This window comes from Actinotignum schaalii (assembly GCF_028864145.1).
GTDB lineage: Bacteria > Actinomycetota > Actinomycetes > Actinomycetales > Actinomycetaceae > Actinotignum > Actinotignum schaalii_B.
This window is the reverse complement of the sequence record NZ_JARBHJ010000020.1, coordinates 1-44,754: the sequence shown is the minus strand read 5'-3', so window position 1 is coordinate 44,754 and position 44,754 is coordinate 1. Positions and strand designations below refer to the sequence as shown.

Annotated in this window: 35 protein-coding genes; 7 read left to right on the top strand and 28 right to left on the bottom strand. The window is 62.7% G+C overall.

Annotation, left to right across the window (positions count from 1 at the left end):
- Positions 1 to 151: 151 nt before the first annotated feature.
- The 18 genes from PWJ82_RS05550 to PWJ82_RS05465 form a co-directional block, all read right to left on the bottom strand.
- A complete protein-coding gene (locus PWJ82_RS05550) occupies positions 152 to 1,504 on the bottom strand; it encodes an MFS transporter (RefSeq protein ID WP_274735722.1) in 1,353 nt (450 codons plus the stop codon).
- A 108-nt stretch (positions 1,505 to 1,612) separates the two neighbouring features.
- On the bottom strand, positions 1,613 to 2,551 hold the full coding sequence (locus PWJ82_RS05545; protein WP_274735716.1) for an NAD(P)-dependent oxidoreductase: 939 nt from the start codon (positions 2,549 to 2,551) through the stop codon (positions 1,613 to 1,615).
- A 29-nt stretch (positions 2,552 to 2,580) separates the two neighbouring features.
- Positions 2,581 to 4,077, bottom strand: a complete 1,497-nt coding sequence (locus PWJ82_RS05540; protein ID WP_274735715.1) for an ABC transporter permease — start codon at positions 4,075 to 4,077, stop codon at positions 2,581 to 2,583.
- Complete coding sequence (locus tag PWJ82_RS05535; RefSeq protein WP_016441799.1) at positions 4,074 to 4,754, bottom strand: ABC transporter ATP-binding protein; 681 nt, start codon at positions 4,752 to 4,754, stop codon at positions 4,074 to 4,076. The genes PWJ82_RS05540 and PWJ82_RS05535 overlap by 4 nt, the downstream gene beginning before the upstream one ends.
- Positions 4,754 to 5,776 (bottom strand): efflux RND transporter periplasmic adaptor subunit, encoded by a 1,023-nt coding sequence (locus PWJ82_RS05530; protein WP_274735714.1) that lies wholly within the window; start codon positions 5,774 to 5,776, stop codon positions 4,754 to 4,756. Before PWJ82_RS05530 ends, PWJ82_RS05535 begins: the two co-directional genes overlap by 1 nt.
- Before the next feature lie 220 nt (positions 5,777 to 5,996).
- Positions 5,997 to 7,478, bottom strand: coding sequence for a lysine--tRNA ligase (gene lysS, locus PWJ82_RS05525; RefSeq protein ID WP_274735720.1), 1,482 nt, complete (start codon positions 7,476 to 7,478; stop codon positions 5,997 to 5,999).
- A 40-nt stretch (positions 7,479 to 7,518) separates the two neighbouring features.
- The gene (locus PWJ82_RS05520; RefSeq protein ID WP_274735713.1) at positions 7,519 to 8,352 is read right to left on the bottom strand and encodes a Rossmann-like and DUF2520 domain-containing protein; all 834 of its coding nucleotides are present in this window, start codon (positions 8,350 to 8,352) and stop codon (positions 7,519 to 7,521) included.
- 11 nt (positions 8,353 to 8,363) lie between these two features.
- A complete protein-coding gene (locus PWJ82_RS05515; protein WP_016441804.1) occupies positions 8,364 to 9,233 on the bottom strand; it encodes a ketopantoate reductase family protein in 870 nt (289 codons plus the stop codon).
- Positions 9,234 to 9,285: 52 nt separating this feature from the next.
- Positions 9,286 to 11,067: a PH domain-containing protein gene (locus PWJ82_RS05510; protein ID WP_274735711.1), complete on the bottom strand. Its 1,782-nt coding sequence runs from the start codon at positions 11,065 to 11,067 to the stop codon at positions 9,286 to 9,288.
- Positions 11,068 to 11,562 carry a PH domain-containing protein gene (locus PWJ82_RS05505; protein WP_274735709.1) on the bottom strand — a complete coding sequence of 165 codons (495 nt, stop codon included), beginning with the start codon at positions 11,560 to 11,562 and terminating at the stop codon, positions 11,068 to 11,070.
- Positions 11,563 to 11,636: 74 nt separating this feature from the next.
- Positions 11,637 to 12,056: a DUF3180 family protein gene (locus PWJ82_RS05500; protein ID WP_274735707.1), complete on the bottom strand. Its 420-nt coding sequence runs from the start codon at positions 12,054 to 12,056 to the stop codon at positions 11,637 to 11,639.
- Positions 12,049 to 12,972 carry a 2-amino-4-hydroxy-6-hydroxymethyldihydropteridine diphosphokinase gene (gene folK, locus PWJ82_RS05495; RefSeq protein WP_274735705.1) on the bottom strand — a complete coding sequence of 308 codons (924 nt, stop codon included), beginning with the start codon at positions 12,970 to 12,972 and terminating at the stop codon, positions 12,049 to 12,051. Before folK ends, PWJ82_RS05500 begins: the two co-directional genes overlap by 8 nt.
- A complete protein-coding gene (gene folP, locus PWJ82_RS05490; protein WP_274735703.1) occupies positions 12,969 to 13,880 on the bottom strand; it encodes a dihydropteroate synthase in 912 nt (303 codons plus the stop codon). Before folP ends, folK begins: the two co-directional genes overlap by 4 nt.
- Position 13,881: 1 nt before the next feature.
- A complete protein-coding gene (folE, locus tag PWJ82_RS05485) occupies positions 13,882 to 14,541 on the bottom strand; it encodes a GTP cyclohydrolase I FolE (protein WP_274735702.1) in 660 nt (219 codons plus the stop codon).
- 57 nt (positions 14,542 to 14,598) lie between these two features.
- Positions 14,599 to 16,905, bottom strand: a complete 2,307-nt coding sequence (gene ftsH, locus PWJ82_RS05480; RefSeq protein WP_425536589.1) for an ATP-dependent zinc metalloprotease FtsH — start codon at positions 16,903 to 16,905, stop codon at positions 14,599 to 14,601.
- Positions 16,906 to 17,457 (bottom strand): hypoxanthine phosphoribosyltransferase, encoded by a 552-nt coding sequence (gene hpt / locus PWJ82_RS05475; RefSeq protein WP_016441812.1) that lies wholly within the window; start codon positions 17,455 to 17,457, stop codon positions 16,906 to 16,908.
- 37 nt (positions 17,458 to 17,494) lie between these two features.
- Complete coding sequence (gene tilS, locus PWJ82_RS05470; RefSeq protein WP_274735700.1) at positions 17,495 to 18,544, bottom strand: tRNA lysidine(34) synthetase TilS; 1,050 nt, start codon at positions 18,542 to 18,544, stop codon at positions 17,495 to 17,497.
- Positions 18,544 to 19,917 (bottom strand): D-alanyl-D-alanine carboxypeptidase/D-alanyl-D-alanine-endopeptidase, encoded by a 1,374-nt coding sequence (locus PWJ82_RS05465; RefSeq protein ID WP_274735698.1) that lies wholly within the window; start codon positions 19,915 to 19,917, stop codon positions 18,544 to 18,546. The genes tilS and PWJ82_RS05465 overlap by 1 nt, the downstream gene beginning before the upstream one ends.
- Positions 19,918 to 19,997: 80 nt before the next feature.
- On the opposite strand from PWJ82_RS05465, the gene PWJ82_RS05460 reads away from it, so the two are divergent.
- A complete protein-coding gene (locus PWJ82_RS05460; RefSeq protein WP_274735717.1) occupies positions 19,998 to 20,522 on the top strand; it encodes an inorganic diphosphatase in 525 nt (174 codons plus the stop codon).
- A 133-nt stretch (positions 20,523 to 20,655) separates the two neighbouring features.
- On the opposite strand, the gene PWJ82_RS05455 is transcribed toward PWJ82_RS05460, so the two are convergent.
- Positions 20,656 to 21,993 (bottom strand): NlpC/P60 family protein, encoded by a 1,338-nt coding sequence (locus PWJ82_RS05455; RefSeq protein ID WP_274735696.1) that lies wholly within the window; start codon positions 21,991 to 21,993, stop codon positions 20,656 to 20,658.
- A gap of 646 nt (positions 21,994 to 22,639) precedes the next feature.
- Here PWJ82_RS05455 and PWJ82_RS05450 point away from each other — a divergent pair.
- Both PWJ82_RS05450 and metX read left to right on the top strand, forming a co-directional pair.
- On the top strand, positions 22,640 to 23,938 hold the full coding sequence (locus PWJ82_RS05450) for an O-acetylhomoserine aminocarboxypropyltransferase/cysteine synthase family protein (RefSeq protein ID WP_274735695.1): 1,299 nt from the start codon (positions 22,640 to 22,642) through the stop codon (positions 23,936 to 23,938).
- 22 nt (positions 23,939 to 23,960) lie between these two features.
- A complete protein-coding gene (gene metX / locus PWJ82_RS05445; protein ID WP_274735693.1) occupies positions 23,961 to 25,223 on the top strand; it encodes a homoserine O-acetyltransferase MetX in 1,263 nt (420 codons plus the stop codon).
- Between the two features lie 30 nt (positions 25,224 to 25,253).
- On the opposite strand, the gene PWJ82_RS05440 is transcribed toward metX, so the two are convergent.
- Entirely contained in the window at positions 25,254 to 26,135 is an 882-nt protein-coding gene (locus PWJ82_RS05440) for a hypothetical protein (RefSeq protein ID WP_274735692.1), read from the bottom strand.
- Between the two features lie 626 nt (positions 26,136 to 26,761).
- On the opposite strand from PWJ82_RS05440, the gene PWJ82_RS05435 reads away from it, so the two are divergent.
- The 4 genes from PWJ82_RS05435 to PWJ82_RS05420 all read left to right on the top strand — a co-directional run bounded on the left by PWJ82_RS05435 (position 26,762) and on the right by PWJ82_RS05420 (position 31,156).
- Entirely contained in the window at positions 26,762 to 28,855 is a 2,094-nt protein-coding gene (locus PWJ82_RS05435; RefSeq protein WP_274735691.1) for a hypothetical protein, read from the top strand.
- Positions 28,836 to 29,525 carry an ABC transporter ATP-binding protein gene (locus tag PWJ82_RS05430; RefSeq protein WP_274735689.1) on the top strand — a complete coding sequence of 230 codons (690 nt, stop codon included), beginning with the start codon at positions 28,836 to 28,838 and terminating at the stop codon, positions 29,523 to 29,525. The genes PWJ82_RS05435 and PWJ82_RS05430 overlap by 20 nt, the downstream gene beginning before the upstream one ends.
- 68 nt (positions 29,526 to 29,593) lie before the next feature.
- Positions 29,594 to 30,049, top strand: coding sequence for a hypothetical protein (locus tag PWJ82_RS05425; protein WP_274735688.1), 456 nt, complete (start codon positions 29,594 to 29,596; stop codon positions 30,047 to 30,049).
- Between the two features lie 21 nt (positions 30,050 to 30,070).
- A complete protein-coding gene (locus PWJ82_RS05420) occupies positions 30,071 to 31,156 on the top strand; it encodes an alpha/beta fold hydrolase (RefSeq protein ID WP_274735687.1) in 1,086 nt (361 codons plus the stop codon).
- A gap of 107 nt (positions 31,157 to 31,263) precedes the next feature.
- Here PWJ82_RS05420 and PWJ82_RS05415 read toward each other — a convergent pair whose 3' ends face one another.
- The 8 genes from PWJ82_RS05415 to PWJ82_RS05380 form a co-directional block, all read right to left on the bottom strand.
- On the bottom strand, positions 31,264 to 37,179 hold the full coding sequence (locus tag PWJ82_RS05415) for a S8 family serine peptidase (RefSeq protein ID WP_274735685.1): 5,916 nt from the start codon (positions 37,177 to 37,179) through the stop codon (positions 31,264 to 31,266).
- A gap of 416 nt (positions 37,180 to 37,595) precedes the next feature.
- On the bottom strand, positions 37,596 to 39,077 hold the full coding sequence (locus PWJ82_RS05410) for an amidase (RefSeq protein ID WP_274735683.1): 1,482 nt from the start codon (positions 39,075 to 39,077) through the stop codon (positions 37,596 to 37,598).
- A gap of 64 nt (positions 39,078 to 39,141) precedes the next feature.
- Complete coding sequence (locus PWJ82_RS05405) at positions 39,142 to 39,861, bottom strand: FMN-binding negative transcriptional regulator (protein ID WP_016441824.1); 720 nt, start codon at positions 39,859 to 39,861, stop codon at positions 39,142 to 39,144.
- 23 nt (positions 39,862 to 39,884) lie between these two features.
- Positions 39,885 to 40,973, bottom strand: a complete 1,089-nt coding sequence (locus PWJ82_RS05400; protein ID WP_274735681.1) for an FtsX-like permease family protein — start codon at positions 40,971 to 40,973, stop codon at positions 39,885 to 39,887.
- The gene (locus tag PWJ82_RS05395) at positions 40,970 to 41,617 is read right to left on the bottom strand and encodes an ABC transporter ATP-binding protein (protein WP_274735679.1); all 648 of its coding nucleotides are present in this window, start codon (positions 41,615 to 41,617) and stop codon (positions 40,970 to 40,972) included. Before PWJ82_RS05395 ends, PWJ82_RS05400 begins: the two co-directional genes overlap by 4 nt.
- Positions 41,617 to 42,870, bottom strand: coding sequence for a peptidoglycan-binding domain-containing protein (locus PWJ82_RS05390; protein WP_274735677.1), 1,254 nt, complete (start codon positions 42,868 to 42,870; stop codon positions 41,617 to 41,619). Before PWJ82_RS05390 ends, PWJ82_RS05395 begins: the two co-directional genes overlap by 1 nt.
- Positions 42,871 to 42,928: 58 nt before the next feature.
- Positions 42,929 to 43,654 carry a hypothetical protein gene (locus PWJ82_RS05385; RefSeq protein ID WP_274735676.1) on the bottom strand — a complete coding sequence of 242 codons (726 nt, stop codon included), beginning with the start codon at positions 43,652 to 43,654 and terminating at the stop codon, positions 42,929 to 42,931.
- A gap of 23 nt (positions 43,655 to 43,677) precedes the next feature.
- Positions 43,678 to 44,385, bottom strand: coding sequence for a hypothetical protein (locus tag PWJ82_RS05380; RefSeq protein ID WP_274735674.1), 708 nt, complete (start codon positions 44,383 to 44,385; stop codon positions 43,678 to 43,680).
- Between the last annotated feature and the right edge of the window lie 369 nt (positions 44,386 to 44,754).

Sequence of the window (44,754 nt, the reverse complement as noted above, 5' to 3'; positions counted from 1 at the left end):
CGGACGACGCGCGGGGCCCCCCCCCCGACCCCCCCCCGCCCCCCACAACCCCCCCCCCCCCCCCCCCCCCCCCCCCCCCCCCCCCCCCCCCCCCCCCCCCCCCCCCCCCCCCCCCCCGCCGGCGTCGTCGTACATTATGCTGCGGTAACTATTAGGCCTGCACCACAGCCTGTTCGCGCCGCGAAAGCGAGAGATACATAACGCCGGCCGCTACCGCGATCCCGGCGAGCAGCGTGAAGGACGCCGCCCAGGAGAAGCGCTCGGCGAGGATCGGCATAATGAGGTTCGCGCCCATTTCGCCGACGATGTAACCGAAGAGTCCCACGAAACCGACCGCCACCCCGGCCGCCTTGAGCGGCACGAAGTTGAGGGTGAGGATATTGACGATGAGCTGCGGACCGTAAATGAGTGCCCCCATGAGCCCGGAAACAATGAGGAGCACCACGTAATTGTCATTGCCCATGTAGACCCAGATGAGGCCGGCCAGGCACAGCAGCCCGAGGAAGCCCACCACGGACTGGCGGTTGGGGAGCTTGACGGAAATCCAGGCGAAGAGGAAGGATCCGGGAATCGCGATCCATTCCAGTACGGAGAAAGCCGTGGAGTACTGTGCTTCCGTGAAGCCCATTTCGGTGCCGAGGAAGGCCGGCATCCAGTTGAGCACCCCGAAACGCAGGAAGTAGAGCGCGGCGTTGATGAAAGCCACGGTGAGGACCAGCGGGGAGGTGAAAACGAAACGCACCAGGATATGCCAGTAGCTTTCGTCGGGAGTTTCGTCCGTATTCGGTTCGCCGGCCCGCCCGTAGATCTGGCGCAGGGTGGGCATGCCTTCGGCTTCGGGGCGATCCCCGCCGTACTTCCAGAAGAAAATAGATAGGCCGAAGACCACCAGGCCCGGGCCCCAGAAGGCAATCGCGCCGCCGCTCGGCCCGCCCAAGGCCAGCAGCCAGGTGATCATGAGAGGGAGCAGCGCCCCGCCCAGGTTCTGCGAAGTATTCCAGATCGCGATACCGGAACCGCGGGTTTTATTCGGGTACCAATTCGCGATCATCGCCATGGACGAGGGCGCGAGCGCCCCCTGCGCGCAGCCGAGCAGGAACATGAGTACCGCGAGCAGGTAGAAGTTCGTGGTAAAACCGATGGCGATGCAGAGCAGTGCGGAAAGTCCCAGGCAGCCGGCAAAAATACGGCGCAGGGAGACGCGGTCGGAAAGCATCCCCATGAAGAATTTTCCGAAGCCGTAGGTGATGGTGAACATGGTGAGCACCAGGCCGATTTGCGGCAGGCTCCAGTCATTCTCCAGGCGCAGGGCTTCGGAGCGGAGTTTGAAATTATTGCGGACCAGGTACGCGCATACGTACCCGAGGTAGGCCACGAAGAACACCATGCCGCGGCGCTTGAGGTACTGCGCGAAAGTGTCCGGGTGCGCGGCAGCGAATTGCGCGCTGGTGTCCTCAGATTCGGCGGCGGGCCTGCCCTGCCGCGTTTCCTCATGTGATGACATCACTACTCCTCCTTGAGCTGAACTGTATGTCAGTTTAAGGAGTGTAGCGCACTATTGCCGCCGGGTGGTAGTCCCGGGCTCTTGTTTATTGGAGGAATCGTGGCGCACTTAGGCTTCCCGGTTAATAAACTCCCCTCCGTCGCGCAGCGCCCGCACATTGGCGAGGATGAGTTCCTCGGCGCCCACGGGCCGCCCGCCGGCCGTGTGTGGGGTAATAATCGTGGCCAGATCCCACAGCGGCGAATCCGCGGGGAGCGGCTCGGTGGCGGTCACGTCCAGGCCGGCGCCCGCGATTTTTCCTTCGCGCAGCGCGGCAGCCAGATCATCTTCATTCACCGTTTTTCCGCGCCCCACATTAACGACGACGGCGTGATTGGGCAGGACCGCAAAGACGCTCGCATCCACCACGTTGGCGGTGGCCTCAGTGGCGGGGAGGATGAGAATGAGGACATCGGTATCGGCCAGGATCTCATCGCGCTGGGCGAGGTTAGCGCCGTCGTACACCTCAACATCTCCCTCGGTGCGCCGGGAGGTGGCCAGGCCGCGCACCTGCGCCCCGAAAACTTTGAGCATCCCGGCCAGGTGACGCCCAATATGCCCGTACCCCCAGATGGTTACCTTCGCGCCGAGCAGGCTGGTCAGGCGCCCGCCGGGGCGCAGCTCGGTGAAGAAGATGCGGTCACGTGACCAGCGGTGGTTATCCTGTTCTTCGGTGGCGATACGCAGGTCCCGCACCAGGTAGAGCGCGAGCGCGATGGCGTGTTCGGATACGGTGGCGTCATGCAGGCCGTTCGCGGTGGCGAGGATGACTCCGGCGGGCGGGTTGGTGGCGTGCAGGCTTTCCGCGCCGGCCATCATGCCCTGAAGGAGTTTGAGATGCGGAAGCTGGGCCACGTGCTCAGCCGCACGGGGATCTAACCAGACCACGAGAGCCGCAGCGTCACGGTGTTCTTCCGGGATGGATGCGTTCACATCAAAAGTCACCCAGGTGACGCCTTCTTCGGGCGGGAGGGAAAGAGCAAAGCTATTGGGGAGAAGTACTTTCATAGCTGTAGCCTAGCCCGCCGTGCTCCTACCTAGAAGCGGATGGCGTCAATAGGTTTGATGCGCAGCGCCATGGTGGCCGGAATAATCCCGCAAAGCGCTCCCACTCCGGCGGATATCGCCAGGCCAATAAAGGCGGCCAGTACCGGGTACCCCACGCTATCCACCGCGAAAGGCAGATCGAGCCATCGGGCTAGGGGCGCGGTGCGGATGGTGATAATCGAGGCGATGACCCCGATGAAACCGGCCGCCGTCGTCGCCACCACGGATTCCAGGAATACCGAGGTGAAGATACGGCGTGCGGAGGCACCCATCGCGCGGCGGATCCCCATTTCCCGCACCCGCTGTTTCATCGTGACGATGGAGACGGTGAGCAGGCCCAGGGCACCCACCAGGATCACGATCCCGCCGATGGCCGCGATAATCGCGGTGACCTGGCGTTCGGTGGATTCCTGGCCGCGCATCTGACTTTCGATGAATTGGCCTTCAACCTGGTAGTTCTTACCCAGGCGGCCCTGGAGTACGGAAACGAGGACCTTCTGGGCTTCCGCTTCTTCCCCGCGGGGCACCAGCACCGAAACTGTGGCGGAATCCATGGGAGATAGCTGGGCCATCGCGGCGGCGGCCAAGCTCTCATAAGGCACGTGCAGGCGCGGGCTGTCCCAGCGTGAACGGTCCGCGACCACCCCGACTACCGTCATCCGTACCCCGGTGGGTCCGGATAGCGCGATCTGCGGGTAGCTGGCCAGCGAAGGCTCACCCATCTCTTTGTAGAGCATTTCGTTAACGACGGCAGGGTTCATGAGGCGTTTGCCATCCGCTTCGGTCAGCCACCGCCCGCGGATAAGCTGCACATCGAAGAGAGGGCCGTAGGCCGGATCCACCGCGAGCATTTCGTAACGTGATTCCATCATCCCGTACCCGGGGGTGCCGCCTTCGCCGAACTCGGTACTAGCGGAACCATCCCCCACGGCTTCGGCACCTGCTACCGCGCCGCCGGTGCTTTCCAACTCGCTACCGGCTTCCGCTCCGGCCATACTTTCCGATTCCCAGCCCTCGAGGTCCTGAATATCGCCGGTGCCTCCCGCTCCGGCCAGCACCGGCGGGAAGGCGAGGGACACATAGGAGATGCGCGAGCGCGTCCAATAATTCGCCCCGGCGCTCTCCATATATTCGGCCACGGTGGTGCTGAACATATCCTCGCTGGCCTGGGCGCCTGCCAGGGTACCCAACTGCGCTCCGGTGGGCGGAACCGCGGGATTCGCGTACGGATTGGCGTAAGGGTCGGCGTACGGATCGGAGAATTTATCCCCGCCGGTGCTATACACCCCGATATTGACGGTGCCGGGTTTGCCATCCCACTGGGCGAGCTGGTGTTCCCCTGCGGCCCTAATGAGCTGGCCCAGGGCGAGAACAGTTGCCATTGCCCACACCGCGGCCGCAACCCCGACGAGGGAGAGAATAACCCGACCGCGATCCACTCGTATTTCTTCCCAGGCTTCGAGCACGGCCCCGAAAATGCGTGTCATTTTTCCTCCGGCCAGACGAGCCCATCGTGAATGGTGAAGCGACGATCCGCGCGGGCGGCCACTTTCGGATCGTGGGTGATCATAATGAAGGTGGCGTTATTTTCCCGCGCCATACTTTCCATGAGATCCATGACCCTCCCCGCGGTATCCACATCGAGAGCGCCGGTCGGTTCGTCCGCGAGAAGAACCTGGGGCCGGCGCACGAGTGCCCGGGCGAGGGCCACCCGTTGCTGTTCCCCACCCGAGAGCTGGGAGGGCATCGCATCCAGGCGATCCCCTAATCCCACCCGATCGAGCATCTGGGCGGCGAGGCTGCGGCGTCGAAAAATAGTGGCGGTATCCGAATACAACAGGGGCACTTCCACGTTTTGCGCGGCGGTGCGACCGCGGAAAAGATTAAACTGCTGGAAAACGAAACCGAAAAGGGAGCCGCGCAGGTGAGCGCGCGCCGATTCACTCAGCTCTGCCACATCGCGGCCCTCAAAACGATAGGAACCGGTATCGGGTAGGTCGAGCATCCCGATGATATTGAGGAGGGTGGATTTCCCCGTTCCGGACTGGCCCATAATCGCCACGTATTCCCCGCGTTCGATGCGCAGATCCACCCCGCGCAAAATTGGCAGGGGGCGGCCGTTCGGAAGAGTGACGGTACGGGTCACCTGCTCAAGCTCTAACATCACATCCCCATCATCGGGTCGGGCGCGGATTGCGCGGCCGGCACGTACTGGAGGATTTCTTCGCCTTCTTCCAGCCCGCCGGTAATCTGGATCTGGCGCCCGTCCGTCACCCCGAGCTGCACGGTACGCTTCGTGGGCTTACCGCCGTCCGCCGCGGGCAGGTAGACCACGCCCTCGCGGAAACGCCCCTCCACCGCGCTCACCGGCACGGTCAGCACCCCGGTGGTATTACTCCCCGGAATGGTGAGTTTCGCGGCCGAACCGTCATACACCTGCTGGTCTGCGGGGATATCGCAGATGAGAGCCGGCTGCACGGTGCCGCTGGCGCTATCCAGGCCGCGTGCTTCGGCTTCTTTACCGCTCAGGCCCGCTCCCGCACCTGTTTTTTCCGTGACCGTGCGCAAATTGGCGCAGTCGAAAGGCGCCGGGCCGTTCGTGACGGCGAGCTGCCCTGCCGGCGGCAGCGAGGCCAGCGAGTAAAGCTGTTCGGGTTTCACACTCACCCGCGCGTGGTAGGTGGCCGGGGTAATCGAGCCAATGCTTTCCCCGATAGATACCGGCTGGCCCACGAGCACATCCACCGCCACGGTGCCACCCACCGGGGCGAGCACATTCACGTAACTCACTTCAATATAGGGCTCACCGGGCACTTCCACCTCGGTACCGTCCTCAAAAGTTTCCACGGTGGCGGCGGTGGTTTTTTCTTCTTCGTGGCGGATACGTAGCAGCCGGTCGCCTTCATTGACGACGGCGCCCGCTTTGACATCAACCACATCCACGGTGCCGTTGGCGGTGGCCCGCACGGGGGTGGCCGGATTACGCATGACGGTGGCATCCAGTGTGAGGGAATTATCGATATCCCCCGGCATGGCCATTACCGTGGGGATGGTGAAATCCCCCTGGGCCACGAGTTCCGTGGAGGTGCGTTGGTTGGGGAAAAATGCGAACTTCACGAGGGCTGCCGCGATGATAAGACCGAGCAGGAGTTTGATGACCTGGAAAATGGTGTCAGTTTTCTTCATGGACGGGCACCTTTGCACACGGGAAACAGGGTTCGGCAAGCCGGGCGTGGCACCGAACTACTTGGAAGATTACCGTGAGCAGGCCCGAAAATAAATAGGAAAGTTCATCACGTTTCTTTTAGTGGGCAACTTACATTCCGCCAGATACGCAACCGCGCCGCGGGGGCTGGGCCTCCGCGGCGCGGGCGTCTTCGTACCGAAAAATTGTTTTCGGGCCGGGTTACTTCCCGGGTTTAATGAAGGGGAAGGTGATCGTTTCGCGGATCCCCAGGCCGGTCATGGCGGTGAGGAGGCGGTCGATGCCCATACCCATGCCGCCGGTAGGCGGGAAGCCCTGTTCCATGGCGGCGAGGAAATCCTCGTCCAGCTGCATGGCTTCCGGGTCGCCGTTGGCGGCCTCGATGGATTGCTGGGTGAGGCGTTCGCGCTGGATCACCGGGTCGGCCAGCTCGGAATAGGCGGTGCCCAGTTCCATACCCCGCACGTACAGGTCCCATTTTTCGGTCAGGCCCTTCTTGGTGCGGTGCGGGCGGGTGAGCGGGGAGGTGTCTTCGGGGAAGTCGTACACGAAGGTGGGGGCGTAGAGCTGGTCCCCGCACAGTTCTTCGAAGAGTTCTTCCACGATTTTGCCATTGACCCAGAAGGGTGCGATTGCGATATCGTGGGCTTCCGCGAGAGCTTCGAGGCGTTCGCGCGGGGTATCCACGGTGATTTCTTCACCCACGGCGGCGGACACCGATTCGTACAGATCGAGTTTCTGCCATTCACCACCCAGGTCATATTCGGTGCCGTCATTCAGAGTGACGGTGGTGGTGCCCAGGGTGTCCAGGCAGGCCTGCTGGACGAGGTCCCGGGTGAGTTCGGCCATCGTATCGTAGGTGGCGTAAGCCTGGTAGGCTTCCAGGGCGGTGAATTCCGGGGAGTGGGTGGAGTCGGCGCCTTCGTTGCGGAAGTTCCGCCCAATTTCGAAGACGCGATCCACGCCGCCCACCACCGCGCGCTTGAGGTAGAGCTCGGTAGCGATGCGCAGGTAGAGGTCCTCATCGTAGGCATTAATATGCGTTTGGAAGGGCCGGGCGGCGGCGCCGCCGTGGATGGGCTGCAGGATCGGGGTTTCAATTTCTACGTAATTGCGACGGTCAAAATTGGCGCGCAGCGATTTCATGACCCCGGCACGCAGCCGCACCATATCACGGGCGGCCGGGCGGGTGATGAGGTCGAGGTGGCGCAGCCGCACCCGCGATTCTTCGTTGAGGGCAACGTCTTCGCCGGCTTCGTTCTGGTAGATCTTGGGCAGCGGGCGCAGGGCCTTGGAGGCCATCTGCCATTCGTGGGCGAAAACGGAAAGTTCCCCGCGCTTGGAGGCACCCACATGCCCGGACACGAAAATGAAATCGCCCAGGTCTACGTCTTGTTTGTAGGCGGCCAGGCGTTCTTCGCCCACGTGTGCGAGGGAAAGAATCACCTGGAGGCGGTTACCGCGCCCGTCCTGGAGGGTGGCGAAAGCAATTTTTCCGCCGGTGCGGGAGAGCATGACGCGCCCAGCGATGCCCACCGAGGTCTCGGTTAGTTCTTCACCAGCTTCGATATCACTGTATTGTTCCCGGATTTCCGGGATGGTGGCGGTGATGGGAAGTTCGGCCGGGTAGGCTTCGGTTCCTTCCGCGAGCAGGCGGGCGCGCTTGTCCAACCGGATACGCATCTGTTCCGGGGTTTCACTATCAAGAAATTCACTCACATGGTCATGGTAGACGACGCCGCGCCGCCCGGTCACGTGACGCGGCCCGTATCACCCGATAGACAGGCGGAATATCAGGATAATTCCCGGTTGCTGCCAGGGCTTCTACCGCGGCAATATCGTCCGGGGCGGGGGCATCCTCGTTTTTTTCGGCGACGACGCCGCCAGCTGGCGGGTCAATAAGTTCGATGCCGGCGTCGGCCATGGCGAGCGCTTGTTCTTGGAGTCCGCGGGCGAAGCTTGGTTCTAGTCCGGCGGCTGCGAGCATGCGCTGGACTTGGCCGGCGAGGAGTGCGGTGTGCCGGGAGGCGTGGGTGAGGGCTGCGGCGTAGAGCCCGCGGTTTTCTTCGGCGAGCGCGCTGGGTTCTCCCCCGAGTTCGCTCACGAGGGCCATGCCGATGGGCTGGAGTGGCGCGGAGCTGGTGACGGCCCAGGTGGCGCCGATGAGTTGGCGCATATCGAGGGAGGTCCCGGTGAAGGTGAGGGCCGGGTGAAGGGCGAGGGTGAGGGCGCCGGCTGCGGCCGCATCCCGGAGTACGCCCGTGCCAAAGCGCGCGCTGGTGTGGATGACGAGCTGGCCGGGGCGCCACCATCCCTGCCCGGCGGCGTGTTCCACGACGCCGGGCAGGGCGGCGTCGGGCACTGCGAGGAGGATGAGGTCTGCGCGGGCGAGGAGGTATTCGGTTTCGCGCGCGGGTACTCCGGGGAGGAGGGCGTCGAGCCGTTCACGACTGGCGCTGCTGCGGGCCACCGCACCGATGACGGTGTGGCCGGCGGCCCGCAGGGCTGCGCCGAGGACGCTTCCGACTTTTCCGGCCGAGATGATCCCTATGGTCATCCGGCCGGGTGTCACTTGCGGCCCCGCAACCGATCGTCGATGGCGGAGAGCGCGGCGGTGATGGCCGGGGCGGGCACTCCGAGGCGGGCGGCTTCTTCGAGGACCGCGGTACCCAGGGAGTGAATTTCGGTGCGGTTACCGTCACGCAGATCGCGTGAGAGCGAGGAGTGCGCATCGGGTGCGAGGCGGCGCAGCCACGCGTGAATTTCCGCGGGGCGGGTGGGTACTTTCTCCATGGTGGCGATGCGGGCCAGTTCGGTGCACATCGCTTCGGTGAGTTCCGGGGCGCGTTCCATGGCGCGGCCGATGGGCAGCCCGGTGGCGCCGGTCAGCAGGGCCATGGCGCATTGGTTGCGGAGTTTGCGCCACAGTACCTGGTTTTCGGTGCCGCGGAAGAAAACGTCAATTCCACCGTTGAGGAGCACGCGTGCGATTTCACCGTCCATGGCGGTGTCGGGCATTTCCACTTTGAGGAATTGGGAGGTGTGTTCGATAACTCCGGGCGCGGTGCGTTCGCTGATGGTGTAGACGGAGCCGGACCAGGATTCCCCTTCGGTGAGGGTGTGGATAGCACGGGCGTGATCGAAGCCGTTGAAGAGCGCTCCCACTTCTTTGGGGCGGGCTGAACGAATGGACTTTTCGATACTGGGGAGGGTGTATGCCTTGGTGCAGAGCAGGATTTCGCTACCGCGGGCCGGGCTGGTTAGCGCCGGCACCTGCGCGGTGAAATTACCGAACCGCTTGGATTTAATAACAATTCCGTTGCGGTTAATAGCATCGGCGGTGCGCTCGGTAGCAACAACCGCGACTTTTTGACCGTTGTGCGCGAGAACTCCCGCGATGAGCCCACCAATACCACCCGGGCCGTAGATATTAAGCATAGGAATAATCCTAGATGTAGAAAAATATAAAAGTGCGGCTACGCGACGTGTTTCACTCTTGTACCGGGAAGAAATCACTTTCGGGAACCGGGCTGCGGCCCGACCCGGGACTATTGTCATTCTCTTGGGGGTACGACGGCACTGTAGGCGCGCCCGGCTGAGTGGGTGCCGCTGGCGGCGCGGCGGGCCGCACGGCTGATGGCACGGTGGGGCCGGCCGGAGGTAATTCGGGGTGCCAGCCGCGCGGGCCGTTCCCGCGTTCGCGGACGGTGGCGGTGAGGACATGGCTGGCGGTAGCAGCATCCATGTGTTTGGCGTGGGCGGCTACCGAAAGCCCCACGGTTGCCCAGCGGAGGGTGCCGAGCTGGAAGCGGCGTTCGAGCGGGCCTTGGCTGATAATGGCGGATTGGTAGTGTTCGCGTAGCAAAATTGTTACTTTGCGGTACCAGAACCAGCCGTGCCGCATAATAATGACATCATCACCTACGAAAATACCCGAGCGTTTCCACCCGATGGGATCCAACCAGCGTGAGGAGCGCGGATTGGGGATGAATCCGGGGAGGGCACTATCATCAAGAAGATAGCTGTGCAGCTGGGCCAGGCTGGGTACTCCGGTGTGGGCTGGGCGCGCTGGGGAATCGGCCTCAGGGAGAGCGCCACCCTCGGCATCTTTCGCGAAGCCGAGTTCACGCGCAACGGCGAGGACGTCCTCGACCGTTCCTACCGGGATCAGGGCATCATTTGCGGTCTTGGCTGCTTCCATCGCTTCGGAAATCGAGCCGGAAATAACGCAGCTTTCTACTTTCCACCATCCGGGCCACAAATTAGGTTTTTTGAAGGCCAGCGCGTGGACGCGATAGGAAGGTAGCCCGAGGGTGCGCCGGGATAGGAGCCCTTCTTGTTTTTCCACGCCTTCGACCGTGGGTGAGATACGGGCTCCCCAATTAGCTTGCAGGGAGCTCACGGGCTGCCATATCAGCGCGATGATAAGGAAGAGGAGGGCGAAGGAGCCGCCTTCATCGGTAAGCAGATAGGTGGTGACCGATCCGGCCACCGTGATAATAGCGAGGAAGATTCGCGGGGACAGCACGAGGGAGGCGAGGAACCGCCGCGCGGACATGGCGTAGACGTGCGGGCGCGCTTCCGGAGTGCTGACGGTGGCAAGATCGGGAACTTCCGAGCTATCCCCGCTGCGCATTTTATCCGCGAGCGAGAGTACGAGGGGTCGCAGTTTTTCAGCGTGGGGTAGCGCCAGCCACCCGATCTCTACTTTTTCTCCACCGGAGGTAATAGTCAGGCTGGCTTGGCGCACCAGCCGGGCGAGGAGTTTTTGGGTGACATCCACGCTTTGGATACGATCCCAGCGCACGTGGCGGTGTTGTTTGAATAGCACGCCGCTGCGCATATGCACCCCGGACGCATCGAACATCCAGGCCATATGCCGCCATTGGATGGCCGCGATGATCCCGGTAATGAGGGTGACTACCACCGCGATAGCCACCGCGATCAGCCAGAAGGAACGCAGCAGATAAACGACATCACGCCAGACCATTCCGGGCGAATCGGTATCCTCCAGGCGCTGAATAATAATCCAGCCACCTGCGACCAGCACGAAGAACCACAACGAGAGCAGCGAGCTCCACGGCGTCCATTTCGAGACCGGCTGCCAGGTGCCCGAGATCGCGGTGCTACTCACTCCGGGCGCAATAGGTAACGCGCCAGGAGCTGCGGGCAGCGCGCCCGGCACAGCAGAAAGCCCCTCAGGCGCACCAGATAGCGTTCCAGCAGTTCCCGGAGCGGTTCCCGATTCCGGAGATATTTCGGTGCCGGCCATTTAGACCCCTTCCATTTCGGCTACGCCGAGGTGAAGGAGACGTTCGCGCACCTCATCCGCTTCCGCGGTAGGCAGGCCGGTGATAACTGCATCCGTTTCCATGGAGGCGGTGTGGAGGGTGACTTTCGCGAGTCCGAAGCGCCGCAGCAGCGGCCCGGATTGCACATCCACCGTTTGGATACGCCCGTAGGGCACCACATCAATGCGGCGGAACATGATCCCGCGGCACAGGCGCAGCGCAATATCATCCATGGCGTAACCGAGGTGATTCACCTGCCGGGACACGATGCGCAGGTGAATAAGGAAACCTAGGATGGGCAACCCCAACAGGGGCGCGTAATAAGCGAGCGGTTCGGGGCGCGCAATAAATCCGGCCACCGCGAGCGCGATGAGGAGCACGAGCCAGAAGCACGCGGCGATAATCCATCGCACCGTGAAGAGTTTGCGCGACACTGCACGATAGTCCCGCCCGGGATCAAGAGGGGTAGTCACCATGGGTTAACGCTACCAAAGGGGTACGACATAAAAATTGGCCCCGAAAAACATCGCGATTGCGGCGGCGCCCCCGCCTACCGCCGCTCAATACGGCACCAGGTGTCCGCGATCCATCCGACCACCGCGAGCACCAGCGCGGCGGCGGTGAGAATCCCCCAGGCCCGTGCACTCTCCCGGGTAAAAGAGGTGGAGCCCAGCGCGCTCATGATCGCGAGCACTCCCCCGGCGCCGGCCAGGAGCGCCCCGCTGCGCAGTCCCGCTGCCGCGCCGGCCGCCACCCGCAGCGCGGCCAGGCGCGAAAGTGATTCGGCACGCCCGCGCCGCAGGCGCCGCACCCGCCAGCCGTACCAGAGCAGCACCGCGGCGATAAGGAGCAGCGGCAGCCCGGCGAAGCCGGGTACGGCGACCGGATGCGCGGCAAGGAACCTCCGCAGCGCTTCACCCACCAAGGCGCCGGCCGCGCCCCACCCCAGGAAGGCCCGTAGATTATGCACGGTACCCGCCCGTATTTGGGCCGACGCCGCCGCCGGCACCCGCGTGCTCGCTTAGCCGGGCGCGTTCCAGTTTCGCGGTGGCCTCCGGATCGATTTCTTGCCAGGGTTCCATGACGAAGGCGCGGGTATGGGCACGCGGGTGGGGCAGGGTGAGAAGCGGGTGGGTGCTGCGCACTCCTTCCACCCATTCGATATCAAGGTCGAGGGTACGTGCCCCCCAGTGGATGCGGCGCTGGCGCCCAGCCCGCACCTCAATACCGCGCAGCGCGGCCAGCACGTCGAGGGGAGCCAGCTCGGTGGTCAGGCGCAGTACCGCGTTAAGGTAATCCGGTTGCGACTCCTGCCCGGGAGCGAGCACGGGCGCGGTGCTATGGAATGAGGAGACCGCGTCAATATGGACGGGCAGCGCGGCAATCTGGGTGATAGCAGCACGTAGAGTTTCTTCGCGCTCTCCCAGGTTCGCACCCATCCCGATTACCATCTCCCGCGCGGTTCCTCCGCGGGCAATATCGGCCAGGCGCCGCACGGTCACCCGGGCATCCGTGAAGCGGCCCGGCACGGGGGCTTCGGGTTTGTGCACGGTAACTTCCACCGCCAGGGCCCCGCGCGCGAGGACCCGGCTGGCTACCCGCTCCCCCAGTGTTTCGATCAAGCTCACGGGAGCACTTTCCCCGACCGTGCGGGCGTCCTCGGCCAGATCCGCGTAGGAGATAGTGGCCGCTAGGTCATCTGCGTGGCCGGCCGCGCTGGTGTCCACGAGAGCTGCGACGTCGAAAATAAAAGGGTGATCGGCTTCGCGTTCTTCCGCGTAGACGCCGTGCCGGGCGGATACTTCCACGCCGGTGATGCTCACGGTATCCAGGCAGCATCCGAGCATGGCGAGGGCATCGTGAATACGCGGGGGTACTCCCATCATGACCGCGCGGCCTCCGTAGCTCCCGCGTTTTCGGGGCGTGCTACTCCGGGTTGGGAGGTGGATACCAGTCCGCATTCGCGCAGTTTCGCCACGGTATCCACCGCGATGCGCGAGGATGCTACGTCGTGGACCCGCACCGCCCACACGCCTTTTTCAGCGAAATAGGTGCTCAGTGCCGCGGTGGCGCCGTCTCGCCCGCTGGCGGGTAGGCCTTCCGGGGTCACTTCCGCGAGGAAGCGTTTGCGGGAAACTCCGATGAGGACCGGCATGCCGGCCCACAGGAATTCGTCAATATGGGCCGCTAGGCGCCAATCGTCGTCGCCCATTTTTGCGAAGCCGAAGCCCGGGTCGATGATGATCCTGGTGGGAGCAATTCCGGCGGCAACGGCGCCGGCCACGCGCTCAAGAACTTCCGTGCTCACCTCGCGCCCGATAGCGCGATAACCGGCCAGGGAATTCATGGTTTGTGCATCGCCGCGTCCGTGTTGGAGCACATAGTAGGCTCCGGTTTCCGCCACGGTTTCCCACATGGCGCTGTCCCCGCGCCCCCCGGTCACGTCGTTGATAATGCGGGCGCCAGCCGCGCAGGCCCGCGCCGCAGTTTCAGCGTGGTAGGTATCAACCGAGATGGGGATGTGCGCGGCTAGTTCGCGTACCACCGGCCCGATGCGATCCCATTCTTCCGCGGCACTCAGCAGTGCGGCACCCGGACGGGTGGATTCCCCGCCAATATCGATAATATCCGCCCCGGCAGCGATGAGCTCATGGCCGTGGGCGATGGCGGCATCGGCCGTGGCCCAGCGCCCGCCGTCGGAAAAAGAATCGGGGGTGACGTTGAGGATTCCCATAACGCGGGTGCGGGATCCCCCCAGGAGTTCCGGATCGCGCAATGGCATAGGTGTTGACATTTTAGGCTCCCCGTTCAATCAGACTCATGGCCTCGGCGCGAGTGCTGGGTTTGCGCAGCATTCCGCGCACCGCCGAGGTGACGGTACGTGAACCGGAGTTGCGCACCCCGCGCATGGTCATGCACATATGTTCGGCTTCCACCACCACGAGTACCCCGGCCGCACCCAGGCGATCGCGCAGCGCATTGGCAATCTGGGTGGTCAGGCGCTCTTGGACCTGGGGGCGACGCGCGTAGCCTTCTACCAGCCGGGCAAGCTTGGACAGGCCGGTGACCTTCCCTTCCACCCCGGGGATATAGACAATATGGGCCGCCCCGAAGAAAGGCAGCAGGTGATGTTCGCACATGGAATAGAAGGTGATATCCCGTACCACCACCATTTCGTGGAAGTCCTCCGCGAATTGGGCGTCGAGCACCGCATCGGGATCCTTGCCTACCCCGGCGAAAATCTCCGTGCAGGCGCGGGCTACCCGCGCGGGGGTGTCCACCAGGCCGGGGCGGTCCGGGTCCTCACCGATAGCGCTGAGGAGTTCCCGCACGGCCCGCTCTACCCGTTCGGTATCAACCACCCGCGCGGTATCAGCCTGCCGCGCGGCGTGGCGCTGCGTTTCCGCGCTCTGGCTATCTACCGGGCCGTTTCCCGCTGATTCCGCTGCGCTCATACGTTCTTCCTTTCCACGCTCACGCCCCGTATTTCCACGCTAACTTCCCGCTGGGGTTTAGGCATCCCCATGTTCCGCGCCGTGCCGACCGCGCGGGCCGAGCGGCCCGGTGGCAGCATCGGGGAGTTCCGGGGCGGGTAGGCGTGAATCCGCTGCCGCTTCCGCCTCGGTTTTCCCTTCCGGGAGCGGGATAGGCGGGCGTTGCGAGACCGGGCGGTCCGGAGCGGAAAGCCACACCTCTCGCTCGGGCGCTTTGACAACGTCCTTGAAGATCTCCGCGAGTTCGTTTTCCAGCACGGTTTCCTTATCGAGGAGCACCTCGGCAAGGTGGTCGAGAATATCCCGGTTTTCTGTGATAATCGTCCACGCTTCGGTAAGGGCCTGGTCAAGGAGGGCCCGCACGTTCTCATCCACGGTGGCGGATAGCGCGTCAGAGGTGCGCGAAGCCGCCCCGAAGCTCGCTTCTTCCTGGGCCGTGGGAGCTACCCGCACGGCACCCACCGCGGTGGTCATCCCGTATTCAGTCACGATCTTCCGCGCGGTTTCGGTGGCCTTCTGAATGTCATTGGAGGCACCGGTGGAGGGATCCCGGAAAATAATTTCTTCCGCGGCGCGCCCGCCCAGCGCATAGGTGAGCTGGTCGAGGAGCTGGTTGCGGGTAACCGAATAGCGATCCTCGGTGGGCATGACCATCGTGTAGCCCAAGGCCCGCCCGCGCGGCAAAATAGTTACCTTCGTGACCGGGTCGGTATAGCGCAAAGCCGCCGCCGCGAGCGCGTGCCCGCCTTCGTGGTAGGCCGTCATCCGGCGATCCTCCGGGCTCATAACCCGGCTGGAACGCTGCGGGCCGGCCATCACGCGATCCGAGGCCTCATCCACATCCGCGTTGGTAATAACGTGGGCGTGGCGCCGCGCCGCCAGGAGCGCGGCCTCGTTGAGGATATTGGCAAGGTCCGCGCCCGTGAACCCGGGGGTGCGCTTGGCGACCCCGGCCAGGTCGACGTCGTCCGCGAGCGGCTTGCCGCGCGCATGCACCCGCAAAATGGCTTCACGCCCGCGAATATCGGGGGCATCCACCGCGACCTGGCGGTCAAAACGGCCGGGGCGCAGCAGCGCCGGGTCCAGCACGTCCGGGCGGTTGGTGGCGGCAATAAGGACAACGGCCTCATCAGTGGAGAAGCCGTCCATTTCCACGAGGAGCTGGTTGAGGGTTTGTTCCTGTTCGCCGTGGCTGAGGGCTCCGCTGCCGCGCCCGCGGCCCACCGCGTCAATTTCGTCCACGAAAATAATGGCCGGAGCTTTTTTCTTCGCGGTTTTGAAAAGTTCGCGCACCCGCGAGGCACCCATACCCACGTAAAGCTCCACGAATTCCGAGGCGGCGATGGAGAAGAAAGGCACCTGCGCTTCCCCGGCAATGGCCTTAGCCAGCAGGGTTTTACCCGTTCCGGGCGGGCCGTAGAGGAGTACCCCGCGCGGGATACGCGCCCCGAGAGCCTGGTAGCGGTCCGGGTTCTTGAGGAAGTCCACCACTTCCCTCACTTCTTCCACGGCTTCATCTTCCCCGGCTACGTCGGAGAAGCGCACTTCGGAGACTTCCCCATCAGCATTGGCATCCTTTGCCCCGAAGCCGCGCCCCATCTGGCTGCGCATGAACCAGATGAACACCGCGAAGATGAGGATCATGGGCAAGAACGTGAAGAGCATCGAAACAAACACGTTCTGGGAGGGAACAATCGAGTTATGCCCGCGCTCCGGATTGGCCCGTTCCACCAGGGTAGTGATGTGCTGGCCCTGCGGGTCAGCGTATTGGAAAGTGACCTTCTTCCCGGCGTCGTGCTTATCGCCGTCGCCGTCCATGGTTTTTGTTGGCTCGGTCAGCCACAGGCGTACCCGGTTGGTGCCGTCTGTGATCTGCACGCGCTGCACGGTGGTGCCTTCCAGCAGCGCGATACCTTCCGAAGTGGAGATATTCGACCACTGCATGGCCATGTACTGATTAGTTCCGATAAAAGCAAGAAGCGCCGCGATGACTATGCCGGAGATAACGCGCCAGCGCCGCCGGCTGGTGCGTTCTTCTTCACTGAGCTTATGGCCGGAGCCGGAGCCGCGGGATTTCTTATTCTTCCCAGCGCCGCCGCTATTGCCCGTGCTGTTACCGCCCGCGCCGGTAGAACCGCCCTGGCCTTCTGGCTGCGGCGGGTGGGCGCGGCGGGCCCGGCGCTTGCGCTCATACGCGCTGGGTTCGGTGCGGCTCACTTCGCTACCGTGAGCATCCCTACCGCGGGCATCACCACCACGAGCTTCGCTACCAACCGACGCAGTGCCGCCCGGTTCCGTACCGCGAGGTTCTTGCTGTTCGTCCACTTATCCTCCGTAAACGTGCGGGGCCAGGGTGCCCACAAAAGGCAGATGCCGGAATTGTTCGGCATAGTCGAGTCCGTACCCCACCACGAACTCATCGGGAATATCAAAGCCTAGGTAGTCAACCTGAACGTCAACTTTAGCCGCCTCGGGTTTTCGCAGGATGGCCGCGATCCGCACCGATTGCGCCCCGCGATCCAGCAGATTCTTCTTCAGCCACGCGAGGGTAAGGCCGGAATCGATAATATCTTCCACGATGAGCACGTGCCGACCGGTCACATCAGCATCCAGATCCTTCAAAATCCGCACCACGCCGGAGGATTTTGTGCCCATTCCGTAGGAGGACACCGCCATCCAATCCATATTCAGCGGAGAGTGGATTTTCCGCACCAGATCCGCCATCACCATAACGGCACCCTTGAGCACGCCCACCACGAGCAGGTCACCATCGTAATCAGCGTCAATCTGACGCGCCATATCCTCAAGCTTCGCTTGGATTTCCTCATTTGTGACGAGGATTTTTTCCAACTTATCACCCATATCGGTGTGGTCCATCACCATCTCCTTGAGCAGTTCCGCTGTGCTTCTAAGCCTAACGCGCGAAGACGACAATATTATCGCGCCGAAGCGCTCGCGCCCCGGGCAGGTCGCAGTGGCGCACGCCGCCCGGCCCGGTCACCAGCGCGTCGAGGGCTTCAATATGCCCCGCGTTCATCTCCCCGGCACGCGCTCCGGCGCGCAGGGCAAGGGCGCGCAGAATCCGGGTGCGCACGGCCGCGGGAAGGTCACGCAGCGGTGCAATAGGTACGACGACGCCGCACCCCGGCTCACCCGCTTCTTTCACCGTGCCGCGCTCTTCCCAGGTGGCCAGTTCCCGGGCCGCCCAGGTGTCCAAAGCCTCATTATCGCGGCGCAGCAGGCGGGCGGTGCGCGCCAGGGCTTCCACCGTTCCCGGCCCGAGCGTGTCGCTCAGGGCCGGCAGGGCGCGTGAGCGCAGCGCGGCGCGGGTGAGCGGGCCACCGCCCGCCGCCCGCCACGGGCCATCGGGCTCATTGGAAGGATCTTCCACCCAGGCCAGCCCCTCATCTTGCAGCGCGGCGCGAAGCGCCGCGCGCCGCAGCCCCAGCAGCGGACGCAGCGCAGTGAGCTCCGGGTGACCCGGTAGCGGGCCCGCTTCCGGCATGCCTGCCAGGGAGCGTGCTCCCGAACCCCGGCCCAGGCCCAGGAGCACGGTTTCGGCTTGGTCGTCCGCGGTGTGGCCCAGCAGCACCGGGCTGTCCGCGCCGGCCGCGGCGGCCAATGCCGCGTACCGGGCCGCCCGTGCCTGCCCTTCCGGGCTCGATCCACCGCCAAGGTCCACGCTGACCGCCGCGGCGTCGTCGTACCCCCAAGAATGCAGGCGGGCCGCAACCTGCGCGGCTTCTCGCCCCGCCTCCGGGCGAATCCCGTGGTTGACGGTGACCGCGCGCAGCAGGTAGCCGTCCCGGCGCGCCACGAAGAGCGCGATGCGGGCTAGCGCGAGGGAATCCGAGCCGCCGGACACCGCTACCGTCAACCGGGTTCCCGGCCGGTATCCACAGCTCTTCAGCAGTGCGCGCAGGCGGCGCCGCCCGGCCGCGTAAGCGGGGTGGGGTCCGGCCATTACAGCTCCGCCACCGCGGTGAGGAAGGCATCCTCGGCGCCCCGCACATCCAACAACGAAACGTCGTGGTGGGAATCGGTGAGGATGGAGAAGGTCAGTAGCGCCCCCGAACGCGTACGCAGCACCCCGCTCAGGGACACCACATCCGCGAGCGTGCCGGTTTTCCCGCGGATCATTCCGGGCGCGGCGCCCTCGGTGAGGCGGTCGGCGAGGGTGCCGTTGAGCGCAGCCACCGGCAAACCGGCCCCCAGCGCACCCACCGTGCCATCGCTCAGATTCACGGCGTCCTCCAGGATCGCGAGCTGGAGGGCGCAGATGAGGCGATTCGTTTCGCTCAGGCCGGAATTATCGGAGATCACCACGCCGTCCAGCGGGTAGCCCAGCTCCTCCAAAACCGCGCGGGTAGCGCGCGCCGCACCCGCAAAATCCGCACTTTCCCCGCGCTCGCGCGCCACCAGGTGCCCGAGGGTTTCCGCCAGGGTGTTATCCGATTCGGTGAGCATACGGTCCACCAGCTCGCGCACGCTCGCCGAATGCACCGTGGCCAGCGGGTGGGCTGCCGCTTCCTTGGGCGCTTGCCCAAGGCGTACCTCCGCCACTTCCACTCCGACCCCGCGCAACTGCTCCGCGAGGGCGTTCCCGGCATCGAGGGCGGGCGTGGCACTGTAGTGGTAGCCCACCGCCCCGCCGTTCAGCGCGAGCGGCGTTATGGGTGCCACGTAATCGTGGTTGACGGGGTCGAGGGTGGGCGCGTACTCCGGCCCCGCGAAAAGAGAGGTATCAACGACGACGCTTACCGGGCCACCCGGATGCTCGCTCGCGTAGGTGGCGGCCGCCGCGGCCAATTCCGAGAGATCGCCGCGGGCGATGGTGCCCGGGACCTGGGTGGCGGCGGTATCGGGAGCCAGGAACACATCGCCCCCGCCGATGAGGTGAATGGTGGTGCCGGAGGCGGCCACGCTGGTAGCGAAGCGGCGATCCGGGCCGAGGGTTTCCAGAGCGACCCGGGCGGTCACCAGTTTCATATTGGAGGCCGGTATCCGCGGGACTTTCGCGTCTTTGCTGGCGAGGACCCGCCCGGTGGCAGCCTCGCGAATTTCGTAGGATACCTGGCCCGTGGGTGCCAGGCGCGCGGCGAATTCTTGCCCGAGAGCAGCCACTTTGGCGGCCGTGGCATCCTCGAGTTCCGCGGGGGCGGGAGCGGCCGGGATAGTCACGGCTGGCACAGGAGTGGGCTGCGGATACGGCGCGGCGGCATCGGCCCTAGGTCCCAGGGTGAGCAATCCGGGGGTAAGATCAAAGGCATCAGCGAATGCGTACCCGCCCGCAAGAAGGAGCACCAGGGACAAAGCGATCTGAGCTTTTCCTTTCACGGGCCTATTCTTGCACGGAACGCAGCTCGTATTCTTAGGTGTTCTTATGTGCCAGCCGTCAGCGAGGAGAGCTTCACATGATGGAATTCGATGTCACCATCGAAATCCCCAAGGGAAATCGAAATAAGTACGAAGTAGATCATGAAACCGGGCGCATTCGCCTGGATCGCATGCTTTTCACATCCACCCGGTACCCCGATGATTACGGATTTATTGATGACACTCTCGGTGAGGACGGCGATCCACTGGACGCCCTGGTGCTTTTGGAAGAGCCCACGTTCCCGGGTTGCGTGATTCGCTGCCGTGCGCTGGGTATGTTCCGCATGCGTGATGAAAAGGGCGGCGACGATAAGGTGCTATGCGTGCCAGCCTCGGATCAGCGGGCCTCCTGGCGTACCGAAATTGAGGATGTTTCGGAATTCCATCGCCTGGAAATCCAGCACTTCTTCGAGGTGTATAAGGATCTGGAACCGGGCAAGTCCGTGGAAGGCGCCCACTGGGTGGGCCGCGAAGCCGCGGAAGAGGAAATTCGGGCTTCCTTCCAGCGGGCCATCGACGAAGGCTATTACACCGCGCACGAAGCGCAGCCGCCCAGCCAGAACTAGGCGGGTAGCCGGCCAGCGCTAGGCGGGCGAATAACCCCAGGTAGAGACGTAAAAAGCGGGAGCTCTGCAGATTATGCACAGCTCCCGCTTTTACGTAGCTTACCTAGCTTAGGCTAAGCTCACGCGGCTCAACCTAGTCGATAATCCGCACGTAGGTGGGGCTACCCCAGATCGGGCCTTCGCGCGTGCCGCCTTCCGGATTGGTGGCGGCAATATGCATGCCGTTGCCCGTGTAGATTCCCACGTGCCCGGGCCACCACAGCAGGTCGCCGGGTTGGGCTTGGGAGGGGGAAATCTCGTAGCCGGCCGAACGCTGCGCCCCGGAGGTACGCGGCAGGGAATACCCGAAGTGCCCGTACACATAGCGGGTGAAACCGGAGCAATCCCAGCCCGAGGGGGTATTGCCACCCCACACATAGGGCACGCCCACGAATTGCCGTGCGAAGCTCACAATCGCCCAACCATTACCCGACGGCGCCGGGGCCGGTTCGGGTTCCGGTTCAGGTTCGGGATCCGGGGCTGGCGCCGGTGCGGGCGCAGGTTCCGGATCAGGTTCCGGTGCGGGAGCAGGTGCGGGTGCCGGCGCGGGAGCTGGCTGTGCTTCGGCTTGGCGCCGGGCGGCTTCTTCCGCGGCCGCCTGGCGGGCCGCCGCTTCCCGAGCTGCTGCCTCGCGGGCGGCCTGCTCCTGGGCTGCCGCTTCGGCCGCGATGCGCTGGCGTTCAGCTTCGGCCTGGGCGCGCGCCGCGGCTTCTTTCTGTTCTTGCTGGGCGCGTTCTAGCGCCGCCGTCGTACCTTTTTGCCGGGCAAGGGTTTCGAAAAGTTGGTCGCGTTGCGCTTCAATGGAGGCCAGTTGGCTATCCAATTGGGAGGCGGCCGAGCTGGCGTCTTTCGCGGCACCCTCGGCGCGCGCGGCAATGGTGGCCTGCTCATTGGCCTTGCGATCCGCTTCACCCTGGAGGGTATCAGCGATATCGCGGGCGGCCTGGTAGCGCTGTAGCTTTTGGTCGGTGGCGTGGCCGGCGGTGCGGAAGGCACGCTGGCGGTCATCGGCATCGCGCAGGGATTGTGCCCCGAGCAGCGCGTTCGCGGCGGTGAGGGTGGTGGAGGAATCCCGGTACATCGCCGAGGAGATCGAGCCGAGCTCCCCGCGTGCAGCATCGGCTTCCGCACGGGCACTATTGGCCACCACCTGGGCATCCATCGCGGTATTGACCGAATCTTCCAGGTTGCGCTGGGCACGCCGGGCTTCGGCCGCTTTGATCACCACGTCGGTACGCGCGGCTTCGGCCTGGGAGGCGAGCCCGGCCAGCGAAGCTTCGATCTGCCCGATACTTTGGGCTGTTTGCTTTTCCGCGGCCCGCGAGCGATCAATATCGCGTTCAACGTTATCCGCGCGGGCACCGGGTAGCACTGAGAGAGCGAGGGCGCAGGCGGCCAGCACAGCCGTTAGGCGCCGAGAACGATTCTCCACACGACCTCCAGAGGGCGGGCCTTCCCGCGCCCCGGACAGGTACGCGCAGACTAAACCCACAATTCGATATAAACACTAAGAACATACCTCACACCAGTCCAAAACGAAACATCTGCCCCAAAATTTCACAGGTGTAATTCCGTTCTTTTTCGTCACACCACTCACCTACATTTATCAGGAACCACAACTTTCACACAGGCGAGACACCGAATAAATCCGGGGGCACATCCGCACAGCGTTGCGAGCACCCGAAAGACTTAAAGTACGACGGCGCAGCTCCGCCACCGGCGCACTCACCAAGAATGTGATTTACGCCGTGAACTTGACGAATAGTGCCCTCACCTGCTTATGCTTGCCCCATGTTCGTCATGCGAATGCCCAACTAGCGCACGTTCCGCGGCCCAGCCGCCCTAACGTGCGCTATCAGCCCTGCTGATTTTGGAAAAGAACACCAAGTAGAAAAATAAGCGGGCTGGTCAGAGCGCATTCGCCGCATCGCAGAATTCCATTTCACATATTCCAATTTCACACCTCTGGTTTATCCAGAATGGATATTACTGCGCCTGAGAAAAAGAATATTTTCCTAGGTTTATGCCGGGGCGCTATCTGCCGCCCGCTCCCCATCACAGTTTTGAAGGAGAGCACCATGTCAGAAAATCAGAATTCCCAGAACACTTTGCATTTCGACACCCTCCAGGTGCATGCCGGCCAGGTCCTCGACTCCGATCACGGCGCCCGAGCTCTGCCGATTTTCCAAACCACGTCCTATGTTTTTAAGGATAATGAGCAGGCGCGCGGGCGTTTCGCGCTCACCGATCCGGGCATGATTTACACTCGCATCACCAACCCCACCCAGGGCGCTGTCGAAGAACGTATTTCCGCGCTGTACGGTGGTACGGGCGGGCTGCTCCTCGCTTCCGGTTCGGCTGCTATTTTCTACGCGGTCACGAATGTGGCGCAGGCCGGGGATAATATTGTCTCCTCCGATTCGCTCTACGGCGGGACCTACAACCAGTTCAAGCACGTGCTCAAGAACTTCGGTATCGAGGCCCGTTTCGTGGAGAACCCTTCGGATCCAGCCAATTGGGAAGCCCTGATTGATGAGAACACCAAGGCCCTCTACGGGGAAACGATCCCGAATCCGAAGCAGGATATTCTCGACATTGAGGCACTGGCCAAGCTCGCCCATTCCCACGATATTCCGCTCATTGTGGATAATACGATCGGGACTCCGGCCAATGTGAATCCCTTCGATTTCGGGGCGGACGTGGTGGTGGATTCGGCCACCAAGTTCCTGGGCGGGCACGGCACCTCGATTGCCGGTTCCGTGGTGGAACGTGCGGGCTTCAACTGGAAGAACGGCAAGTTCCCCGGTTTCCACGAGGTGGACGAGTCCTACCACGGCATCGTCTGGGGCGATCTTCCCGGCGCCCCCTTCACAACTCGTATTCGTGCCACCCTGCTGCGTGATACCGGCGCCGCGATTTCTCCTTTCAATGCCTTCCTTATCGGGCTGGGCCTGGAGACCCTCTCCCTGCGCATCGACCGCCACCTCTCCAATACCCGCGCGGTAGCGGAATTCTTGGTCGAGCACCCCGGTATCGACTCGGTGAACTGGGCTGGTCTACCGGGTAATCCCTATCACGAGCTGGCCGCTAAGTATGCCCCGAAGGGCCCCGGTTCGGTCTTCACGGTGGAAGTTGCCGGCGGTTTTGAAAAGGCCGCGGCTTTCGTGGAGTCCCTCCATCTCTTCTCCAATCTCGCGAATATTGGGGATGCGAAGTCGCTGGTGGTGCACCCGGCTTCGACCACGCATTCGCAGCTGACCGCGGAAGAGCTGGCGGCCAATGGTATTAGCCCGGCCACCGTGCGCCTGTCCATCGGTATTGAAGATCCGCGCGATCTTATTGCTGATATTCGCCAGGGCCTCGAGTCCATCGCCTAGAGCCAGAAGATCAAGGATTATCATGACGCCCAGCCCCCAGTTCCTCGTGGGACACGCTCCCCTAGACCCGGTCACCGATGCCGAACCTATCGGTGATTTCGATACCGGCTACACCCCCGCTCCCCGCCTCACCGAGCGCCCTACCGGCGCCTGGCTGGAGGGGGATGACCCGGGTGAGCGCCGCTTCGCGGATCTTGGCCCCCTGGAACTGGAGCTGGGCGGCCGCCTGCCGCAGGTTCGGCTCGCCTACGAAACGTGGGGGCAGCTCAATGCGGACCGCTCCAATGCGGTGCTGCTGTGCCACGCGCTCACCGGGGATTCCCACGCCGCGGCGCGCGATGGGCGCAGCGGCTGGTGGAAAGATATTGTGGGCCCGGGCCTGGCCATTGATACAGAACAGTATTACGTCGTGTGCCCGAATGTGCTGGGTGGCTGCCAGGGAAGTACCGGTCCGGCTTCCCTGGCTCCCGATGGCCAGCCCTGGGGCCCGCGTTTCCCGGAAATTACCATGCGGGATATGGCCGCGGCGGAGGCCCGGCTCGCCGACCTGCTCGGGGTGGAGCGCTGGGCTCTGGTGGCGGGTGCCTCCTTTGGTGGCTGCCGCACCATGGAATGGGCGGCGTCCTTCCCGGAGCGGGTGGGTGCCTTCGCGGTGCTCGTGGCGGGCCCGGCCAGCACCGCGGAACATATTGCTTATGCGCACCTGCAAAATCTGGCGATTCGCTTGGATCCGCGCTGGCGCGGCGGACATTATTACGATGCCGAGCCCGATGAGAGTGGCGTGAGCGGCCCGGATGCCGGGCTTGGCCTGGCTCGTGAAATAGCGCATTTAACTTATCGCTGCGCCCCGGAGCTGGCGGCTCGTTTCGACCGCACCCCGCAGGAGGGCGAAGATCCGCTGCGCGGGGGCCGTTACGCCGTACAGTCCTACCTGGATTATCACGGCGCGAAATTAGTGGCGCGTTTCGACGCGAATTCCTACCTGACAATCAGCCAGGCATTTATCACTCACGATATTGGGCGCGGGCGGGGCGGTACCGCGCAGGTGGTGGCGGGGCTGCAGCAGCCGGCGCTCGTCGTCGCCGTTGATTCGGATCGGCTGTTTTATCCGCAGCATATGGCGGACTTGGCCGCGGCTTTGCCCGGGGCGCGCCCGCTCCAGACCGTGCATTCCGCGCACGGTCACGATGGTTTCCTTATCGAAAATAATGAGGTTTCCGCGATTATTGCGGATTTCCTCGCCGAAGTTGCGCCAGCGGATGCGTCAGTGGACGCGGTTCTCTAGCCGCCACCCCGCCCGCTACTCGGAGACTCGTTACTCGCCGAATTGCGTCCAGTCTTCGCCGAGCACGGTGCCGCGCGCGTCGATCATCACGTGCCCGGCTTTGCCGCCCGCGTGCAACCACCCGGTGTAGATGAGGTCCTCGGGCGCGGGGCAGGTGCTTTCACATTCGGGCAGTTCGGCGGCCGCGGCTTTGACCCGGACGAATACTTCCGCGCCTTCCAGCTGCTCAGGCGTCAATCCGATCTGCGCGCCGCGTTCGCGCACGAGGGTGGTGGCGCGGGTGAAGAGCGCGGCGTCGAGCTGGGTGTAGTCGAAAGTGGGGACGCGTTCGAAGCGGAAGGGCCGCGAGGCCGCGAATCCGTAGGGCGTGGTATCGCGCGGCAGGGACCAGGAATAGGTGACCGCGGCGTTATTGCGTTCGCCCACGGGAACGTCAATTTCGAGGCGGCGTTCGCGCACGAGGGCCCGGAACGCTTGCGTGGTACCGGCTTCTTTTTCAATATCGACGACGGCGACACCCAGGTCTTCAGCCCCGCCCGCGAAATAGGAGCGCAATGGGCCCCCGCCCCAGTCTTTGATTTGGGTGGTGACGATGCGGACGGCTTGGGGCGGGTTGAGGAGGGTGGGCAGGAAGGTGCCGCCCAGAAATAATGCGATGCCCGTGAGCACAGCGGTGAGGGTGCGGAGTGGGTGGTCGTGCGCGGCGGCGGTGTTGAGGTAGCGGTAACGCAAATAAATAATGCCACCCAACACGGTGAGTGCGCCGATCACGATGAAGGTGATGTAGAGGGTGCCGTGCCAGTCGTTCATCCAGAGCAGGGTGAGGGCGCCGAGGATGAGTCCGAAGCCGAGTGCGGGTAGCAGCCGGGTGACTGTTTCCCGCAAGCCGGGCTGGCCTTGGGTTGTGGGCACGGGCGGCTCCTCCCTATGTAATGGGCTGTTAGGGGGATTCTACAGAACTCCCCATCCAAAATAACCAATAATCTTATATAACGAAAACCCAAATAGCGAATACATTTCGCTATCAGCTCAAAAGGACGTAGTTCCCTTGAGACTCGCGTACCCATAGAATCCTAAGTGGGGAAAGATTCCAGCTCTCCCCACCGCGCAACGGAGCGCACGCTACCCACCTAGGCAAAATCGCCTTATTGGGTGGTAACAACCGAAACGGAGGTTTCATTATGAAACGGAAAGTAACAGCGGGCTTAGTAGGGATTCTACTAGCTGCCGGAGCAACTACTACGGCAGCTGCTCTCGTCTACAACGGATCAATGTACGGCCAGTACACCGTAACTAACGGGCCGACTATTAGCGTTACCGACAACGCGGACGATGACGAATTTGTATCAGCTTTGTATAAGTATAATGGCGGCACCAGCCAAAATAGCCTTGTCAACAAATCAGGATACAATACCACCGTCACGAAAACAGTTAGCTCCACTATCACCGCTATCAAACCGTGCGTTTCGCAACCCATACCACTACCAATGTCATGTGGAGGTTGGATCTATTAGTGAAACAGCATTTCCCAACCCATTATGAATTTCACTACTAAGCGGCGGTCATTCCCGGCCCTGTTTACCGCGGCCTTATTGAGCGTCATCGCGGTTTTTTCACTGGCTTCCATCGGTGTTGAGCTCCCGTACCGGAACAAGGTAGCTCAGACAAGCGGTCCTATCTACACGACGAGCGAAGATAAAGCCACTTTCGCCTATCGGGTTGATAATACCTTTATCGACTCTCGTCTCGTGAGTGTTCTTTACATGGAACCTTTGCGACCGGATGTCCCTCCACCTCCGGGGCTCAACGCCTGGCCAGCAGCGGGGAGCGCGGCGGTCACCCGCCCCGCTCTCCGCTACCGCGAAACCCTTGAACAACAATTCGGTCCCATTACGGCTGTTATTGATGAGTACGCAGCTCTTGATGATGATCTATTGGTTTACGCACGCCCGGCGAATGTCGGTGATTTTCTAGAACAAGCTCGGATGGAGTCCCGCGTATATTTCGCTTCAGGATTCGCAGTGGACGCGAACAGTACGGATACTGTAGCTATAGGTAGTGTGACATATGAGCATTGGGCCGAGCATCTTCTGCCTCTGGTGATTGTAGTCATCGTCCTACCGATTCTCCTCTACATCCCGGCCTGCCGTAAGAATTTTCAGAGCAACATCGCGCAGGAGCAATTCATTCTTCAATGCGTGGGGGCACGGCGCAGTCACCTCATTCGGCACGCCAGTCCCCGAGTCATTCCCCCAGTATTACTTGGTGGCCTATCGGGTAGTGCCGCGGTCGCCATTCTCATCAGTGGTGCCATTCGCCTACCTTTCACCGGATTCCACTTCCACCCACAGGCATTCCTTCCCCAACTAGGCTGGATCATCCTCGCCTTACTGGTCACACTAGCTGCGCTCGTGCTGTTTTTCTCCTGGCCCCGCCTCACGCTTTCAATGCGCCCAGCACGGCAAAAAAGGAAGCGTCCTCTGCTTGGCCTAGCTCTCTTCACTCTTGGGATTCTTCTGGCAGCAGGATTCCAGTGGTATCTCTGGTGGATTCCCTTGGAACTTGCTTCTGCCGCCGTTCCTATAGGAATTGTTCTGGTTCTACTCGGCCTACCGGCAACTTTCACACTGCTTACCCGTGCCACGGCAAGCCTCGCCACCAGATCCCGCCGGGATCACCTCACTGATCTCACCACCCGCTGGGTTATGCGCCATCCCGAGGTAGCTTCCCGGTCCGGAACCCTCGCAGGCTGTTTCCTCATTATCGGAACCCTATTAATCGCCTGCTTCAACGCGGTCGCGAATACCGATAAGGAGATGCCCCCACTTCCTGAGAACCTCAGTGCAGTTTATTCTTCCCTTGTGTGCCGCCCCAATACACCGGGCTGCCTTGAAAATGCCGCCGCTCATATTCACGCGGCTCGACCCGACGCTGCTATTATCGCCGCCGGCCACGGAATCGGAGTGGTCCCGCTGGAAACCGGGCAGGTTACTCCGGAAAATCTAGAGCTGGTGCTTTCCGATTACCTGGCGCCGTTATACGGAACTCCACAGCCAAACCTCCCTGAAAACATAGACCGCGGCTGGCTCGTCACCCTCGTCGAATCCGATGACCCAGATTCTGGAGAAAAACTCCTCAGCCAGATTCACAGCTTGGATCTGGGCACCCCGATCCCCGCGCTATCCACACCGCTGGGTGAAAATACCCGCGCCCTGGCGCAGATCTACCGCCAGCATTCCACCTGGCTCAGCCTCTTTACGACCTTCGCTTTCGTTTGCGGGCTGCTGGTGGTGTGGCTGAATTTCTCCCGCGAAGCCGAAGCCCAGGCACGGGACGCCGCCGCTATCACGGCACTCACCGGGCAAACCCGCACGGTTGCCCACATCCTCGCCCGGCGCACCCTCGCCACCAATATCGTGACCGGGATCGCGGCCCTCGCGGTCGGCACCTTCCTGGCACGGCAATTCTTACTGCCCGGAACCGGATTTATCCCCTGGGAGTTCATCCTCACCATCGCCGCGATTTACGGCTGTTTCATCGCCGCGCAATCCATTCTTGTGTATCGCCGGCTAACCGCACGGGCCCGCGCGTGGCGCCCGGGAAAGGATCACCATGAGTATTCTGCACTGTGACAACCTCGTCTGCGGCTACACCCACCCGCTGTTCAGCCCCATCACTTTCACCCTCAACGGCGGGGACACCCTCACCGTTATGGGCCGCTCCGGTGTGGGGAAAACAACCCTCCTCACCACGATTCTGGGGATGCATAAACCCATCTCCGGCACCATCGAGGTGACCGACACCAATATTCACCGCCTCCCCTTCAACCGCCTCGCGCGCCTGCGTTCCACAACCATCGGCACCGTTTTCCAGCACGGCGAACTCATGGCCGGATACACCGCCCTCGATAACGTGATGCTTCCGCGCCTGCTGTGGAACCGTCATGATGGCGACGTCGCCACCGAGGCCAGCGAGCTCCTTGGCACCCTAGGTGTCCTTCCCCAAACGATGGCTGAAAACCTCTCCGGCGGAGAACGCCAGCGAGTAGCGCTGGCCCGGGCGCTCATTAATCACCCGCGCCTGCTGGTGGCTGATGAACCGACTGGAGCGCTGGATACTGAGCTGCGCGACGAGGTCCTCAGCCTCATCCTCGATACCGTGCGCGAACGCGATTGCGCCCTGCTACTTGTCACCCACGACCCGAGCATCGCCGCCCGCACCGACCGCACCCTCACCCTCCAGCCGATCCTCCCGCCGAACGCCGAGCTAAAGGAGGCACGTGCTACCGCTGCCGCGGGGTAATCGGGCGTGATAGGTTGTCTCTGAGAACACCGGAGTTCTCATCACTTTCCTCGAGATTGCGGAGAATCATGAAACTCAACCGTGTTCTCGCGATTATTATCCTCATCGGAATCGCGATCGTTATCGGGACAATTCTCTACGCCTCCCAGCTTTACTGGCCCAAGGTTGCCGATGAATACCCTTCAACGCGGTCCGATCTGATCGCCCTGGTTTTCTTCGGAGGATTCCTCCTGCTTCCGCTGCTCGCCTCGGCGCTGTGGGCGACGATGCCACAAACATCCACGGCAAAGAAAGCACTCGGCGCAATCGGATGTATGATTCTTGGAATCTCGGGCTTCGTGATTTTCCGGTGGGGACCGGAATGGATGGATACGCTGCGCGGCTATACCGATTTCCCGGTGTTCTACCGCAGCGTCAATACGATCCCGGAAACAGCTATTGCCCTAGCACCATTCCTCCTGGTCACGCTGGTGACCGCGATCCTGACCTTGCGAAAGACCCGAAGAACACCACGCGGGCGGTAAAATCGAGGAAAAGCCGAAAGGATGAACGTGACTCGAGCCGCCGCACCCCACCACCCCGCGCTCGCGTGGGAACCCGACCTCCTCGGCGCCGGTTACGAACGCCTCACCCTTCCTCTTCCCGACGACGACGAAGGTGCCGTCGTCGCCACCCTTATCCGCGCACTGCCACCCGCGGGCGCGCCTACCCCGAGCTTCGCTTTCCTCGCCATTCACGGCTGGAATGACATGTTCTACCAGTGGGCCCTTGCCGAAGCGGTGACAGCTGCCGGCGGGGCTTTCTACGCAATCGACCTGCGTAAATATGGCCGCTCCTGGGATCCGCAGCGGCAAAGCTACGGCTACACGGACAGCATGCGGGTGTATTTTGCCGATATCGATGCGGCCCTGGCCGCCATGCGCACAGACCTCCCGGCTCGCTTCGGCCCTGCCGCAGCCCAACTCCCCACCATCCTGTACGGGCATTCCACCGGTGGCCTCACCGCCACCCTCTACGCCGGCTCCCGCCGCGGGAAAGATCTGGCTGGCCTGGTGCTTAATTCACCGTGGTTGGATTTGCAGGTGGGAGCGGCCGGGAGCGCCGTCGTCGTACCTGTGGCTGAGCTGGCGGCGCGCACCGCACCGAAAAAACCGCTGCCCGTACACGACCCGGGCTTTTACAGGATGGTGCTCGACGCGTGGCGCCCGGAAGGAATGACGCGGGTGACCGGGGCGCCGGAAGGCACCAGCGATCCGTTTTGGACCACCGGGTGGACGCCGGCCTGGGATATGCGCCCGGATCCCGCGCCGATTCGCGGCGGCTGGCTGCACGCGGTTATCCGGGCGCAGCGGTACGTAGCGCGGAATGTGCGGCTGCGGCTGCCGGTGCTCATGCTCACCGCGGCGCGCAGTATCGTGGCCATCGCGTGGAGCGAGGAACTGCGCGGGGCCGATACCGTTTTGGATGTCGAGCAAATGTGGGCGCGGGCCGCGGAAATTGCCAGCGATGTGCATATCCTGAAATTGGATCATGCCGTGCATGACGTACTGCTCTCCCGGGCGCCGGTGCGCGAAGCCGGATTCGCGGAAATTCGCGAGTTCTGCCAGCGGCAAGTGCGGCGGGCGCGCTAAAGGCAGCATAAGAAAAGGGGAGGCGCCCGGAAAATCCGGGGCCTCCCCTTCCCTTTACCCTGGGCGGGATACTGGCCGGTGGGCCAGCATCCCGCGGGCGCTAGTTATTAGCGGCGGACGATGGGGGTATCAACACCATCCCCGTCCCAGTCACCAACCAGCATCTGGTCACCAGCCCGGCCATAGTAGAGGGTGATATCAGCGTTCCCGCTCTTGAGCGAGTTCGCCACAAACACCTGGTTGCCGCGGCGTACCGCGAAGGTATCCTTACCGTCACCATCCCAGTCACCAACAAAGATCTGGTCACCGGCCTTGCCGTAGGAGAAGGACGTTTCCGCCTTGCCGCCCGTGAGGGTGTTATTCACGAAGAACACATTCCCACGCTGCACCGCGAAGGTATCCTTGCCATCCCCATCGAAATCACCGGCCAGCAGCACGTCGGCCTCGCGGCCGAAGCTGAATACCTGGTCGGCATCCCCGGAACGGATCGAGTTGAGGACGAATACCTGGTTGCCACGGCGCACCGCGAAGGTATCCTTGCCATCCCCATCCCAGTCACCGACCACGATGGTGTCATCGGCGCGCCCGAAGGAAATCACTTCATCGGCCACGCCTCCGGTGAGGCTGTTCTGGATGAAGATCTGGTTACCGCGGCGCACTGCCAAGGTTTCCTTGCCGTCACCATCCCAGTCACCGATGAGGACCTGATCTGCGGCTCGCCCGTAGGAGAAGACCTGCTGGGCAACCGTGGAGACCCAATCATTGGACAGGTAGAACACGTTCCCGGTATCACTCGGCTTGCCCGGTTCGGGGGCCGGCGTGCCGGGCGTACCCGGCGTCGGGTTCGGCGCAGGGGTCGGGTTCGGCGCAGGCGTCGGCTCCGGGGTACCCGGCGTGCCCGGCTCACCCGGAGTGGGAGACGGCGCCGGAGCGCTCTCCTGAGTCACCGTAACCGTGACACTCTTGGTGACGGCAGCCCCGGCAGCATCGGTGGCAATGAGGGTCACCGTATTCTCGCCCGGGTTGAGCACCGTGCCCGGTGCCAGGGTGAGAGCGGTATCGCCCGCAGCCCCGGCTGCGCCGTCGTCCTTCACCGTGTACTTGGCGAGTACCTCGGCGGCCAGTGCTTGCCGGTCAAGAGCGCCGGCGGGCGCCGTGAGTTCCACGGTGTCCGGACCCTCGATCACGGGCAGGCTGTCCTTCGTGAAGGAGATGGACTGCGCGGTGGAATTACCGGCCAGGTCGGTGCCTTCCACCGTGAGGGTGTAGGTACCGGCCGGCAGCGCGGCGGTTTCCACGGTGTAGTTGAGAGCGGTCGCAGCCTCACCGGCGGTATCGCCGGCCGCTGCGTCGTCGGCAACCGGAGCATCGGCCTCAGCCATAAGCCCGGCCGCGTCCTTCACGCCCGCAACCACGCGTGCGGCGTCGTTCTTATCCGCCACACCGTTAGCATCAACCTGCACGGCCTTCGCGGCATCCGCACCGTTCGCACCCGCGTCGTTTCCGCCACCGAAGTAGGTCTTAACGTCCACGAGGCTGTCCTCAACGCTCTGGCCGAGCAGGCTCGCATCGGTGCTCTGCTCGCTGAGCACGTCCCCGTTGAGGAGCACGCGCGCGGCCTTGAGGTTGGGGTCGGTCACGCTGGTGGCAATGGCAGCGCCGTCGCGAATAACCGCGCCGTCCGTGCCGTTGATGCTCACCGCCGGGCCGTCCTTATCCACCACCACGGGGATGGTGTTGAGCAGGGTATTGCCCATTCCGTCACCGAATTGCACGAGGACCGTATCGCCGTCCGCAACCGGGAATGCCTGGTTGAAGCTGCGGGTATTGGTCTTGGTGCCGCCCACGGTGTGGTCGATAATGCTGCGCACCACCGAGCCGTTGATCTTCAGTTCGTAACCCCAAGCATCATCGGAGGCGGTACCCGCGAAGGTGACCTCATCCGAATTCGCGTAGAGCACGCCGTTATACAGGGTCGGTTCCGTGAAGGACACCTTGGGGTACCCGGTATCCCAGAAGACACGCAGGATGGTATCCATACGAACCTTGCCCGCGGTATCGGTCACCTTCATGTGGAAGGCGTTAATACCGGTGGTCACCGGCACCGCGGCTTCGAAGGTGCCATCGGCCTGCACGTTCACGTTAATCGCTTCCGGAACAACGTAGTCGCCGGCCTCGTTCACGGTCACGCGCGGCTGAAGCACAAAGGCGGAGACGCCCTGCGCCTTACCGCGCAGCACCAGCTTGCCGTCCGCCGTCTTTTCCGCGGTGGACATATCCGGTAGGCAGGTGGTGCCGAAGCATTGCACATTCGTGAAGGTAGGTGCTTGGTACGACGACGTATCTTCCGCCACGACCTCCCGGCCTTCGTAGGTGACCGTTTCGGTGGTGGTATTTCCGCCATCGGAGGCCACCACGGTGGCGCTGACGGCATCAGCTTCCGGGGTGAAGGTAGTGGTGAAGCCACCGGTGGCATCCACCTCAACGGCCTTGCCGTTGATCTTGACAGTGAGGGTAGCGCCGGCGCGCTCATCACGCACATTACCGGTGATCGTGACGGAACCGTCCTCGGCCACCGGCTGCTTGCCGCCGGCATTGAGGGAGGTAATCGCCACGCTCGGGGCCACCGAATCGTAGGTGACGGTCAGCACCGTGCGGGTGATTTCGCGGCCGTTATCACCGTAGGCAACCACGGGGATATTCTGGGTGCCTTCGGTCAGCGCAACCTGGGCACCGAAGAGTCCCCCACTGAGCTCCGCATCCGCACCGGCCACGCTCACGCGGGCCACCGCATCGGAAGCCAGGCCGAAGACGGTCAGCTTGCCATCCTTGACAAGGCTGTGATTCGGGGTGAAGACCTCGGTGTTGTACTTCTTCAGGTTCGGGATCTCAATGGCATTCGCGCCCAGCACCTTGGTGACCATGGTGGTATTCATACCCAGGTCGCCCACGGTGACCACAACGTAGGAAACGCCCTCGGGAAGCACCACTTCGAAGGAAGAATCGGAATTCTTGGTGACCGGCTTGATCTGGCCGCCCTTATCCGTTTCCACAATCGGCGAGGAGAAAATCCCCGAGCCGGTTTCGGTCACGGTGAAGGGCAGGATCTTCTGTCCATCACGCTCGAAGGGTTCACCCACGGAAACTTCGGGGGCAACGGTATCCACGCCGAAGGGCATATCGAGGGTCTGCCAGTCGAAACGATCACCCAGGCGCGCCTTGACGCGGTAGGTGTAGCGCCCATCCGGAATCGCCTTGAAGCTCGCGCTGGCCGCATCCCACACCGTGCCATTGAAAGCGTGGCTGCGGTAGGGCTGCGCAATATTCTTCGTGCCGAGGGCAGTACCCGCGATCTGGCGAGAGAGTTCCTGTTCCTCACCCACGCGCGTTACGAGCTTGCCGGCCGCATCGTAGATTTCGAACTGGGCTTCTTCCGCGTTACGCAGTTGCGTCAAATTCGGGACAACCGTATCAGCGCTATTGTCCTTATTCGGCGAGAGCCAGAATTCCCCGAAGATATTGTTCTTCATGGGGAGGGTCATCCCGAAGAGCGTGGTGGTCAGCTGGGAGGTGGAGGTATTTCCCTCACCCCAGGTCTGACCCGGTGCCACGAAAATGGGTTCGGCGTTCCAGTCCCCGGCGAAGCCAAGGTAGGGCACCTTAATATCCGGAGTATCCTGCACGCCGGCGAGCACCGCCCAGCCTTCCACGAAGTGGTTACCCTTGCTCGGGGTGAGCGTGAAGGTGACCTGGGTGGTTTCCCCGGGCGCCACGGTGAGGACCTTACGGTCCGCCGTCAGCGTTTCCTTGGAAATGAAAGTGGAGGTGATGTCGTTAGCGTTATTCGTTTCGTTGACGACTTCCTGACGCGGAATCGCGTAAGCCGCTTCCTTATCGCCGTGATTGGTGAGGGTCACGGTGAAGGACACCGGCCCGTTCACCTGGCCCAGAGCCACCGAATTAGCGCCGTCCACGCGGGCGTGCACCTGGGAGGCCAGAGCGTGATCCACGCGCACCAAACCGGCGCCGATCTGGCGCGGGGCGTAAGGAACACCGTCGTGCCGCGGAATCTCCGCGGTGTTCATGAGCAGCGTTTCCGCCAGGCTGAGGCGATCCGCCCGGGACATATCCGGGAAGCGCTCCCCGAGAACCTGAAGCACGCTGGCCATGGAACCGGCCACGTTCGGGGCGGCCATGGAGGTACCGGACATCGAGCCGTAGGTATTGGAATTCAGCGTGGAGTAGACGTTACCGCCCACACCCGAAATATTCGGCTTGAAGTCCAGGTTGGAGGTCGGGCCCCAGGAGGTGAAGCTGGAGGGAGCACCGGCCGTGGCCGAGGGCGTGGTCCGGGCTTCATCCGTGAGGGCGATAGTGACCGGGGTGCCGGCCTTGATCGCCTCCACGAGGCGCAGCGCGTCGGAGCGGAACATCACGCCACCGGGGAAGGTGTATTCGTCAATACCGCCCATGGAGATCATGGAATCCCCGCCGGCTTCGTGGTTGTAGATAATCACACCGGCCGCACCGGCCTTTTGCGCATTACCGAATTTCTCCCCGAAGGTGATGCCGCCGCGCTCAATCAGAGCGTATTTACCGGCGGTACCTTCCGGGAATTCTTCCGGCTTACCGGTTCCGGCGGCCACCGCTTCGCGGGCCACATTATCCGGCTTGCCGGTGGCAAGTTCGTAGAAGAGATCTTCGGATGCGCCGTTCACGGTCACACGAGCGACCGAGCGAGTTTCAAAATTATTGTCAATCGAGGCAACCGAAAGCGTGGCATCATGAGCCGAAGGCGAGCCGATCACGCCGTCGTCCCATTTACCAAACATATCGTCTTCGGTACCGCTCGGCGAGAAGTTGAGCCCGGAGTTACCGGCGGAAATCACCGCAAGCACGCCCTTGGCTCGGGCTTCTTCAATAGCCAGGCCCGCACCGTTGGAGTATCCAAAACCGTTATCGGAGCCCAGCGAGAGGTTAATAACGTCGGCACCCAGCTTCACGGAATCTTCAATGGCGGCAATAATATCGCCGTCGGCCGCGCCGCGTGAACGCGCCGGGTCATTGGAGAAGACCTTCATCGCCAGCAGCTGGGCATTGGGGGCCATACCTTCCACCCGACCGGCGGTCGCAAAGGTTTGCCCTTCATCCAAGCCATTCGCCGCGGCAATACCGGCCACGTGCATACCGTGCATGGACGAAGTGGTATCGACGATCTCGAAATTATCATCGGCGTAGTTGTAACCGTTGGGAACCTTACACGTGAAAGCGGGGTTCGCAGCGGTGTTAATATTCTTAATCTTCGCGGTATCGCAATTGTCGATGCGCATATCGCGGTGAGTCGGGTCGATACCCGTGTCCACAATCGCAATAACCATACCGGTGCCATCCGCGCCGGCATCAGCCAGGGCCGCGGGTGCACCCTGCATATCGCGCGAGGCATCTTCGAGGGGCACATTTTCCTGCGGCTGCGTTGCGAGGGTGCCCTGTGCGAGGGAACCCGTGGCAGCCGCGTTCTGAGCGAGCGCGCTCTGGGCGACGGCGCGGGAAATATCGGCCGCACGCTCGGTCGCGGCAACGTTCGTCGTCTGGTAGACGCGCTCACGCTTGACCGAGGCCACCGCGGCTTCCGCTTCCAGAGCCGCCATCTTATCCGCCGGCATCGTCGCGGCGAAACCATTGACGAGGTAGCCGAACTGGCGCTCAAGCTGCAGACCGTACTTCTCCGACCACTGTGCCACCAGGTCGTCCTGTGTGGCCAGGCTCTGCGCCTCACCGGCATCGCTGCCCAGGCGCGACCGGTCCTTGAGGAGCACAATAACCCGCACCCGTTCAGTGGAGCCCTGCAAATCCTGGAAGGCAGCCAGTTCGGGGTTATCGGGAGAGAAGAGACCGGCGAAAGCGCCGGCGGGATTCGACGGCGCTGGCTGATCCGCAGCGAGCGCCGGAGTAGTGAGTACGCTTAAGGCGAGCGCAGCCGTGACGGATAATCCGCCCAGGCGGCGCCAGTTAAAACCTGTCACACCTTCTCCTAACTTCGTGACGGGAGGGATCCCGTCGGGGAATCCGGTGATGTCATTCCTGCACGGCGGCCAGGGTTCGGGCAGAGTTGGGACGACGGCGCACGCGGCGCATCCTCCCCACCCCGCCGCGCATATCTACCAACCAGTGGAGAAGTTATGCACCCCTCCCGCTCAGCCTCTCACCCTTGAGCGATAGACCGGCAGTGCGTGACGCGTGGGAATACCGGATGCGGGCTATCATCGCAAAGAATGGTGCGCATCCGCCCAGAGCGTCCACAACGTGAACACTCCCGTTAGGGCGTTGATATTTATGCGCCTAAAATTCGGGGTGCGGAGGCGGGCACGGCGGCGCCGCGCAGAGCGTGCCGCGCGGAAGATCCCACGCGGCACGCCACCGCGCGTTCACGGCGCACCCGTTACTGGCGCGGCTGCCGGATAAGCGGCCAGGGATCCAAGGTTTCCAGGGCAGCCACAATGGAGAGCAGCAGCTGTTCTTCCCCGAAGCGGGTGGCACCCACGTGCACCCCGAAGGGCAACTCTATGCCGTCCACTTCCGCCCGGTGGATCGGGATGGCTACCGCGGCCGGCCCGAACATATTCCAGGAACTGGTCCACGGGCTCACAATGCATTGGCGCCGGAAATCTTCAGCCGGATCATCCGGGCAGCACACCCAGGCCGGATCGGCCGGCGGGGTGCCGAGCGCCGGACTCACAATCACGTCATAATTCGCGAAAGCCTCCCCCATGCGCCGGGCAATGGCGTACATTCCCTGCAAGCCATCCATGAGCTGCGGCGCGGACGCTTCCCGCCCGCGAGCGCGCAGCCACCGGCTCATCGGGGTGAGGAGTTCCTCGCATTCGGCCGGGAGCGGAATGGCAGCCGCGCCCGCCTGCCAGATCGGCATAAAGGATTGCCAAGCTTCAGGCCCGAAGGGCCGCGCAATCTGCTCCACCCGCGCACCCATAGCGCGGAAATCTTCCGCAGCCCGCGCCACGGCCTCCAGGCAGGCGGGATGGATCTCAGTATCAACATTGAGCGGTTCGGTGAGCACCCCGACCCGCAGGTCAGCCAGGGCGAGGGCGCGGCTGCGCGCTTGCGGCCCGCAGCCGAATTCCGCATCCAGGGTGGCCAGGTAGTCCCCCGCTCCCGGGTAGGGGCTCCAATCCCCGGGCCGGCGCCGCGCAATAATATCGAGCCCGGCTGCCAAATCGCGGGCGGTGCGAGCCAGCACCCCGGCGGTGGCCAGCCCGCTATCGGAGAAGAAGGAGGACCCGGGTCCGGGGGAGACCAGCCCGCGGCTGGGTTTGATGCCAAGTACCCCGCAGTGCGCGGCGGGAATGCGGACCGAGCCGCCGCCGTCGTTCCCGTGCGCGATGGGGACCACGCCGGCCGCAACCGCCGCGGCCGCTCCCCCGGAGGATCCACCGGCACTACGGGCCAGGTCCCAGGGGGTGCGTGCCGGTGTGAGGCCGGCCGGTTCGGTGTAGCCGACGAAGCCGAATTCCGGGGTGGTGGTTTTTCCGATGGTTACGGTGCCGGCGTCCAGGATGGACTGGGCTACCCCGCCGGTGGTGGTGGCAATATTTCCGCGCATGGCCCGCGAGCCGTATTCGGTGGGCAGGCCGGCCACGTCGTCGAGGTCTTTGATGGGGAAGGGCACCCCGGTGAGCGGCCCGCCTTTGCCCTCTTTCAGTTGCGCGGCGGCGGCATGAGCTTGGCGCAGCGAGAATTCTTCCGCGATATGCGTGAATGCACCCACCGCGGCGCCGCGGCTGCGGGCGCGCTCCAGTACCCGTTCGGTATGCGCAACGGGGTCTAGGCGGCCGGTGCGCATGAGCCGCGCCAGCTGCACGGCAGAAAGATCCAGGGGGTCCACGCTGTCCTCAAGAAATGCCATGCTCACAGTGTACGTGAGATAGGGCACGTTTGCCGCCGCGAGCGGGTTATTCGGTTGCCGTGGTTTATTCGGTTTCCGTGCGGGCTCGTGCGGCCCAACGGCCGTGTTTCGCCCGCTCCACGGCTTCTGCACGCGCCGCGGCAGTGGGGATGGCTAGGTTTTCCATGAGCTCGGCTATCTGCGTGGATGCGCTCTTGTCACGACGCCGCCGCAAGTTGGCCGCGGTGGCAGCAATTTCCTCCGCGGATAAGTTCTGGGAGAGCTTGGCCTTGCCAATAATCTCCGTAACTTTAACATCCACGCCCACGATGGCGCGCAGCATGCGCCGCAGCTGGTCCGGCCGCGCGTGGGTATCCGGACGCCAGGTACCTCCGTGGTGAGCAATTTCGTGGGCGTCAACCAGTTCGCGCAGGGTGGGGATGAGCCAGGCGGGATCCTCGTGGATAGTGAGTTCGCCGCGTAGGTGCACGGTGAGGTAATTCCAGGTGGGAACCCGAGCCAGCGGCGCATCGTCCGGGCCGGGTGGCATATCGGAGGGCGATATATAGGTATTCGGGCCGGTCACCACCATGAGGCAAGGTCCGGTATCGGCTGCCTGGGGATTAATACGTGCCATATGGCTGTGGAGGTGAAGGGTGCCGGCGTCGTCGTAAAAAATATTAAAAGGAAGGAGTGTGGCATCCAGGCCGCGCGGGCCGGCCGTTATTAATTCTCCCACCCCGATTTGGGCAGCTAGTTCCACCGCACGTTCCGGTTCCAACGCAAAACGACTCGCCACGTACATGACAGCCAGTGTAATGCGCGCGGCTACGGCGTGCGCATGACCTCCACCGGGTCACGGTAGGCAGCGAAAATCGCCGGGGGAATGCAGGCGAGCAGCGCCACGAGCACCGCGAGCACCCCCACCGCCACCGAAAAATCGAGGGCGACCGGATTGCCACTCAGCCGGCAATAAGCCCAGGCCGCGGCTATTCCCAGCGCGGTGCCGCCCACAGCCGGGTAGGCGATACGCGCGATCACCAGGGCCACCAGCCCGCCGCGGGTGATGCCGAGGGTGCGGCGCCGGCCCAGGTCGCGGCGGCGGATCAGCACATCGGCCAGCACCACCGCGGCGATGAAGAGCGCCCCCACCCCGAGAATGAGGATGAGGAGGGCGCGGCCCATGCCCGCGACCTGCCCGGTCACGGCCACGCCCTGTTTCGCTTGGCTGACGGAACTGCGGATAATGAGTTTGGTGGGGTCGAAATCACCGATGGCCGCGAGTGCAACATCGGTAACCGCGCCAATATTTTCGACGTCGTTGGCCAGCGCGGTCACCCGCACGTAGGCGCCCGAGCCGCCCCCGGCCAGAAGGTAATTATCGAGGTCCTCAAATCCGCCGCCGGGTGTGAAGGAGCCGACCACGGCCCATTGCCGCCCGCCGCGCGATTCCACGTAGCCGCTGGGGAAGGCCAGGCGCAGCTGCGGCAGCATGGCCTCGGGCACGATCGCTTCCCCCGGACCGGGATAACGCCCAGCAGTTAATGTAATTATTTTCGAGATGTCGCCACCGGTTTCCACCAGGGCGAATAACTGGGAGGCCGGGCCGAGCGGCCCATTGACCACGTCCACCGTGCTCCGGTATCCCACTACCCCGGCCACCCCGGAGGTACCGTGCAGGGTTTCCAGGAATGCTTCGGGGAGCAGCCCGGCGTTATTCTGGTCAATGAGGGTGAGCTGGCGGGCTTGGGGGCCGGTGAGCTGGCGGTGCAGCTCGGCTTCGGTGGCGGCCTGGCGGCCCACCGTCACTAAGGACGCCGCGCACATCACCCCGAGCACCAGGGCCACCAGAATGGTGGTAACCAGGGCCCCGCGCGCATTTTTCGCGCCTTCGCGTAGCAGAACAGCGAATTTCATAGCCGCACCACCTCGTCTGCCGCATTGACCACCGTGGGATCGTGGGTGGCAATAATGACACTGCATCCAGATTCCGCGGCCTGGCGTAAGGCGCCGAGCACGAGGTTGGCATTATCCGGGTCGAGGTTTCCGGTTGGTTCGTCGGCCAGGATGAAGGTGGGGGAATTGACGAGGGCGCGGCAGACCGCCACGCGCTGGGCCTGCCCGCCGGAGATTTGCCCGGGCCGGTGGTCGGCGCGGTGCTCCAGGCCCAGGCCGGCCAGGAGTTCGCGGGCGCGGGTGCGGGTGGCGGCCAGCGAATGGCCCGCGTAAAGCCCGGGTTCCATCACGGAATCGAGCACGGGCCGGGTGGGGTCAAGTTCGGAATCTTGGAAAACGAAGCCGATGCGGCGGGCGCGCAGGCGCGAGCGTTCCCGGTCGGTAAGCTCGCTGGCGGCGGCGCCGTCGATAAGGACCTGCCCGGAGCTGGGCGTGAGGGTGAGCCCGAGGAGGTAGAGCAGGGTGGATTTGCCGCGCCCCGAGGCCCCGGTCACCGCGGTAATGGCGGCGGGGGCGAAAACGTGGGTGAGGCCGTCGAAGAGTTCTTCGGCGCCTTTCCGATAGCGGAAGCGCAGCTCACGGGTGGCGATGCCAGGCGCGTCCATTACTTCGTGCTTTCCGGGCTCGGGGTGGCTTCGGTTTCTGCATCTGCGCTAGGGTCGGTTTCCGTGCCTTCGCTAGTGTCCGTGCCTGAATCTGCGCCGGGGCCGGTTTCTGAACCTTCGCGGGATCCGGTATCAGCGCCGGAACCACCGGGGGTGTCGGAACCACCAGACGTACCGGACCCACCGGGCACGCCGGCCTTCTTTGCGTCGGCCAACGCATACACGCTTTCTCCGGCCCGCACTCCCTCAACTACCGCCAGGCCGCCGGCCACGGTCTGAACCGTGACGGTGCGGGGCGCGGCCTCCCCCACGACCCTCACGCTCACGGTCCCATCCGGCATGGTGGATAGCGCGGAGACCGGCACGGTAGGCCCGGTCACCGCGGGCACGATCTCAATATCTGTAAGGAGATAGGCTTTTTGGCTCGCCGGTAATTCCCCGCACCGAGTGCCGCACAGCAGCCCGCCGTCTTCCGCGGTAACAGGGACCTTGACCTGGCCCCCTTCTGTTTCCTCCGGCTCACCGGTAATACCGATGAGGGGCTGTTCACCCAGCTTGACGCGAATACCCATTCCCGGCTGAATCATGGCCTGCTGTTCGCGCGTGATTTCCATATAAAAACTGGGCGTTCCTGACACCGAGTTAATAATATTTTCACTTCCGGTCAGGGCCGCACCGGGCCAGGCAATACTGCGGTCCAAGGTGAGCGCAGCTGGTAGTTGCGGCACTGCCACAAGTTCTCCCAGGCCGACGACGCCGCTCTGTTCCTGCCCGCGCGCTTTTTGCCACGCTTTCGTTGCCGCGGTGGTGGCGGGGCCAAATTTCCCATCTGCCACGGTTCGCGAATAACCGAGGGTGGCAAGGAGCCGCTGGTATTGGGAGACGTCCTCACCTTCAGTTCCTTCGGCGAGGGGCCGCCAGAAGGGGGTGGAACCTTCTGCCGCGATTACCTCGGTATTTCCGACGGTGTAGAGGGTGTCTCCGGCGTGGAATTCTCCGTCTGCGGCAACGGAGGTGATGGTGCCGTTGAGCTGGTTGACGGCAACCGGTTGTGCCGCGCGTTCTACTGTGGTGGAGAGTGTGAGGGTGCGGCCAATATTTTGCTCGGTTACGGTGACGGTCATTGTCTCCGCTCCCGTTTGGGTGATCCGCTCCGGGGATTTCAGGGTGGTGCGGCCCGCCCAGAATGCTAGTGCCGCCACGAGGAGGAGCGCTATCACGCCTACGAGGATCTGAGTTATTTTCTTGTTCATGGCAGCACGCCTTTCGTGGTAGCCACGCGCTTACACGTGAATGGTAAACATCATGGGGTTATTTTATTCCATAGAATTCTGTGGCGGGAGGAGTCTCCGGGCAGATTTTCCATACCTCTACCGGGATTTTGAATCCGAGAGAACCGCCGTTATCCGGCCACCAGCGGTGCTCCGGATCGGTATGGAACTTAGCAACATAGGTTTCCCGAGCGGGACGTTTGGAGATATCAACCTTATAACCATGCGCGGCGAGGCAGGGAATATAGTATTCATCCCAGTAATCCCATATCACTCGCAATTGATCTTCCGACCAGTTGGTAAGAAATTCCGGATTGAGGAAATACATCGCATTGCATTCGTAACTAGCTAATTTATATGCCTGCTCTTGCGATTCTGGAATACTCCCATTGGAAGCGATCCCACCTTTGGGATTGACGTGGAATCCAAAACCCTTGTTGGTCAAACACTCAGCCATTTTGATGTCCGACTGTTCCGATGACTCTTGCCATTCAACCAAAGGAACATCGGGAGGATCGTCAATTCCCAAAAACTCCGCATCACGTTTCAACCATCGTTCTCGAAAGGCGAGCTTCTCCTCCTCGGTGGTGTAGCGGGGCGAGATCTTGATCTTCGCTTTCCAGGTATTCGGATCCCATTCGGATGCTTGGGCTACAGCGGTGCCGTGACTGGTTGCGCCGGCACTTCCAGAACCGGAACCACCCGCGGCGCAACCGCCCACTGCCATGAGTAGCAAACTAAAGACAGGTACAATCCTGTACTTCATGCGACACCTCTATCCGCTGCGCATCAATTGATCCCGTAAAATTCTGTAATTGGCGGTCTTTCGGGACAAACTTTCATAACTTCCGGCGTGATTCGGAAAGAAAGCTCACCCTTATTATCCGGCCACCAGCGATGCTCAGCATCAGAGTAAAACGTCGTAGCATACGTTTCCCGAGCCGGACGCTCGGACGTATCAACAACAAAACCATGCGCTGCCAAGCAGGGAATATAGTATTCATCCCAATAATCCCACTGCACCCGCAACTGATCCTCGGTCAAATTCGCAAGAAACTCGGGATCGAGAAAGTATTTCGAATAACACTCGTGTGTCGCCAAGTTAAAAGATTCGTTTTGTGCTTCGGGAACAGCTGGATCAAACAAGAGGCCGCCTTGGGGGCGAGCATGAGCACTGAATCCCTTAAGCCGATAACACTCGGCGAGTTTTTCATTGCGTTCCTGCGATACGTTTTGCCACGCAACAAGAGGAATATCCGGGGGATCAGAAAGCCCCATGGATTTCGCATTCCTCCGTAACCACTGGTCCCGAAAAGCGAACTTCTCATTCTCCGTGGTGAATTTAGGAGGAATCTCTATGTCAGAGGTCCAAGAATTAGGATTCCATTCGGAGGAAGCCGTTGTTCGAGCATTTTCAGCTCCTCCAGAACCTTCGCCTGCGCAGCCACTAATCGGGATCAGCACAGCGACTACTAAACAAACAAAAATTCTCTTCATCGAGCCTCCCCGCTAAATCGAGTGGGTGGCGAGGGGACCTCCCGCGCCACCCACTACAGCACTCAGAACTACTTACCAGTCAATTGGGGTGCAAGTAGCGTGAGTAGGTGCTCGAAGCAGTTCCTCCGCAGAAGCCCTCCAATTACCATTGAAATAACGGGAAACAACACTGGCGCTCAAGCTTTCATCACTAGAATAAAGCGTCTCCCCACGCACCGAAATCCTCATGATTTCGTACGTCTGTTGTTCCGCATACACGGTCAAGTCCTGGTTAGTGGTGTATCTGTGTTCTCGAATCATGATTGTCATTGTCTGGTTTCGATACTAATAAGGACTGGATATCAGACACAGGTCAAGCAATAATTTCCT

What these genes read in the sequence shown, in the direction of transcription:
- PWJ82_RS05550 (WP_274735722.1), bottom strand. Translation starts at nt 1,504, where the DNA reads ATGTCATCACATGAGGAAACGCGGCAGGGCAGGCCCGCCGCCGAATCT.
- PWJ82_RS05545 (WP_274735716.1), bottom strand. Translation starts at nt 2,551, where the DNA reads ATGAAAGTACTTCTCCCCAATAGCTTTGCTCTTTCCCTCCCGCCCGAA.
- PWJ82_RS05540 (WP_274735715.1), bottom strand. Translation starts at nt 4,077, where the DNA reads ATGACACGCATTTTCGGGGCCGTGCTCGAAGCCTGGGAAGAAATACGA.
- PWJ82_RS05535 (WP_016441799.1), bottom strand. Translation starts at nt 4,754, where the DNA reads ATGTTAGAGCTTGAGCAGGTGACCCGTACCGTCACTCTTCCGAACGGC.
- PWJ82_RS05530 (WP_274735714.1), bottom strand. Translation starts at nt 5,776, where the DNA reads ATGAAGAAAACTGACACCATTTTCCAGGTCATCAAACTCCTGCTCGGT.
- lysS (WP_274735720.1), bottom strand. Translation starts at nt 7,478, where the DNA reads ATGCGTATCCGGTTGGACAAGCGCGCCCGCCTGCTCGCGGAAGGAACC.
- PWJ82_RS05520 (WP_274735713.1), bottom strand. Translation starts at nt 8,352, where the DNA reads ATGACCATAGGGATCATCTCGGCCGGAAAAGTCGGAAGCGTCCTCGGC.
- PWJ82_RS05515 (WP_016441804.1), bottom strand. Translation starts at nt 9,233, where the DNA reads ATGCTTAATATCTACGGCCCGGGTGGTATTGGTGGGCTCATCGCGGGA.
- PWJ82_RS05510 (WP_274735711.1), bottom strand. Translation starts at nt 11,067, where the DNA reads ATGGCCGGCACCGAAATATCTCCGGAATCGGGAACCGCTCCGGGAACT.
- PWJ82_RS05505 (WP_274735709.1), bottom strand. Translation starts at nt 11,562, where the DNA reads ATGGTGACTACCCCTCTTGATCCCGGGCGGGACTATCGTGCAGTGTCG.
- folK (WP_274735705.1), bottom strand. Translation starts at nt 12,972, where the DNA reads ATGATGGGAGTACCCCCGCGTATTCACGATGCCCTCGCCATGCTCGGA.
- folP (WP_274735703.1), bottom strand. Translation starts at nt 13,880, where the DNA reads ATGTCAACACCTATGCCATTGCGCGATCCGGAACTCCTGGGGGGATCC.
- folE (WP_274735702.1), bottom strand. Translation starts at nt 14,541, where the DNA reads ATGAGCGCAGCGGAATCAGCGGGAAACGGCCCGGTAGATAGCCAGAGC.
- hpt (WP_016441812.1), bottom strand. Translation starts at nt 17,457, where the DNA reads ATGGACCACACCGATATGGGTGATAAGTTGGAAAAAATCCTCGTCACA.
- tilS (WP_274735700.1), bottom strand. Translation starts at nt 18,544, where the DNA reads ATGGCCGGACCCCACCCCGCTTACGCGGCCGGGCGGCGCCGCCTGCGC.
- PWJ82_RS05460 (WP_274735717.1), top strand. Translation starts at nt 19,998, where the DNA reads ATGGAATTCGATGTCACCATCGAAATCCCCAAGGGAAATCGAAATAAG.
- PWJ82_RS05450 (WP_274735695.1), top strand. Translation starts at nt 22,640, where the DNA reads ATGTCAGAAAATCAGAATTCCCAGAACACTTTGCATTTCGACACCCTC.
- metX (WP_274735693.1), top strand. Translation starts at nt 23,961, where the DNA reads ATGACGCCCAGCCCCCAGTTCCTCGTGGGACACGCTCCCCTAGACCCG.
- PWJ82_RS05435 (WP_274735691.1), top strand. Translation starts at nt 26,762, where the DNA reads ATGAATTTCACTACTAAGCGGCGGTCATTCCCGGCCCTGTTTACCGCG.
- PWJ82_RS05430 (WP_274735689.1), top strand. Translation starts at nt 28,836, where the DNA reads ATGAGTATTCTGCACTGTGACAACCTCGTCTGCGGCTACACCCACCCG.
- PWJ82_RS05425 (WP_274735688.1), top strand. Translation starts at nt 29,594, where the DNA reads ATGAAACTCAACCGTGTTCTCGCGATTATTATCCTCATCGGAATCGCG.
- PWJ82_RS05420 (WP_274735687.1), top strand. Translation starts at nt 30,071, where the DNA reads ATGAACGTGACTCGAGCCGCCGCACCCCACCACCCCGCGCTCGCGTGG.
- PWJ82_RS05410 (WP_274735683.1), bottom strand. Translation starts at nt 39,077, where the DNA reads ATGGCATTTCTTGAGGACAGCGTGGACCCCCTGGATCTTTCTGCCGTG.
- PWJ82_RS05405 (WP_016441824.1), bottom strand. Translation starts at nt 39,861, where the DNA reads ATGTACGTGGCGAGTCGTTTTGCGTTGGAACCGGAACGTGCGGTGGAA.
- PWJ82_RS05400 (WP_274735681.1), bottom strand. Translation starts at nt 40,973, where the DNA reads ATGAAATTCGCTGTTCTGCTACGCGAAGGCGCGAAAAATGCGCGCGGG.
- PWJ82_RS05395 (WP_274735679.1), bottom strand. Translation starts at nt 41,617, where the DNA reads ATGGACGCGCCTGGCATCGCCACCCGTGAGCTGCGCTTCCGCTATCGG.
- PWJ82_RS05390 (WP_274735677.1), bottom strand. Translation starts at nt 42,870, where the DNA reads ATGAACAAGAAAATAACTCAGATCCTCGTAGGCGTGATAGCGCTCCTC.
- PWJ82_RS05385 (WP_274735676.1), bottom strand. Translation starts at nt 43,654, where the DNA reads ATGAAGTACAGGATTGTACCTGTCTTTAGTTTGCTACTCATGGCAGTG.
- PWJ82_RS05380 (WP_274735674.1), bottom strand. Translation starts at nt 44,385, where the DNA reads ATGAAGAGAATTTTTGTTTGTTTAGTAGTCGCTGTGCTGATCCCGATT.